At 64.3% G+C, this 46,695-nt stretch carries 51 protein-coding genes; 19 read left to right on the top strand and 32 right to left on the bottom strand.

Annotation, left to right across the window (positions count from 1 at the left end):
• The coding region (locus DYI42_RS10905; protein ID WP_244867842.1) for a SulP family inorganic anion transporter at window positions 1-678 on the bottom strand (678 nt) is incomplete at its 3' end.
• A 115-nt stretch (window positions 679-793) separates the two neighbouring features.
• The gene (locus tag DYI42_RS10910) at window positions 794-1,387 is read right to left on the bottom strand and encodes a 2-hydroxychromene-2-carboxylate isomerase (protein WP_213545972.1); all 594 of its coding nucleotides are present in this window, start codon (window positions 1,385-1,387) and stop codon (window positions 794-796) included.
• A 95-nt stretch (window positions 1,388-1,482) separates the two neighbouring features.
• On the opposite strand from DYI42_RS10910, the gene DYI42_RS10915 reads away from it, so the two are divergent.
• Window positions 1,483-2,505, top strand: a complete 1,023-nt coding sequence (locus tag DYI42_RS10915; RefSeq protein WP_213545973.1) for a ribose-phosphate pyrophosphokinase — start codon at window positions 1,483-1,485, stop codon at window positions 2,503-2,505.
• On the opposite strand, the gene DYI42_RS10920 is transcribed toward DYI42_RS10915, so the two are convergent.
• From DYI42_RS10920 to DYI42_RS10965, 10 genes are all read right to left on the bottom strand, one after another.
• A complete protein-coding gene (locus DYI42_RS10920) occupies window positions 2,487-3,698 on the bottom strand; it encodes an MFS transporter (protein WP_213545974.1) in 1,212 nt (403 codons plus the stop codon). The two genes, DYI42_RS10915 and DYI42_RS10920, sit on opposite strands and share 19 nt — an antisense overlap.
• Before the next feature lie 58 nt (window positions 3,699-3,756).
• Window positions 3,757-4,437, bottom strand: a complete 681-nt coding sequence (locus tag DYI42_RS10925) for a hypothetical protein (RefSeq protein WP_213545975.1) — start codon at window positions 4,435-4,437, stop codon at window positions 3,757-3,759.
• An 88-nt stretch (window positions 4,438-4,525) separates the two neighbouring features.
• Window positions 4,526-4,876: an H-type lectin domain-containing protein gene (locus DYI42_RS10930; RefSeq protein ID WP_213545976.1), complete on the bottom strand. Its 351-nt coding sequence runs from the start codon at window positions 4,874-4,876 to the stop codon at window positions 4,526-4,528.
• A gap of 136 nt (window positions 4,877-5,012) precedes the next feature.
• Entirely contained in the window at window positions 5,013-5,432 is a 420-nt protein-coding gene (locus DYI42_RS10935) for a F0F1 ATP synthase subunit epsilon (RefSeq protein WP_213545977.1), read from the bottom strand.
• A 62-nt stretch (window positions 5,433-5,494) separates the two neighbouring features.
• On the bottom strand, window positions 5,495-6,919 hold the full coding sequence (gene atpD, locus DYI42_RS10940) for a F0F1 ATP synthase subunit beta (protein ID WP_213545978.1): 1,425 nt from the start codon (window positions 6,917-6,919) through the stop codon (window positions 5,495-5,497).
• Window positions 6,920-6,935: 16 nt separating this feature from the next.
• On the bottom strand, window positions 6,936-7,817 hold the full coding sequence (locus DYI42_RS10945) for a F0F1 ATP synthase subunit gamma (RefSeq protein ID WP_213545979.1): 882 nt from the start codon (window positions 7,815-7,817) through the stop codon (window positions 6,936-6,938).
• A gap of 21 nt (window positions 7,818-7,838) precedes the next feature.
• Window positions 7,839-9,377, bottom strand: coding sequence for a F0F1 ATP synthase subunit alpha (gene atpA / locus DYI42_RS10950; RefSeq protein ID WP_213545980.1), 1,539 nt, complete (start codon window positions 9,375-9,377; stop codon window positions 7,839-7,841).
• Complete coding sequence (locus DYI42_RS10955) at window positions 9,377-9,937, bottom strand: F0F1 ATP synthase subunit delta (protein ID WP_213545981.1); 561 nt, start codon at window positions 9,935-9,937, stop codon at window positions 9,377-9,379. The genes atpA and DYI42_RS10955 overlap by 1 nt, the downstream gene beginning before the upstream one ends.
• A 395-nt stretch (window positions 9,938-10,332) precedes the next feature.
• Window positions 10,333-10,623, bottom strand: coding sequence for a hypothetical protein (locus tag DYI42_RS10960; protein WP_244867843.1), 291 nt, complete (start codon window positions 10,621-10,623; stop codon window positions 10,333-10,335).
• Between the two features lie 290 nt (window positions 10,624-10,913).
• Entirely contained in the window at window positions 10,914-11,651 is a 738-nt protein-coding gene (locus DYI42_RS10965) for a methyltransferase domain-containing protein (RefSeq protein ID WP_213545983.1), read from the bottom strand.
• 66 nt (window positions 11,652-11,717) lie between these two features.
• On the opposite strand from DYI42_RS10965, the gene gloB reads away from it, so the two are divergent.
• From gloB to DYI42_RS10980, 3 genes are all read left to right on the top strand, one after another.
• On the top strand, window positions 11,718-12,479 hold the full coding sequence (gene gloB / locus DYI42_RS10970; protein ID WP_213545984.1) for a hydroxyacylglutathione hydrolase: 762 nt from the start codon (window positions 11,718-11,720) through the stop codon (window positions 12,477-12,479).
• A gap of 212 nt (window positions 12,480-12,691) precedes the next feature.
• Window positions 12,692-15,028: an ATP-dependent Clp protease ATP-binding subunit ClpA gene (clpA, locus tag DYI42_RS10975; RefSeq protein WP_213545985.1), complete on the top strand. Its 2,337-nt coding sequence runs from the start codon at window positions 12,692-12,694 to the stop codon at window positions 15,026-15,028.
• Between the two features lie 80 nt (window positions 15,029-15,108).
• Window positions 15,109-16,089 (top strand): M23 family metallopeptidase, encoded by a 981-nt coding sequence (locus tag DYI42_RS10980; RefSeq protein WP_213545986.1) that lies wholly within the window; start codon window positions 15,109-15,111, stop codon window positions 16,087-16,089.
• A gap of 33 nt (window positions 16,090-16,122) precedes the next feature.
• Here DYI42_RS10980 and DYI42_RS10985 read toward each other — a convergent pair whose 3' ends face one another.
• The 3 genes from DYI42_RS10985 to DYI42_RS10995 form a co-directional block, all read right to left on the bottom strand.
• Complete coding sequence (locus DYI42_RS10985) at window positions 16,123-16,998, bottom strand: TIGR01459 family HAD-type hydrolase (protein ID WP_213545987.1); 876 nt, start codon at window positions 16,996-16,998, stop codon at window positions 16,123-16,125.
• A 3-nt stretch (window positions 16,999-17,001) separates the two neighbouring features.
• On the bottom strand, window positions 17,002-17,922 hold the full coding sequence (locus DYI42_RS10990) for a manganese-dependent inorganic pyrophosphatase (RefSeq protein ID WP_213545988.1): 921 nt from the start codon (window positions 17,920-17,922) through the stop codon (window positions 17,002-17,004).
• A gap of 516 nt (window positions 17,923-18,438) precedes the next feature.
• Window positions 18,439-19,038, bottom strand: coding sequence for a LysE family translocator (locus tag DYI42_RS10995; protein WP_213545989.1), 600 nt, complete (start codon window positions 19,036-19,038; stop codon window positions 18,439-18,441).
• Between the two features lie 73 nt (window positions 19,039-19,111).
• Here DYI42_RS10995 and DYI42_RS11000 point away from each other — a divergent pair, with 73 nt between their 5' ends.
• The 4 genes from DYI42_RS11000 to DYI42_RS11015 all read left to right on the top strand — a co-directional run bounded on the left by DYI42_RS11000 (window position 19,112) and on the right by DYI42_RS11015 (window position 22,528).
• Entirely contained in the window at window positions 19,112-19,564 is a 453-nt protein-coding gene (locus tag DYI42_RS11000; protein ID WP_213546020.1) for an Lrp/AsnC family transcriptional regulator, read from the top strand.
• Between the two features lie 123 nt (window positions 19,565-19,687).
• A complete protein-coding gene (gene groES, locus DYI42_RS11005; RefSeq protein ID WP_213545990.1) occupies window positions 19,688-19,975 on the top strand; it encodes a co-chaperone GroES in 288 nt (95 codons plus the stop codon).
• Window positions 19,976-20,023: 48 nt separating this feature from the next.
• Window positions 20,024-21,667, top strand: a complete 1,644-nt coding sequence (gene groL, locus DYI42_RS11010) for a chaperonin GroEL (protein WP_213545991.1) — start codon at window positions 20,024-20,026, stop codon at window positions 21,665-21,667.
• Between the two features lie 186 nt (window positions 21,668-21,853).
• Entirely contained in the window at window positions 21,854-22,528 is a 675-nt protein-coding gene (locus DYI42_RS11015) for a hypothetical protein (protein WP_213545992.1), read from the top strand.
• A gap of 60 nt (window positions 22,529-22,588) precedes the next feature.
• Here DYI42_RS11015 and DYI42_RS11020 read toward each other — a convergent pair whose 3' ends face one another.
• Together DYI42_RS11020 and DYI42_RS11025 are read right to left on the bottom strand one after the other, a co-directional pair.
• Window positions 22,589-23,491, bottom strand: a complete 903-nt coding sequence (locus DYI42_RS11020) for an ATP-grasp domain-containing protein (protein WP_213545993.1) — start codon at window positions 23,489-23,491, stop codon at window positions 22,589-22,591.
• Window positions 23,492-24,439, bottom strand: a complete 948-nt coding sequence (locus DYI42_RS11025) for a hypothetical protein (protein ID WP_213545994.1) — start codon at window positions 24,437-24,439, stop codon at window positions 23,492-23,494.
• A 501-nt stretch (window positions 24,440-24,940) separates the two neighbouring features.
• Between DYI42_RS11025 and DYI42_RS11030 the strand changes: the two genes are divergently transcribed.
• A complete protein-coding gene (locus tag DYI42_RS11030; protein ID WP_213545995.1) occupies window positions 24,941-25,447 on the top strand; it encodes a hypothetical protein in 507 nt (168 codons plus the stop codon).
• A 78-nt stretch (window positions 25,448-25,525) separates the two neighbouring features.
• Entirely contained in the window at window positions 25,526-26,353 is an 828-nt protein-coding gene (locus DYI42_RS11035; RefSeq protein ID WP_342344644.1) for a DMT family transporter, read from the top strand.
• Here DYI42_RS11035 and DYI42_RS11040 read toward each other — a convergent pair.
• Window positions 26,307-26,744 carry an NUDIX domain-containing protein gene (locus tag DYI42_RS11040; RefSeq protein WP_213545997.1) on the bottom strand — a complete coding sequence of 146 codons (438 nt, stop codon included), beginning with the start codon at window positions 26,742-26,744 and terminating at the stop codon, window positions 26,307-26,309. The genes DYI42_RS11035 and DYI42_RS11040 overlap by 47 nt on opposite strands.
• 64 nt (window positions 26,745-26,808) lie before the next feature.
• Between DYI42_RS11040 and DYI42_RS11045 the strand changes: the two genes are divergently transcribed.
• Complete coding sequence (locus tag DYI42_RS11045) at window positions 26,809-27,543, top strand: esterase/lipase family protein (RefSeq protein WP_213545998.1); 735 nt, start codon at window positions 26,809-26,811, stop codon at window positions 27,541-27,543.
• A gap of 68 nt (window positions 27,544-27,611) precedes the next feature.
• Here DYI42_RS11045 and DYI42_RS11050 read toward each other — a convergent pair whose 3' ends face one another.
• Genes DYI42_RS11050 through DYI42_RS11060 form a run of 3 tightly spaced genes read right to left on the bottom strand, consistent with a single transcriptional unit; the run spans window position 27,612 to window position 29,426 of the window.
• Window positions 27,612-28,673: a 5-(carboxyamino)imidazole ribonucleotide synthase gene (locus DYI42_RS11050; RefSeq protein WP_213545999.1), complete on the bottom strand. Its 1,062-nt coding sequence runs from the start codon at window positions 28,671-28,673 to the stop codon at window positions 27,612-27,614.
• The gene (gene purE / locus DYI42_RS11055; protein ID WP_213546000.1) at window positions 28,666-29,154 is read right to left on the bottom strand and encodes a 5-(carboxyamino)imidazole ribonucleotide mutase; all 489 of its coding nucleotides are present in this window, start codon (window positions 29,152-29,154) and stop codon (window positions 28,666-28,668) included. Before purE ends, DYI42_RS11050 begins: the two co-directional genes overlap by 8 nt.
• Window positions 29,155-29,207: 53 nt before the next feature.
• Entirely contained in the window at window positions 29,208-29,426 is a 219-nt protein-coding gene (locus DYI42_RS11060) for a YdcH family protein (RefSeq protein ID WP_213546001.1), read from the bottom strand.
• Window positions 29,427-29,593: 167 nt separating this feature from the next.
• Here DYI42_RS11060 and DYI42_RS11065 point away from each other — a divergent pair, with 167 nt between their 5' ends.
• The gene (locus tag DYI42_RS11065; RefSeq protein ID WP_213546002.1) at window positions 29,594-30,007 is read left to right on the top strand and encodes an Hsp20 family protein; all 414 of its coding nucleotides are present in this window, start codon (window positions 29,594-29,596) and stop codon (window positions 30,005-30,007) included.
• Between the two features lie 59 nt (window positions 30,008-30,066).
• Entirely contained in the window at window positions 30,067-30,300 is a 234-nt protein-coding gene (locus tag DYI42_RS11070; protein WP_213546003.1) for a DUF1150 family protein, read from the top strand.
• A 44-nt stretch (window positions 30,301-30,344) separates the two neighbouring features.
• Here the strand turns inward: DYI42_RS11070 and DYI42_RS11075 are convergent, their stop codons facing one another.
• From DYI42_RS11075 to trxB, 4 genes are all read right to left on the bottom strand, one after another.
• A complete protein-coding gene (locus DYI42_RS11075; protein ID WP_213546004.1) occupies window positions 30,345-30,848 on the bottom strand; it encodes a hypothetical protein in 504 nt (167 codons plus the stop codon).
• Between the two features lie 96 nt (window positions 30,849-30,944).
• Window positions 30,945-31,217 carry a hypothetical protein gene (locus DYI42_RS11080; protein WP_213546005.1) on the bottom strand — a complete coding sequence of 91 codons (273 nt, stop codon included), beginning with the start codon at window positions 31,215-31,217 and terminating at the stop codon, window positions 30,945-30,947.
• Window positions 31,218-31,285: 68 nt separating this feature from the next.
• Window positions 31,286-33,364, bottom strand: coding sequence for a bifunctional sulfate adenylyltransferase/adenylylsulfate kinase (locus tag DYI42_RS11085; RefSeq protein WP_213546006.1), 2,079 nt, complete (start codon window positions 33,362-33,364; stop codon window positions 31,286-31,288).
• A gap of 266 nt (window positions 33,365-33,630) precedes the next feature.
• Window positions 33,631-34,620 (bottom strand): thioredoxin-disulfide reductase, encoded by a 990-nt coding sequence (gene trxB / locus DYI42_RS11090; RefSeq protein WP_213546007.1) that lies wholly within the window; start codon window positions 34,618-34,620, stop codon window positions 33,631-33,633.
• 175 nt (window positions 34,621-34,795) lie between these two features.
• Between trxB and DYI42_RS11095 the strand changes: the two genes are divergently transcribed.
• Window positions 34,796-35,296, top strand: a complete 501-nt coding sequence (locus DYI42_RS11095) for an Lrp/AsnC family transcriptional regulator (RefSeq protein ID WP_213546008.1) — start codon at window positions 34,796-34,798, stop codon at window positions 35,294-35,296.
• 68 nt (window positions 35,297-35,364) lie between these two features.
• Here DYI42_RS11095 and DYI42_RS11100 read toward each other — a convergent pair whose 3' ends face one another.
• The 5 genes from DYI42_RS11100 to lgt form a co-directional block, all read right to left on the bottom strand.
• Complete coding sequence (locus DYI42_RS11100) at window positions 35,365-36,069, bottom strand: Hint domain-containing protein (RefSeq protein WP_213546009.1); 705 nt, start codon at window positions 36,067-36,069, stop codon at window positions 35,365-35,367.
• 421 nt (window positions 36,070-36,490) lie between these two features.
• Window positions 36,491-36,634: a hypothetical protein gene (locus DYI42_RS11105; protein WP_213546010.1), complete on the bottom strand. Its 144-nt coding sequence runs from the start codon at window positions 36,632-36,634 to the stop codon at window positions 36,491-36,493.
• A gap of 281 nt (window positions 36,635-36,915) precedes the next feature.
• Window positions 36,916-37,674 carry a peptidoglycan editing factor PgeF gene (pgeF, locus tag DYI42_RS11110; protein ID WP_213546011.1) on the bottom strand — a complete coding sequence of 253 codons (759 nt, stop codon included), beginning with the start codon at window positions 37,672-37,674 and terminating at the stop codon, window positions 36,916-36,918.
• Between the two features lie 4 nt (window positions 37,675-37,678).
• The gene (locus tag DYI42_RS11115) at window positions 37,679-38,737 is read right to left on the bottom strand and encodes a class I SAM-dependent methyltransferase (protein WP_213546012.1); all 1,059 of its coding nucleotides are present in this window, start codon (window positions 38,735-38,737) and stop codon (window positions 37,679-37,681) included.
• Entirely contained in the window at window positions 38,734-39,663 is a 930-nt protein-coding gene (lgt, locus tag DYI42_RS11120; protein WP_213546013.1) for a prolipoprotein diacylglyceryl transferase, read from the bottom strand. The genes DYI42_RS11115 and lgt overlap by 4 nt, the downstream gene beginning before the upstream one ends.
• Before the next feature lie 103 nt (window positions 39,664-39,766).
• Here lgt and DYI42_RS11125 point away from each other — a divergent pair, with 103 nt between their 5' ends.
• The 4 genes from DYI42_RS11125 (at window position 39,767) to DYI42_RS11140 (ending at window position 41,954) form a co-directional block, all read left to right on the top strand.
• Window positions 39,767-40,015 (top strand): accessory factor UbiK family protein, encoded by a 249-nt coding sequence (locus DYI42_RS11125; RefSeq protein WP_213546014.1) that lies wholly within the window; start codon window positions 39,767-39,769, stop codon window positions 40,013-40,015.
• Between the two features lie 271 nt (window positions 40,016-40,286).
• Window positions 40,287-40,790: a YbjN domain-containing protein gene (locus DYI42_RS11130; RefSeq protein ID WP_140015368.1), complete on the top strand. Its 504-nt coding sequence runs from the start codon at window positions 40,287-40,289 to the stop codon at window positions 40,788-40,790.
• A gap of 28 nt (window positions 40,791-40,818) precedes the next feature.
• A complete protein-coding gene (gene proC / locus DYI42_RS11135) occupies window positions 40,819-41,619 on the top strand; it encodes a pyrroline-5-carboxylate reductase (protein WP_213546015.1) in 801 nt (266 codons plus the stop codon).
• Window positions 41,616-41,954, top strand: coding sequence for a tRNA-binding protein (locus tag DYI42_RS11140; RefSeq protein WP_213546016.1), 339 nt, complete (start codon window positions 41,616-41,618; stop codon window positions 41,952-41,954). The genes proC and DYI42_RS11140 overlap by 4 nt, the downstream gene beginning before the upstream one ends.
• 18 nt (window positions 41,955-41,972) lie before the next feature.
• On the opposite strand, the gene DYI42_RS11145 is transcribed toward DYI42_RS11140, so the two are convergent.
• Window positions 41,973-42,551, bottom strand: coding sequence for a thymidine kinase (locus tag DYI42_RS11145; RefSeq protein WP_213546017.1), 579 nt, complete (start codon window positions 42,549-42,551; stop codon window positions 41,973-41,975).
• A 165-nt stretch (window positions 42,552-42,716) separates the two neighbouring features.
• Between DYI42_RS11145 and DYI42_RS11150 the strand changes: the two genes are divergently transcribed.
• Window positions 42,717-43,118 (top strand): BrnA antitoxin family protein, encoded by a 402-nt coding sequence (locus tag DYI42_RS11150; RefSeq protein WP_213546018.1) that lies wholly within the window; start codon window positions 42,717-42,719, stop codon window positions 43,116-43,118.
• Window positions 43,119-43,236: 118 nt separating this feature from the next.
• Here the strand turns inward: DYI42_RS11150 and carB are convergent, their stop codons facing one another.
• Complete coding sequence (carB, locus tag DYI42_RS11155) at window positions 43,237-46,590, bottom strand: carbamoyl-phosphate synthase large subunit (protein WP_213546019.1); 3,354 nt, start codon at window positions 46,588-46,590, stop codon at window positions 43,237-43,239.
• Window positions 46,591-46,695 lie beyond the last annotated feature (105 nt).

Below are 46,695 nucleotides of genomic sequence, written 5' to 3' on the forward strand. Positions count from 1 at the left end.
GGGCAGGGCGCCGAAGCGGCTGGCGATGGTGTCCACCTCCAGCCCGGCGAATGCGACTGTAGCGGAGGTGACGGCGACCGCCACGAGCAGGCCGGGGAAGCGCGGAAAAGCCCGCCGCAGCGCCACGATCAGCACGGCGGTGGCCAGCCCGATGCCCAGGGCCGCGCCGTTGAGGCGGGCGCGCGCGGCCCAGAGCGCTTCGAGCTTGGCGAAGAACTCGGCAGGCATGTCTTCCACCCGCAGGCCCATCACGTCGGCCAGCTGGCTGGTGGCGATGATCACCGCGATTCCGATGGTGAAGCCGTTGATCACCGGCTCGGGCACAAGCGAAATCAGCCGCCCCGCCTTCAGCAAAGCGGCTGCCACGAGGATCAGCCCCGCCATCAGGGTGGCCAGCACCAGCCCGTCATAGCCGTGCTCGGCGATCACCCCGAAGACCACCACGATGAAGGCCCCCGTCGGCCCGCCGATCTGCACGCGGCTGCCGCCCAGCGCCGAAATCAGGAAACCCGCCACGATGGCCGTGACTAGCCCCTTCGCCGGGTCGGCCCCCGAGGCGATGGCGATGGCGAGGCTGAGTGGCAGGGCCACCATGGCAACCGTCACCCCGGCCTGCACATCGGCCAGCAGTGTCGCGCGGCTGTAGCCGCGCAGGGTGGTGAGGATCTTGGGCTTCATCGCAGAGCGTCCGGGCGCAGAATACCGCCTGCTCCTGCAATGCAGTGGCGCAGACGGCGGGTCAACCGTGGCACGTGGCCGCGTCCGCGCCCCGTAGGTCGAGACGTGCCCCGGCCTACCCCTTCAGATGCGCCTCAAGGTCATCCAGACGGTCATGGCCCCAGAATAGCGCGCCATCGTCCACCACGTAGAAGGGCGAGCCGAAGGCCCCTTTCTCCACCGCTTCGTCGAGGTTGCGGCCATAGGTCTCCGCGCCTGCCAGCAGCCCCCGGTCTGCGAGGCCCGGATCGAAACCCGCAGCCTCCAGGCAGGACCGGATCACCTCATCCTGCGCAATGTCCTTCTCCTCGGCCCAACAGGCGCGCAGCAGACCGTGGGCCAGCGCACCCACATCGCCGCCACCCTCGGCCTGAGCGGCGATGAGGGCGTAGGAGGAGGGCGCCATGTTGGTGGGGAAATGGGCCGGCTGGAAGTTCATCGGCAGGCCCGTTTTGGCTGCCGCGCGCTTCAGCTCCTGCATCCGGTAGGCCTTGCGGTTGGGGTGCCGCTCGCCCGGCGGGGTGCCGCCGGTGCGGGCGAAGAGCGCCATGATATCCACCGGCTTGTAGGCGATGGTGGCACCGCTTTCCGCCGCGATCTCCTCCAGCCGCATCCCGGCAAGATAGGTGAAGGGGGAAATCGTGGAGAAAAAGTAATCGATATGCGGCATTTGCACCTCCCTGCGCGCGGCTTTCTGGCCCTGACGGTAGGCCGGTGCTATGGGGTGTCAACGTTTCGATTCTGCCATGCGCGAGGGGACACGCGATGCCCAATCCCACCGAACCCAAACTGATGTCCGGCAATGCCAACCTGCCGCTCGCCAAGTCGATCTGCCGCCGGATGTCGATGCATCGCGGCATGACGGTGGGGCTGGTGGATGCGCGGGTGGAGCGGTTCAACGACCAGGAAATCTTCGTCGAGGTCTACGAGAACGTGCGCGGGGAGGACATGTTCATCATCCAGCCCACCTCCAATCCGGCGAACGACAACCTGATGGAGCTGCTCATCATGGCCGATGCGCTCAAGCGCTCCTCGGCCGCCCGCACCACCGCGGTGATCCCCTATTTCGGCTACGCCCGGCAGGATCGCCGCACCAAGGCGCGTACGCCGATCTCGGCCAAGCTGGTCGCCAACCTGATCCACGAGGCGGGCATCGAGCGGGTGCTGACGATGGATTTGCACGCGGCCCAGATCCAGGGCTTCTTCGATATCCCCGTGGATAACCTCTACGCCTCCCCGGTCTTCGCCCTCGATATCGCACACCACATGAAAGACAAGCTCTCCGACGTCATGGTCGTCTCCCCCGATGTCGGCGGCGTGGCCCGTGCCCGCGAGCTGGCCCAGCGCATCGGCGCGCCGCTCTCCATCGTCGACAAGCGCCGCGAGAAGCCCGGCGAAGTGGCCGAGATGACGGTGATCGGCGACGTGAAGGACAAGGTCTGCATCATCGTGGATGACATCTGCGACACTGCCGGCACCCTCTGCAAGGCTGCCGAGATCCTGATGGAAAACGGCGCGACCGAGGTGCACAGCTACATCTCCCACGGCGTGCTCTCCGGCCCCGCCGTGGAGCGCATCACCAAATCGGTGATGAAGAGCCTCGTGATCACCGACAGCATCGAGCCGACCGATCCGGTAAAGGCCTGCCCCAACATCCGCATCGTGCCCACCGCTCCGATGTTCGCTCAGGCGATCCTCAACATCTGGTCGGGCACCTCGGTGTCGTCGCTCTTCGATCACAACACGCTGGTGCCGATCTACGAGGGCTTCTACGGCACCGATGTCTGACGCCGCGCCGCCACCAGCGGCAGGATCGCCAAGACCAGCAGGGCGCTGAGCACAAAAGGCGCGCCCGGCCAGTGCACCACCGCGTTCTCCGCCGTGAAGGCGCGGAACAGCGGCGTCAGGATCAGCGGTGCCAGCACGGCGGCCAGCGAGGCCAGCGCCGCGATCACACCCTGCACCATGCCCTGCTCATCCTCCCGCGCGATATTGGCGGCCAGTGCAGTGAGCGTGGGCGGCACGATGTCGGAGAGCGCAGAGAGCGGCATCACCAGCACCACCACCCAGGTTGCACTGGCAAAGCCGAAGACAGCCATGGCGAAGGCTGAAATGCCCAGCCCGACGATCACCAGCCGCCGTTCGCCCAGCCACCGCACGGCCACTGGCATCACCACCGCCTGCGACAGCGCCATGAGCACCCCATAGGCCGAGAGCGAGAGGCCCACCGCCAGCGTGCTCCATCCCAGCGCCGCCTTGCCCCAGAACGCCCAGAGCACCGGGTAGACCATGTTGGCAAACTCGAAGAGCCCGAGGCAGATGAGCGGCACCGCGAGGCCGGGCAGGGCGAAGGCCCGGTGGAAGCTGGCGAAGGGGTTGATATCTCGCGCACCGAAGGGGCGGCGGTTCTCGGGCTTCAGTGACTCCGGCAGCACGAAGATGCCCAGGGCCAGGTTGGCGGCGGCCATAGCGGCGGCCACCCAGAACGGCGCCGTCACATGCCAGCCAGCCACCACCCCGCCCAATGCCGGTCCCAGCACGAAGCCCACTCCAAAGGCTGCGCCAATCAGGCCAAAGCGGGCCGCGCGCTGTTCTTTTGGCGTGATATCAGAGACATAGGCCGTTGCGGTGATATAGGTGGCCCCGGCAATGCCCGCGAGCGTGCGGCCCAGCAACAGCATCCAGAAGGTGTTTGCCAGCGCCATCAGCACGTAGTCGAGCACAAGGCAGGCCAGCGCGACCAGCAACACCGGCTTGCGGCCCCACGCGTCCGAGATCGAACCTACGATTGGCCCGAACACAAACTGCGCCCCCGCATAGGCTGCCATCAGCACCCCGGCCCAAAGCGAACCCTCGCCCACGTTCCCCGCCCCGACCCGCTCCATCAGGTCGGGCATGATCGGAAAAACGATCCCGATCCCGATGGCGTCGAGCATCAGGGTGGCGAGGATGAAGAAAAGCGGGCCATTCAGGCGGGGCATGCGGGCTTCTGGCCGCACGGACGCCGCCGGGCAAGCAAAATCTCGATGACAGGCAGCTTCAGGCCCGTTGCAAAACCTGCTCCATCGTCGGCCCGCGCAGCCCGAGTGAAAGCCGCTCGCCACGCCCCGGGGGGATCCGCTGGCCCGGTTCAAGCGCCGGTGAGAGCCGTTTCATGTAGCGCCGAAGCAAGTCCACGGTCAGCCTCTTTTGCAGAGGGGCCGCCGCAAGATCGTCCTCCCAGCCAAACGGCCTGCCCGTTGCCCGATACTGCCATCGGCCCGCCTCGCGCAAAAGGCTGATCCGCCGGGCGCTGCCCGAGGCATGGGTGCCATAGAGATAGGCCGGCTGGTGCGGGCTCTCCGAATCATGCCCGAAGCGGATGACTGGGGCAGCCAACCGTCGGGCCAGGGCCGTGACGGGCATCAGCCCGCCCTCCGGGGCGCGCACCGACCAGGCGTAGGGGCCCTCGATCAACGTCAGCATCTCGTCACCATCGGGCGATCCGAAGCGGAGCGGCGCGAACCATCCACAAAGCAGGCCTGTTACCAAACCTGGAGCCTTGAGCGGATCGGATGTGTCACCGGATGTCAGCCGGATGCGGCGAACGATACGGGAGCGGATCGGTTCAGCATTCCGGTGGTCCGATTCCCATGCGCCGAAAATGCCCGCAAGCGCACGCCTGACCTCGGCGGGAGGGGCGAGGGCGACGCAGGTCGAGAAGGGGGCGTTGGGCGTCATGGTTTTGGCCTACTGCCCCGACGCGGCGAAATTGCGGAAAGATCGTGCAGGCAGGGGCGGATCGGCAGGCAGGCGCGCGGCGAGCCGCTCAGTAGATCTCCCAATCGTCCTCGTGGCGTAATTCGCCAATGGCCATCCAACTCGCCCGTACACGGGCCACGCGGGTGTCACCCCATGTGCGGAAGACAATCTCGAACCCCGCTTCCGTGATGCCCGTGGCCGAAATATCGGCACGTTGGTTTGTCTTCTGGTCCATGTCCCACATGGCCAGAGTAACCATAACTGTAGGGGGGCTGCGGAAGGTTTCGGAAAAGCTGATGGCCCTGCGCGATTGGCGCGGGCCGGTGCCCGTCCACATCTCGCCGCCGTCTTCGAAATCCGAAAACAGCACGACGGAGCCCTCATCGACCCCGACAAGGTGATTGCGCAGGCGTTTCATTCAGTCTGTCAAAACCCGTCTTCCCTGGACCTTGGATAAAACAGGATTTGGGCCAAAATGGGAACCAAAAGGTAAATGGCCCCGCCGAAATTTTCGACGGGGCCAATCTATCATGTTGTCCGGAGGGCTATGCCGCTCAGGCGTTCGCGCGCACCGAGAGGCCCAGATCGTTGCCAAGTGCCGCAATGTCTGCGGCTGTCTTGGCCAGGGCGTCCAGGTCTTCCGGCGAGGCATTGTCGCGCGCGGCGGCGGCATCGGAGAGAAACTCCTCCAGCACCTCGGCGGTCATTTCTTCGGCGGGCACGGCGTGCTCGGCCAGAACGGTGGTCGCGCCGGTGTTGATCTCGGCAAAGCCGCCGATCACGGCGTATTTGCTCTCGGCCCCATCCTCACCGGTCACCGTCAGCACGCCGGGGCGCAGGGTGGTGATCATCGGGCTGTGGTCGGGCATCGCCGTCAGGTCGCCTTCGGCACCCGGGATCTGCACTGCCTTCGCCGCCAGCGAGGCCAGACGGCGCTCGGGCGAAACCAGGTCGAATTGCATGGTGTCGGCCATCATTGGCTCCTGTTGGTTGAAGGTGCCCCCCGCGCCTCAGCAGGGCAGGGGGCGCCAGTCTCTTAGGCGGCTTCCGCAGCCATCTTCTCGGCCTTGGCCTTCACCTCGTCGATGCCGCCAACCATGTAGAAGGCACCTTCGGGCAGGTGGTCGTATTCGCCGGCCACAACCGCCTTGAAGGAGGAGATGGTGTCTTCCAGCGGCACCTGAACGCCGTCGGAGCCGGTGAACACCTTGGCCACGTCGAACGGCTGGCTGAGGAAACGCTGGATCTTCCGGGCGCGGGCCACGGTCAGCTTGTCCTCTTCCGAGAGTTCGTCCATGCCGAGAATGGCGATGATGTCCTGAAGCGACTTGTAGCGCTGGAGGATACCCTGCACGTCACGGGCGACGTTGTAGTGCTCTTCACCCACGATCAGCGGGTCCATCAGGCGCGAGGTGGAGTCCAGCGGGTCCACGGCAGGGTAGATGCCCAGCTCCGAGATCGCGCGGTTAAGCACGGTCGTCGCGTCGAGGTGGGCAAAGGTGGTTGCCGGGGCCGGGTCGGTAAGGTCATCCGCGGGCACGTAGACGGCCTGGATCGAGGTGATCGAGCCGTTCTTCGTCGAGGTGATCCGCTCCTGCATGGCGCCCATGTCGGTGGCCAGCGTCGGCTGGTAGCCCACGGCGGAGGGGATACGGCCCAGGAGGGCCGACATCTCGGAACCGGCCTGGGTGAAGCGGAAGATGTTGTCCACGAAGAACAGCACGTCGGTGCCGGTCGCGTCGCGGAACTGCTCGGCCAGCGTCAGGCCGGTCAGGGCGATCCGGGCACGGGCGCCGGGAGGCTCGTTCATCTGGCCGAAGCAGAGCGCGATCTTGGAGTCGGGCAGGTTGTCCGGGGTCAGAACGCCGGATTCGATCATCTCGTGGTAAAGGTCGTTGCCCTCACGAGTCCGCTCTCCCACACCGGCGAAAACGGAGAGGCCCGAGTGCACCTTGGCGATGTTGTTGATGAGCTCCTGAATGAGCACGGTCTTGCCCACGCCGGCACCGCCGAAGAGGCCGATCTTGCCGCCCTTGGCGTAGGGGGCCAGCAGGTCGATCACCTTAATGCCGGTCACCAGCACTTCGGCTTCGGTCGACTGGTCGGCGAAGTCGGGCGCGGGGGCGTGGATCGGGCGGTATTCGTCGGCTTCGACGGGGCCCTTCTCGTCCACCGGCTCGCCGATCACGTTCAGGATGCGGCCCAGGGTGGCGGTGCCCACGGGCACGGTGATGGCGGAGCCGGTGTCGGTCACTTCCTGACCGCGCACGAGGCCCTCGGTGGCGTCCATCGCGATGGCGCGCACGGTGTTTTCGCCAAGGTGCTGGGCCACTTCGAGCACCAGCTTCTTGCCGTTGTTCTCGGTTTCCAGTGCGTTCAGGATCTCGGGCAGGGCGTCGTCGAACTGCACGTCGACCACGGCGCCGATGACCTGGGTCACTTTGCCTTTTGCGTTAGCCATTGTCGTTTCCTCTTCGTCAGAGCGCCTCGGCGCCCGAAATAATCTCGATCAGCTCGTTGGTGATCACGGCCTGGCGGCTGCGGTTGAACTGGATGGTCAGCTTGTCGATCATCTCGCCCGCGTTGCGCGTGGCGTTATCCATCGCGCTCATCCGGGCGCCCTGTTCCGAGGCCCCGTTCTCCAGCAGCGCGGTGAAGATCTGCGTGGCCACGGCGCGCGGAAGCAGATCGGCCAGAATGGCCTCTTCCTCGGGCTCGTAGTCATAGATCGTCGCGGCCTCCTCGGCAGCTTCCTCCGTCTCCTCGAAGTCGGCGGGGATGATCTGCTGCGCGGTCGGCACCTGGCTGATGACGCTCTGGAACACCGAGTAGAAGATCGTCGCTACGTCGAACTCGCCCGCATCGAAACGGGTGAGCACGTCGCGGGCAATCCCCTGCGCGTCGGTGTATCCCAGCGACTTCACGTTGCTCAGGTCCACGTGACCGACGAACATATCGCCGAAGTCGCGCTTGAGCTGCTCGCGGCCCTTCTTGCCCACGGTGAGGATCTTGACCTCTTTCCCGCTGGCCTGAAGATCACGCGCATGGGTGCGCGCAAGCTTGACGATCGAGCTGTTGAAACCGCCGCAAAGGCCCCGCTCGGCGGTCATGACCACCAGCAGATGCACCTTGTCGTCGCCGGTTCCGGCCAGAAGGCGCGGCGCGCTGTCAGAGCCCGCAGAGGCCCCTGCGAGCCCGGCCATCACGGCATTCATTCGCTCGGCATATGGCCGTCCGGCCTCGGCAGCTTCCTGTGCCCGCCGCAGCTTCGCGGCGGCCACCATCTGCATGGCCTTGGTGATCTTCCGAGTGCTTTTGACACTCTCGATCCTGTTCTTAAGATCCTTGAGGCTCGGCATGAGCTATCTCCCCGGCCAGCCTTAAGCGAAATCTTTGGCGAAATCGTCCAGAGCGGCCTTCACCTTGTCCTCGAGCTCACCCTTCACCTTGCGGTCGTTGTTGGTGATGTCGTCGAGAAGATCCTGGCATTTGCCACGCAGGTGAGCCAGCAGCCCCTGCTCGAAACGGCCCACGTCGGAGACGGAGACGTTGTCGAGGTAGCCGTTGGTGCCTGCATAGATGACACAGACGATCTCGGCGTTGGTCAGCGGCGAATACTGCGGCTGCTTCATCAGCTCGGTGAGGCGCGCACCACGGTTCAGCAGGCGCTGGGTGGCGGCGTCGAGGTCTGAGCCGAACTGGGCGAAGGCGGCCATCTCGCGGTACTGGGCGAGCGACAGTTTCACCGGGCCGGCAACCGAAGACATGGCCTTGGTCTGAGCGGACGAACCCACACGAGACACCGAGAGGCCGGTGTTCACGGCGGGGCGGATGCCCTGGTAGAACAGCTCGGTCTCAAGGAAGATCTGGCCGTCGGTGATCGAGATCACGTTGGTCGGAATAAAGGCCGACACGTCGCCACCCTGGGTTTCGATGATCGGCAGGGCCGTCAGCGAGCCAGCGCCGTGGTCCTCGTTCAGCTTGGCCGAACGCTCCAGCAGACGGGAGTGGAGGTAGAACACGTCACCGGGGTAGGCTTCGCGGCCGGGCGGGCGACGCAGCAGCAGCGACATCTGGCGGTAAGATACGGCCTGCTTGGAGAGGTCATCGTAGATGATCAAAGCGTGGCGGCCGTTGTCGCGGAAGAACTCGGCAATCGAGGTCGCGGTGTAGGGGGCCAGGTACTGCATCGGTGCCGGGTCCGAGGCGGTCGCGGCCACGACGGTGGTGTATTCGATCGCGCCGGTCTCTTCGAGCTTCTTCACCAGCTGCGCCACGGTCGAGCGCTTCTGGCCGACGGCGACGTAAACGCAGTAGAGCTTCTTGCTCTCGTCGTCGCCCGCGGCGTCGTTGTAGCTCTTCTGGTTCAGGATGGTGTCGAGCGCCACGGCGGTCTTGCCGGTCTGACGGTCGCCGATGATCAGCTCGCGCTGGCCGCGACCGATCGGGATCATGGCGTCAACCGACTTGAGGCCGGTGGCCATCGGCTCGTGCACCGATTTACGGGGGATGATGCCCGGCGCCTTCACGTCGGCGATGGCGCGCTCGGAGGTTTCGATGGCGCCCTTGCCGTCCACCGGGTTGCCGAGGCCGTCGACAACGCGGCCCAGCATGGCGTCGCCCACCGGCACGTCCACGATGGCCTGGGTGCGCTTGACGGTGTCACCTTCCTTGATGTCGCGGTCGGAGCCGAAGATCACGACACCGACGTTGTCGGTTTCGAGGTTCAGAGCCATGCCCCGGATGCCACCGGGGAATTCAACCATTTCACCGGCCTGGATCGCGTCGAGCCCATGCACACGGGCAATACCGTCACCGACGGAGAGCACGCGGCCGACTTCGGCAACTTCGGCCTCCTGGCCAAAATTCTTGATCTGGTCCTTGAGGATTGCGGAGATTTCCGCAGCTTGGAGAGCCATTAGCCGACCTCTTTCATTGCGTTCTGGAGGGAAGACAGCTTCGAGCGGATCGAGCTGTCGATCATCTGGGAGCCGAGCTTCACGACGAGGCCGCCAATCAGGGCGTCATCGACGTGCATCTCGAGTTTCACGTCCTTGCCGACCTTCTTTGCGAGGGTATCGGCGAGTTTCTTCTGCTGGTCGTCGGAGAGCGGCTGGGCCGAGGTGACTTCGGCAGTCACCTCGCCTTTCTCTACGGCGATCATTTCCTTGAGGGCCTTCACCAGCTGGGGCAGGGCGAAGAGGCGGCGGTTCTGCGCCATCAGAGCCAGCGTCGAGACCGTCAGGTCATCGAGGCTCATCTTCTTGGCCACCGCCGTCACCCCTGCTTCCTGCTGGGAGCGCGAGTAGACAGGGTTGGAGATCAGGTCGCGAAAGGCGTCGCTGTCATCCAGGGCCGCGCCGATGGTGTCGGCGTCGGATTCAAGTGCAGTAAGTTTCTTGTCGCTCTTTGCGAGGTCGAAGAGCGCTGATGCGTAGCGCGCGGCGATGCTTGCGGATATCGAAGCCGTCTCGGACACGTCCACCCCTCGTTGTCATTATGGCCCGTTCGCTTGGGCTCTGGGCATAGATCGGGTGTTGCCGTCACCGGCACCCCCCGAAGTCGAGGGGTGTCTAGCAGACGGTTTATGGGCTCGCAACTGCTTTAACAGGTGTTATTTGTGGTGAAAAATTACGCGTTTTCAGTGCATTGGCTCCCCTGCGACAGTTTGGTGTCATTTGGCTGCGGCTTGGCCGGGGGAATCTCTTATGGCACGGGATGCCATTGTATACTGTCGCGCCGCGCGTGATTTTCCGTTGCGTGGCGGTGCCTTATCGGATTCGCCGCCGCGCTTGGCCGCCGTCGGGCGCGCCGGAAGCCCCCGACGGCAGCACGCCTGCGGTTTGACTTGAGGCAGAACAACGGTCCTGCCGCTCAGTTCACTGCAAGCGCAATCTCACCGCGCCAAACCGTGACGCTGGCCATGTCGATCGCTTCGAGGAATGGTGCGTTTCCGGGGGCGGTGCCAATCGCCGCCGCCGCACCCTTTGCCGCCGCCATGCTCTGCCATTCTATCTGTTCGGTCCACAGGCCGTCGCTCGAACATGATAGCCTGCGCGCAACGAAGCCGTCGCGGTCGCGGACAAACGCGTTAACTGCCCGAGCGGCGGCCTCGAAGTTGCTGCGGTCCACATCCGGCTTCAGTTTGAAGGTGACGGTTTCCATGACGTGAAGTCCCATCCTTCGGTCCTTTCTTTCTGGGAGATGGTGAGACCGTTATGCACATGCAGTCTGACAGCCCCTGTCAGGAGTGGTCAGGCCGACAGGTAAGAAAGGGGGGCTGCTGACACTGGCGTGGCGCTTGTTGCGTGGCCGCTCGCGTTAACCTGTGTTGCCCACGGACGCGGCGTATCGCCGTAGGTATGGGTTGTGCATGGGTTGTGCATTGAATGTGCATGTGCACATTTGCACATGAGCGGGCGGTAACGAAACGCACGCGCGCATCGCGGGAGATGTCAGGCGGGCTTTGCTCCAGCGGGCTCCAGCACCTCCAGCGGGGCACGCTTTCGGGCGGGTCGCGCCTCGCCGCCCGGTGCATAAACCCGCTTGCTGGCCTCGAGGATAAAGACGCCACCGGCGAGGTAGCTGGAGATCTTTCGCCCGGTTTTTTCCAGGAAGTTCGAGGACTTGACCCAGAAACGCCGATGGCTCGGCGGGCTGAACAGGGCGGCGAGGTGGCGTTCGGGGACAAAGCCGTTCGCCTTCAACTGTGCTTCGAGTTGCCCCAGCGAGTATGGCCGCCCAAAGCCGAACGGTGTCACATCCCGCCGCGCCCACAGCCCGGCCCGGTTCGGCACGATGAACATCGCCCGCCCGCCGGGGCCCAGAACCCTATGAATTTCCTCAAGAAGTCGGCCCGGATTGTCGGTCGTCTCCAGCCCGTGCAGGCAAATGAGCTTGTCGACCTGCCCGGTCGTGACGGGCCACAGCGTTTCCTCGACCAGAACCGAATGGTTCGGCCCTCCGGTCGGCCAATGCGCCACCCCCTGCGCCCCCGGCATCAGCGCCATCACCCTGCGCGCCTCAGCGAGGTAGGGCCGCAAGAGCGGCGTGGCAAAGCCGTAGCCCACAACGCTCTGTGCCTTCGCCTCCGGCCAAAGCGCCGTGACCTGATCCCGGATTGCACGCTGCGCCACACGCCCTAGCTGGGTACGATAGTAGAAGCTTCTCAAGTCGAGAACGTCCAGATGCATCTGGTTGCCGGAGTCCCATGGTTGGGTCAGTCTGGGCAGACCATATCAGCGCGCCAAGGAAACGCCATGCCCCTCGATATCCTTACCGTCCCCTGCCTGTCCGACAATTACGCCTATGTGGTGAAAGGCCCTGACGGGGTCTGTCTGATCGACGCGCCCGAGGCCGGGCCGATCATCGACGCATTGGAGGAAAAAGGCTGGAAACCCGGGGTGTTGATGATCACTCACCATCACCACGACCACGTTGGCGGGGTCGAGGAACTGCGCGAGAGATACGGGCTGAAGGTGATGGGCCCCAAGGCGGAAGAGGCCAAGCTGCCCCCGCTCGACATGGGGCTGACCGAGGGCATGAACGGCGGCGAGGGCGAGGGCTACACCGTGCCGCTCGACGTGCCGGGGCACACCCTCGGCCACATGGCCTTCCACTTCCCCAATGGCGGCGCTCTTTTCACCGCCGACAGCCTCATGGCGCTCGGCTGTGGGCGGGTGTTCGAGGGCACGATGGAGCAGATGCACGACTCACTTCAAAAGCTCGCCGCGCTGCCGCCGGAAACAATGGTCTACTCCGGGCATGAATATACCATGGGCAACGCCAAATTCGCCCTGACGGTCGACCCGGATAACCCCGCCCTCCAGGAAAGGGTTAAGAAAGTGGCAGCCATGCGCGAGGCCGGTGAACCGACGGCACAGGTTTCTCTGGCAGAAGAGCTGGCGACCAACCCCTTTCTGCGGCCCTCCGATCCGGGCATTCGGGCCACACTGAACATGAAAGACGCCTCCGATGCAGAGGTTTTCGCCGAAATCCGCCGTCGAAAGGATGCGTTTTGAGATCACCGCACTATAGTGCCGCCACCAATGCCGACGGCACGCCCGAAGGCCCCCTGCGCGCAGATCACAATTTGTGCATTTCGGGGACTGGGGCAAAAAACTTCTCAGAAAAGACTTGAAGGTTCGGGTTTTCCACCGAACTTTAATCATATGAGGCCACGGTCAAGGACGGGCCCGACCCTCCTCGGCCACCAGGGAAAGGAGCACATCGCGTGCCATCGTTTTCGAACACCCTCGAGCAAGCAATCCACGCAGCTCTGGCGCTTGCGAATGCACGCCGCCATGAGCTCGCCACGCTGGAGCATCTCCTGCTGGCGCTGATCGATGAGCCTGACGCCGCCAAGGTGATGCAGGCCTGCTCGGTCGATCTGGACGAACTCCGCAGCACACTCAACGACTTCATTGATGAAGACCTGTCGACTCTCGTCACCGAGATCGAAGGCTCCGAAGCCGTGCCCACCGCCGCTTTCCAGCGTGTCATCCAGCGCGCCGCGATTCACGTGCAAAGCTCCGGCCGCACTGAAGTGACCGGCGCAAACGTGCTCGTGGCGATCTTTGCCGAGCGCGAGAGCAACGCCGCCTTCTTCCTGCAGGAGCAGGAGATGACCCGCTATGACGCGGTCAATTTCATCGCCCACGGCGTGGCGAAAGACCCGGCCTTCGGCGAAACCCGCTCGGTTTCCGGCGCGACCGACATGGAAGATGAGGCCGCCTCCGCCGAAACCGTCAACGCCGAGCCGGAAGAGAAGGAGAGTGCGCTTTCCAAGTATTGCGTCGATCTGAACGCCAAGGCGAAGGACGGCGATGTCGATCCGCTGATCGGGCGTGAGCATGAGGTGGAGCGCTGCATTCAGGTGCTGTGCCGCCGCCGCAAGAACAACCCGCTCCTGGTGGGTGATCCGGGCGTCGGCAAGACGGCCATCGCCGAGGGGCTGGCGCGCAAGATCGTGCAGGGCGAAACGCCCGAGGTGCTGTCGCAATCCACCATCTACTCGCTCGATATGGGCGCGCTGCTCGCCGGCACCCGCTATCGCGGTGACTTCGAGGAGCGGCTGAAGGCCGTGGTGACCGACCTTGAGAAGCACCCCGATGCGGTGCTCTTCATCGACGAGATCCACACCGTTATCGGCGCCGGTGCCACATCCGGTGGGGCGATGGATGCCTCCAACCTGCTGAAGCCCGCGCTTCAGGGCGGCAAGCTGCGTTGCATGGGCTCCACCACCTACAAGGAGTTCCGCCAGCACTTCGAGAAGGACCGCGCGCTGAGCCGCCGGTTCCAGAAGATCGACGTCACCGAGCCTTCGGTGGAAGACAGCGTGAAAATCCTCAAGGGCCTCAAGCCCTACTTCGAGGACCACCACGCCATCAAATACACCGCCGAAGCGATCAAATCGGCTGTCGAGCTCTCGGCCCGATACATCAACGACCGCAAGCTGCCCGACAAGGCGATCGACGTGATCGACGAAGCCGGTGCGGCCCAGCACCTCGTGGCCGAAAGCAAGCGCCGCAAGACCATCGGCACCAAGGAGATCGAGGCCGTGGTGGCCAAGATCGCCCGCATCCCGCCCAAGAACGTCAGCAAGGACGATGCCGAGGTTCTGAAGGATCTGGAAACCTCGCTCAAGCGCGTGGTCTTCGGGCAGGACAAGGCGATCACTGCACTGTCCTCGGCAATCAAGCTGGCCCGTGCGGGCCTGCGCGAGCCCGAGAAGCCCATTGGTAACTACCTCTTTGCCGGCCCAACGGGCGTTGGTAAAACGGAAGTTGCCAAGCAGCTCGCCAGCCAACTCGGTGTGGAGCTGCTGCGCTTCGACATGTCGGAATACATGGAGAAGCACGCGGTCTCCCGCCTCATCGGTGCGCCTCCGGGCTACGTCGGCTTCGACCAGGGCGGCATGCTCACCGATGGCGTCGACCAGAACCCGCATTGCGTGCTCCTGCTTGACGAGATCGAAAAGGCGCACCCGGATGTCTACAACATCCTCCTGCAGGTGATGGACCACGGCAAGCTGACCGACCACAACGGACGGACGACCGACTTCCGCAACGTGATCCTGATCATGACCTCCAACGCGGGCGCCGCCGAACAGGCCAAGGAGGCCATCGGCTTCGGGCGTGACCGGAGGACGGGCGAAGACGAGGCCGCCATTGAGCGCACCTTCACGCCGGAGTTCCGCAACCGTCTGGATGCCGTCATCAGCTTCGCGCCGCTCGGCAAGGAAACCATCCTTTCCGTCGTCGAGAAGTTCGTGCTGCAACTCGAGGCCCAGCTGATGGATCGCGATGTGACCATAGAGCTGACGCCGAAGGCCGCCGAGTGGCTCGCCGAGAAGGGCTATGATGACAAGATGGGCGCCCGTCCGCTGGGCCGGGTGATCCAGGAAAACATCAAGAAGCCGCTGGCGGAAGAACTTCTGTTCGGCAAGCTGACCAAGGGCGGCATCGTCAAGGTCGGCGTGAAGAACGGCGAGATCGACCTGCGGATGGAAGAGCCGGCGAAGGCCCGCATCGGGTCGCGCAAGAAGCCGCCGCTGCTCACTGCGGAATGACGCAGGCCATACGACATTGCGGGGAGCGCCTTCGGGCGCTCCCTTTGCACATCCGGGGCCTGTTTCTGGCTCTCGCCCCGTTGCCCGCCTTCGCCGATCCGCCCCTGCTCGGCCTGCCGGTGGACTGTGCGCTGGGGCGCGATTGTTACATCCAGCAGTATTTTGACCGCGACCCGGACGACGGAGAGGTTCTGGATCACGGCTGCGGCGCCCTGGCCAACGATGGCCACGGCGGCACCGATTTTGCCGTGCCCGCGCTGAGCAGCACGGCCGCCGGGGTCACTGTCATCGCGGCTGCCCCGGGCACCGTTCTTGGCACGCGCGATGGAATGCCCGACATCTCAGTTCGGGATGCGGGCGCGCCCGATCTCGAAGGCCGGGATTGCGGTAATGGCGTGGTGATCGACCACGGCGATGGCTGGGCGACGCAGTACTGCCACCTCAGGCAGGGATCTGTCGTCGTGGAGCCCGGCCAGCGCGTGGCCATGGGCACGCCGCTGGGTCAGGTCGGCATGTCCGGGCGGGCTTCTTTTCCGCATGTTCATCTGACCGTCAGGCACGGGCCCGAGAAGGTTGACCCCTTCAATCCCGACCCGGGCGCCGCGCCCGCCTGCGTTGCTGAGGTCGGGGGGCAGGCAGTGGCGCAAACACCGCGCGTCACGCCCGGTGGCCGGGATGGCCTCTGGCTCGACGCGCCGCCCTATGTCCCCGGCGGGCTCATTGCTGTCGGCTTTGCCGACAGGGTGCCGGCTATCTCTGACATTCGCACGGGCCTGCGCAGCGCAGCCGTCACCGCGCCGAAGGCCCCGGCGATGGTGGTCTGGGGCTATGCATTTGCGGCGCAGGCTGGAGACGAGATCGAGATTGTCTTTGAAGGACCAGAAGGCGAGATCGGGCGCCACGTGGATGTGCTCGAAAAGTCCCAGCCCTTCGTGTTGCGCGCTTACGGCAAGCGCACCCCCGCCGCTGGCTGGGCCTGGGGCACCTACCGCGGAACCGTCATTCACCGCCGGGGTGATGCCGAACTCGGCCGTCGGTATATCGAGACCGAGGTAAACTGAAATCCGCCGGCTTTCTCGCGGAAAGCCGGTGCCTTACCGCAGGAAGCCGATTGCGTAGGTCGTGGCCATCTGGTGGTTTGCGAGGTAGGCGTCGAGCTCTTGCTGCACCGGCTGGCCGCCCGGCGCGGTGCCGGTTTCCACTGCGCCCAATCCGCCGGTTATGAACAGGCAATCGAGCCCTTCGCCCATCGCCCCCTTCACATCCGTCAACACCCCGTCCCCGATGCACAGGATCGGCCCCGACGGGTCGCCGCCCACCTCGGCCAGACGCGCGCGGGCAAGGTCATAGATCGGCGGATGCGGTTTGCCGAAGTAAAGGCTCTCACCCCCCATCTCGGTGTAGAGCTTTGCCAGCGCCCCGGCACACCACTCCCGCGTCTCACCGCGGTCAACGACGATATCGGGGTTGGCGCAAAGCAGCTTGAGGCCCTTCTGCTTGGCATAGAGCAACTGCCCGCGCATCTCCTCGGGGTCGGCGAACGGATCGAACGGCCCTGTGCAGACGATGCCTTCAGCCTGTTCTAGGTCAACCCGCTCAATGGTGACCGGCTCCTTCACCAGGTGGAGGGGCTCGAAAAAGGTAAGGTCAAACTGGGTGCCGACAAACCAGACCTTCTGGCCGACGGCGCCCTGGAACATCGCAGCCCGTGCCGAGTCCCCGGAGGTGGCGATCACGTCCCAGGCATCATCCGGCACGCCCCACTGGACGAGCTGTTTCTGCACCTCGGCCCGGGCCCGGGGCGCATTGGTTAGCAGCACCACCTTTTTGCCGGCGGCGCGAAATTCCTGAAGCGCGGCAACGGCTTCGGGGAAGGCGGTGACGCCGTTGTGGACGCAGCCCCAGAGATCGACGAAGGCCGCGTCATACAAATGCGCGACCTCCGAAAGGTTTTCGATGACCCGGCTCACGCCTCAGACCTTGAGCGCGGGGATGATCTGCTTTTTGCGGCTCATGATGCCGGGCAGCACAACCGTGTCACCCGCGACGGTCGCGCCAAAGCTCTTCTCGGCCACGGTCTTCACCAGGTCGTTCGGCACCAGCAGTGTGGCCTCTTCCTTCAGGATATCGATGACGAAAAGCAGCACCTGGTCCACGCCATCCTCGGCGGCCACGATCTTCATGCTTTCCATCAGGCTGTCCTTGCGGTCGAGCACGATCTTGGGCGCGGTGGTCTCCAGCACCGAAACGCGAAACTTGGTGCCGTCCACGGGGTATTCCTTGGAGTCCATCCGCAGCAGTTCGGCATCGGAAAAGGCCGACACGTCGGACTTGGCTTCAAACATCTCGGAGGCATAGGCGCTGAGGTCGAGGCCCAGGTCGGCGGCCAGCTCTTCGGCCAGTGCCTTGTCCTGCTCGGTCGTGGTCGGGGAGCGGAATTCCAGCGTGTCCGACAGGATGCAGGAGAGCATCAGCCCCTTGATCCCCTCGGGCATCTTGGCGGCGTTGTCGCCCATCAGGTTGTGCATGATCGTGGCGGTGCAGGCCAGCGGCTTGATGGTGATGTCGATCGGGCCCTTCGTCTCGATGCCGCCGGTCAGCTTGTGGTGGTCGATGATCTGCAGGATGTCGGCGCTGTTGATCGCCTCGGGCAGCTCGGCAGGGTTGTTGGTGTCGACGATAATCACCTGCTCGCCCTCGCTCACGCCCTCGATGATGCTCGGCTGCTCATAGCCCCAGCGCTTCAGAACGAAGGCGGCCTCGGTGTTGGGCTCGCCCAGCAGCACGGCTTCGGCGGGCTGGCCGCGATGCTCGCTCATGTACCATGCCCAGATGAGCGGGGAGCCGGTGCTGTCGGTGTCGGGGGATTTGTGGCCAAAAACCTTGATCGTCATGTCTCGCCTGCGTCTGTGTTAGGAGTCGCGGGCCTTGTAGCGGGGTGCTCGCGCGATGTCACCCGCCGAGCGCGCCGGGGCGGCGGGCATTTGACCGCAGGCCACCTGTTCGTTAGTTTCCTTGGACCGAAGAGGAGTTTGGACCGATGCGCAACAAGGCCTGAAACCGCCATCATCCCTGACCGCCTCCCTTGATGGGAGCGCCCTTCGATCTGGAGTACCCTGACAATGGACAATGCAAGCTGACACCGCCGCGGCGGTGCGCCGCCCTTATTCCTTTTGTCAGACGAAGTGAGGCACTTCATGCCCCAGAACCGCAAATCCCGCCGGGCCGCCAAGGCCGGCGCCCGCAATCCCCGTTCCACCGCACGCCCAGCGCCGCGCCGCCTGCCTGATCGGCAGGCCGCGCGCCCTGCGCCCAAGCAGCGCGGCGGGCGACCGCCCCTCTTCCCCGGTCGCACCGGGGGGCGGTAACACATGGCGCACCGTCCGGCCTGATCTGGCCGGGCGGTGCTGTTACAGGCCTGTCATCACCACCGGATAGAGCGAGGCCACCAGTAACAAGGCCATGGTGATGTTGAACGCGCGCAGGCGGGCTGGGGAGGTGAGAAGCCGCCGGATCTGCTGGCCGAGCGCCGTCCAGAGGCTGATCGACGGAAAGGCGACAAGGGCGAAAGCCAGCACGACGGCGGCGACGGCAGGCAGGCTGTGGTCGGGCGCATAGAGCGACAGGCCAGAAAGCGCCATGGTCCAGGCCTTCGGGTTGACCCATTGGAATCCTGCCGCCTGAAGGAGGGTGAGGGGGCGGCCCTCGGCGCTGGCCGCTTTCGGCGCTCCGGCGTTGGCAATCTTCCAGGCGAGCCAGAGCATGTAGCCCACGGCGACGGTCTTGAGCACCATGTCGGCCTGCGGCAGCACCTCGAAAATCGCCATGAGGCCGCCACCGACAGCGGAAAACAGCACCAGCATCCCGACAACGATCCCGAACATATGCGGCAGCGAGCGGCGGTAGCCGAAATTGGCGCCCGAGGCGAGCAGCATCATGTTGTTGGGGCCCGGCGTGGCGGTGCTGACGAAGGCAAAGCCGATGAGGGCGATCAGGAGCGAGTCTGACATGGTGCAAGTATTGACCGAGCGTTGCCGCATGTGCTTGCGTTTTCGCGGGTTCGCAGCGCACAGTGAGCAACAAATGACGAAGATCGACGATTTAAGCCGCCGAATATTGCGCGAACTCAGCCGCGATGGCAGAGTCAGCAATACCGAATTGGCCGAACGCGTCGGCCTGTCTCCCTCCGCTTGTCTGCGCCGGGTGCAGGAGTTGGAGCGCAGCGGTGTCATCAAGGGATACCGCGCGGTGCTCGACCCGGGCGCGATGGGGCAGGGGTTTGTTGCCATGCTCGGCGTGGGCCTCTCGGTGCACACCAAGAAGAGCCAGGAAGATTTCGAAAAGGCCATGGCCCGGGCCCCGCAAGTCCGCGAGTGCCACAACATCACCGGCGTGATCGAATACTTGCTGCGGGTGGAGGTAGAGGATATTGCCGCGTTCAAGCTCTTTCACACCGAGATTCTCGGGGCCTTGCCACAGGTGAACTCGATCACCACCTATGTGGTCATGGGCTCTCCCAAGGACGAGCGCGGATAGGGCGAAATTTCCGCAAAGCTCTGGTTGACTCCCACTCATCTCCTCCTTACATCGGCTGCGTTATCACTCTCCCCAGGTGAGTGCTAACAGCAAGATTAACCTCGAACGAAGGAGCGTTCAGAGATGGCATTTACCCCGCTTCATGACCGCGTTGTCGTCCGCCGCGTCGAATCCGACGAAAAGACCGCCGGCGGCCTCATCATCCCCGATAGCGCCAAGGAAAAGCCCGCAGAGGGCGAAGTGATTGCCGTTGGTGCCGGTGCACGCGACGACGCAGGCTCGCGCATCGCCCCCGATGTGAAGGCCGGCGACCGTGTGCTCTTCGGCAAATGGTCCGGCACCGAAGTTCAGATCGACGGCGAAGAGCTGCTGATCATGAAAGAGTCCGACATCATGGGCGTGATCGCCTGATCCACCAGAATTTCACCAACGTCCCCAGAGACATAGGAGAAGAGAAACATGGCAAAAGACGTCAAGTTTGATACCGACGCCCGCAACCGGATGCTGAAGGGTGTGAATATCCTCGCCGATGCGGTGAAGGTCACCCTCGGCCCCAAGGGCCGCAACGTTGTGCTCGACAAGTCGTTCGGCGCGCCCCGCATCACCAAAGACGGTGTGTCGGTGGCCAAGGAGATCGAACTGGAAGACAAGTTCGAGAACATGGGCGCCCAGATGGTGAAGGAAGTCGCTTCCCGCACCAACGACGAGGCCGGCGACGGCACCACCACCGCCACCGTGCTGGCCCAGGCCATCATCAAGGAAGGCATGAAGTCGGTCGCCGCGGGCATGAACCCGATGGACCTCAAGCGCGGCATCGACCTCGCGACCGCCAAGGTGGTTGCGGCCATCAAGGACGCCGCCCGCGAAGTGAACGACTCCGCCGAAGTGGCGCAGGTTGGCACCATCTCCGCCAACGGCGAAGCCGAGATCGGCCAGCAGATCGCTGACGCGATGCAGAAGGTCGGCAACGAGGGTGTCATCACCGTCGAAGAGAACAAGGGCCTCGAGACCGAGACCGAAGTTGTCGAGGGCATGCAGTTCGACCGTGGCTACCTCAGCCCCTACTTCGTCACCAACCCCGACAAAATGGTCGCGGAGCTGGAAGACTGCATGATCCTGCTTCACGAGAAGAAGCTGACCTCGCTTCAGCCGCTCGTGCCGCTGCTTGAGCAGGTGATCCAGAGCCAGAAGCCGCTGCTGATCATCGCCGAAGACGTCGAAGGCGAAGCGCTGGCGACCCTCGTGGTCAACAAGCTGCGCGGTGGCCTGAAAATTGCTGCCGTCAAGGCTCCGGGCTTCGGCGATCGCCGCAAGGCCATGCTGCAGGACATCGGTATCCTGACCGGTGGTCAGGTGATCTCGGAAGACCTCGGCATGAAGCTCGAGAATGTCACCATGGACATGCTCGGTACCGCCAAGACCGTGACCATCACCAAGGATGAAACCACCATCGTGGACGGCCATGGCGAGAAGACCGAGATCGAGGCCCGCGTTTCCCAGATCCGTCAGCAGATCGAAGAGACCACCTCCGACTACGACCGTGAGAAGCTGCAAGAGCGCGTGGCCAAGCTGGCCGGCGGTGTTGCCGTGATCCGCGTCGGCGGCATGACCGAAGTGGAAGTGAAAGAGCGCAAGGACCGTGTGGACGATGCGCTTAACGCGACCCGTGCTGCCGTTCAGGAAGGCGTGGTTGTCGGCGGTGGCGTTGCTCTGGTGCAAGGTGCCAAGTCGCTTGACGGCCTGACCGGTGCCAACAGCGACCAGGACGCCGGCATCGCCATCGTCCGCAAGGCGCTCGAAGCTCCGCTGCGCCAGATCGCCGAGAACTCCGGTGTCGACGGTTCGGTTGTGGCTGGCAAGATCCGCGAAAGCGATGACAAGGCCTTCGGCTTCAACGCTCAGACCGAAGAATATGGTGACATGTTCAAGTTCGGCGTGATCGACCCGGCCAAGGTGGTGCGGACTGCTCTGGAAGACGCGGCCTCTATCGCTGGCCTGCTGATCACCACTGAAGCGATGATTGCCGACAAGCCCGCCAAGGAAGGCGCCGGCGGCGGTGCCCCCGACATGGGCGGCATGGGCGGCATGGGCGGCATGATGTAAGCCAGCCCGGCTTTGAATTTGGGAAAGGGCTGCCCTCGGGTGGCCCTTTTCTCTTTGTGCAGCGTGATTGACCCGCGAAAACGGCGTTAAATCCACTTCGCGAGGCTAGGGGGGGCGCTCGGGCTGAAGGACGGTAGGCCATCCGCTCCGTGGTGGGGCGGCGCTTATTTTCATGGAGAATTCAAGATGCTCGTCAGACTGCTTTCGTCGCTCCTTCTCACCCTCTCTTTCCTTGCGTCCCCGGCTGTGGCGCAGATCAACCTGGACATTCCCGAAACCGAAACTCCGGATGGCGATGGGAGCAATCCGGGCGGAGGGCTTGAAGGCTATTGCGTAGGCTGCTGTGCGGGCGGCGTGAGCGACCCGGGCTGCTGCGACGCTTGTGGCTGCCAGTGTGGGCTGCTTGGTTGCAACACCTACAGCTACATGGGAACGGCTCAAATACCGCTTCACGTCAACATTGCTGTCCGCAAATCGGTGAACGAGGGCATTGACCGCTTGGAAAGGACTGAGCGCGGTAAGCGGCTTGCCTCTGTTCTGATAAACCGGATCGACCGTTTGACCGCGATCTATGAAAAGGCCCCCGAATTGCAGGGGCGCACCGCTCGCGCGATGGTCAAGTTCTGGCCTTGGGATATGTGGACGAAGGGCGGTGACGCCGGCCACAAGGTGACGCCGGAGGCGATGCAGGAGCTTCGGGGCATCCTCACGACGGTATCGCGGATCGACGCAGATATGGGTGGCTCAGAGATCGGCGCGACCATTGACAAGGAGGTTTTGCCGCAGCTGACCCGTGCACTCGTCGGACGCCCCTACGATGAGGCGTTCGCCTGCTTCATCGGCGCTGCCAAGTGCGACTAGCAGTTTAACGCAAGGGTAGTCGGGCCGCTCCGTGCGGCCCCTCTTTTATGGACGTTGGCCTCATGTGGGAATCAGCGCTCGAACCATCGCCTCGGTCAGCTTACCGCCTGCCTTGCGATCAAAGCCCGCAAACATCGGGCCGGAATTGACTTCTAGAATGCAGAGGCTTCCGTCCTCCGGGCGCGTCTTCAGGTCGTAGGCGCAAAAGCTGAGGCCTAGGTCTTCGGCCAGCGTGAGGAGCTTGTCGCCGATCCCCGCCGGCAAGGTCAGGTCTGGGCGATACGCGAGGCTGCTGTCACGGGTCGAGCGATGGTCCAACGCGGGGCTGTCGAGCTCGAACATATGCAGCGCGCCGCCAACCACGAAGGCGCGGTACTCCGGGTAGACCAGCCGCTCCTGCACGAACACCGGGTTGGGCGCGGCCTCGTCTTTCCAGTCGGTCGCCGCGTCGGCCTCTTCGAAGGTGGCGCAATGCGCCCCGCCCGCTGCGGGCTTCACCACGCAGCCCTCGCCGAAGGCCGCAATCGCCCGCCGATCATTGGTGACGAGCGTGCGCGGCACCTGCAGCCCGGCCCGCGCGGCCTGCACCAGAAAGGCGCTTTTGTTGCCTGCCGTCGCCGTAGGTGCGGGGTTGAAGCTGTTGACCGTTTCCGTGCTCTGAAGCCAGCCGTCGATCATGGAATACCACGCCATCGAGCGGTCCACCCGCATCGGGTCGCCGGTGCTGGGGTTGAACACGTCGTAGCGTAAGAAGCCGCCTGTCACCTCCAGAGGATGCCCGTCTATCGAGAGGGCGCCACTGGCAAAATCCCAACTGACGGGAGGCTCCTGGTCTGGCCCGTGGAAGATGCCCGCAATCGAAACCCCAAGCCGCCGGGCTGCCGCGGCAAGCGCGTGGAGGTTGGGGTCGTTCGCGCCGCCTGCGATGAGCAGATCGGCGCGAAACGGGGTTGGCTCGGCCATTTACCGGCGGCCGAAGGGGTTGCGGTTGCCCAGCGCAGTGAACGGATCGAACGTGCCCTCGCCGGTCACCCCCTTGAACCCGCCACCCTCTTCGCCGGTTGCGGCCGTGCTCGGGTCACCTCCCGGCTCTTCGCCGGTCGCTGCTGTCGAGGCGCCGCTTTCGGCAATCACCGGGCTGCCGCCCGGCCCGCCCTCGCCGACAAAGCCTGTGCCGCCTTCTTCGCCAAAGGCAAAGGTGGTAGGAGGCCCTTCCTCTCCGAGCGCGGCGGTTTTCGGGCCTTCCTCGCCCACAAAGGCCGTCTTGGGCCCTTCCTCGCCAATGGCCGCCGTCTTCGGGTCTTCCTCCCCGAAAATCGGCGTGGTTCCGGGGCCTTCTTCGCCAACGAAGGGCGTTGTGCCCGGGTCTTCCTCGCCCATGATCGGCGTGGTGCCGGGGCCTTCTTCCCCGACGAACGGCGTGGTGCCGGGACCCTCCTCGCCCTTGAATGGGCTGGTCTCGGGGCCTTCCTCGCCCACGAATGGCGTTGTCTGCGGGCCTTCCTCGCCCAGCGCCTTGGTGGTCAGATCCTCGCCGATCGGCAGGGTGGGCGGGCCCTCTTCGCCGATGGCCAGCGTGGTGAAATCGCCACCGGGCCGCAGCATCTGGATCGGGTCGTTGCTGCGTGCCACCACCCGGACACCCACGATCCGCTCCACGTCGTCTTTCCAGACGAAGGAGGCCGCGGTGGGCGAAATCACCTGTGCCACGATTCCGTCGGGCGGCTCGGCCACGAATTCCAGATCGAGGATGCCGTCGGCAGAGAGCTTTTTCTCCAGCGGCTTCAGTTCCGGCGCGCTCCACCCTGCGGTGGTGGTATCGCCGGTGACGCTGATCGAAAGCTGCGGGGGCTCGCTCTTGAGCACGTTGAGCTGGATCGAGTTGATGCGGAAAATCTTCATCTTGGCCATGGAAACCTCCTTGGCTCATGTCGTTGAAAATGGGTCTTGCAAATGCGGTGGCCAACAAGGGCGCCACACGCATAAGGATAAAGCGGCGGCCGCAGATCGCCGTGAATGAATAAAGCGTTACGTTGATGCGGAGCTTCACGGCGCGTTCACGCAATCAAATTCCTGCCAGTCTGAGCGACACTTAGCGCGGAGGCATGGCGAGCACGGCGCAACTTCACCACGTTGCACGGACGGAAACATCGCCTGCGCAACTGGGCGCAGAGCAGGAATTCACGGCGATGGCCCACGCCCGAATCGTTAAGATCCAATCCCCCGAGGCTTCCACTTGGACATTTCACGCCTCCGGCTTGGACAACACGCGCATTTCCACTCGATAACCGTCCAAAACGGCGCTGTTTGGCGGAAAGGCTTGCCAGATATGCCCTCCCACAGGAAGCTTGGCAGACGAGATGCATTTTGATCACGACGGTCGGTCTTCGGCCAAGACATTCGGAGAAAACCATGGGCTACGACATTTTTTGCACCGGCGTCATCGTCGAGCCGGGCGGTGGGCGGCACAGGTATCGGAACTACCAGAAATATGACCGTGACTGGGGTGACGAATGGGCCATCGACTCGATGATCGACACCGGGCTCTCGTTCAAGGGCCTTAGCACCGGCGGCTCCATCCCGGGCGCGCAGACTGTGGCCCTGACGGCGGAGGCGGGGAGCATGCTGTTGCGGCGGCAGATTGCCCAGGCGCTGACCTTTCTCACGGTGCATGCCGAGGGGGAGATGTCGATCTTCCTCGAGGCGCGGCCGATCCTCGGGTTCAATCGCGGGGCATGGACGGAGATCAAGTTTCGCAAGAACAGCTGGGAAGTCGCTTACCGAAAGCTTCTGAAGTTCATGGATGAGAACGATGTCAACAAGATGGGCCCGCTGATGGATCTGCTGGCCTGCCTCAACGAATGGTCCCTCGAAGCCAAGCGCGGCTACTACTATTTCATCATGACGTTCAAATGGTGAAGGCGATTTGATTTTGCAGGCCCGGGCGCCGGGCTGTAAGCCTTGGCGATGCGCATTATCCTGCTTCTTTGTCTCACCATGGGTGCCTTCGCCGCCAATTCCCTGCTGACCCGTGCCGGGATCGAACGTGGCGGGATCGGGCCGATGGAGTTTGCGCTGGTGCGTGTGGCGGGCGGTGCCGCGATGCTGGGGTTGCTGCTGGCGCTGCGGCGGCAGGCCTTGCCGCTGCGGGGCCGCGCTGTGGGAGCGCTCTCTTTGGCAACCTACATGCTCGGCTTCTCGGCGGCCTACCTTACGCTTGATGCGGGGTTGGGCGCGCTTGTGCTGTTTGGCGTCGTGCAGGTGAGCCTCTTTGCACTGGCCGCCATGCGGGGCGAGGCACTGGGCGGGCGGCGTGTTGCAGGGGCGCTGGTGGCGTTCGGGGGCCTCGTGGCCCTGCTGTGGCCGGGCGGGTCTGCTGCCGTGGATCCGGTGGGCGCGGCGCTGATGGTGGCGGCCGGGCTGGGTTGGGCGGCCTACACTGCTGCCGGGCGGGGTGCGCCTGATGCGCTTGCGGCCACTGCGGCCAGCTTCCTTTTGTGCCTTCCAATGGCCGCCATTGCTGCGCTGGTGCTTGGCGCGGGCGCGTGGGGTGCGAGCGGCGTGGCGCTGGCTCTTGTCTCCGGGGCCGTCACCTCCGGGCTGGGCTATGCATTGTGGTATGCCCTGCTGCCGCGCATTGCCTCCACCACCGCTGCCGTTGTGCAGCTTTCGGTGCCGGTGATCGCGCTCGCCGCGGGCGCGCTGCTGCTTGGGGAGGCCCTGGGTCTGCGAATCCTGCTCGCTGGCGCCGTGGTGCTGGGCGGCATCGTCCTCGCGCTCACCGCGCCAAAGGCTCCAGCGGGTCGTAGCCGAAGCCGCGGCTGAAGGCGACCTGGCCGAGGCTGTCGGGCTTGTGTTCCAACGTGGCCAACTCGTCCGGCGTGACCCAGCGGCGGCGGGTGACAACGCGTTCGGGATCCTGCCAGTCTTCCCGGACCTCGCCCGCAATGACGGAGCAGCGAAAGAAGATCTCCACCTGGTGAAATCCGGTTTCCTCCTCGTGATACTCGTTCACCAGGCAGGGCAGTCCGACCTTGACGGTGAGGCCGGTTTCTTCGTGGACTTCACGGGCAAGGTTGGCAGGGAGGGAGCTGTGCATCTCTGCGCCCCCGCCAGGCGCGCACCAGAGTTGCACCGAAGGGTCGGCCCAGGCGTTCACGATGAGCAGGCGGCCCTCTTCGACGATGATGGCGCGGGTGGCGATGCGGATTGGCATGGGCGCAACGTGACGCTGCGGCGCGCGGGTGGCAAGGGGGGCATCTGGACCCTATCTGCTCATCATGCGCGTAATGCTCCTACTCATTCTCGCCCTCACCGCAGCTCCTGCCATGGCGAAGGACTGCGTGGTGCTGCTGCACGGGCTGGCGCGCGGCACCGGCTCCATGGCTCCGCTGGAGCTGGCACTCGGCGAGACAGGCTACAACATCGTGAACCAGGGCTATCCCTCCACCCGCCAGCCGGTGGAAGATCTGGTGGCTACCGTGCCGGATGCCTACGCCCGATGCGAAGGAGAGCAGGTGCATTTCGTCACACACTCCATGGGGGGCATCCTGCTTCGGATGTGGCTGGAAGAGGCCCGCCCTGAGCGGCTCGGTCGCGTCGTCATGATGGGCCCGCCCAACGAGGGTAGCGAACTGGTGGACGAGTTAGGCGATTGGGCGCTGTTCGATGCGGTCAACGGCCCGGCGGGAGACCAGCTGGGCACGGATGCGGGCAGCGTCCCGCGCCGGTTGGGGCCAGCGTGGTTTGGCCCCGGAATTATTGCGGGCACCCTTAGCTTCAACCCGGTCTATTCGTCGATCATCCCGGGCCCTGATGACAGCAAGGTGTCGGTGGAAAACACCCATGTGGAGGGAGAGGCTGACTGGATCGCCCTGCCGGTGACCCACACCTTCATGATGACCAACCCTGTGGCGATGCTGCAGGTGATGACCTTCCTCGAACGCGGCAGCTTCAACCCGGAGCTCGGCTACGCCGACGCCGTGGCCGCAGGGCTAAAGGAAATCACGGAGTAGGGTGGGCAATGTGCCCACCATTCGAGCAAAGCACTGTCAGGACTCAGAAGGTCCGCAGATTGGTCACCCTACGTGATACGGTTCACGTGCCCCATCTTGCGCCCCGGGCGCGCCTCGGCCTTGCCATAGAGGTGAATCGCGGCGTGTGGCTCGCGGGCAATGTCGGGCACGCGGTGGATGTCATCCCCGATCAGGTTCTCCATCACCACATCTGAGTGCCGCTTGCCGTCGCCCAGTGGCCAGCCGGTAATGGCGCGGATGTGCTGCTCGAACTGGTCGACGGCACAGCCGTTCTGCGTCCAATGGCCGGAATTGTGCACGCGCGGGGCAATCTCGTTGACGATAAGCGCGCCGGGGGTGACGAAAAGCTCCACGCCCATTACGCCCACGTAATCCAGCGCGTTCAGGATCTTGCCGGCCAAAAGCGCGGCATCGGTTGAAAGCCGGGGCGGGATCTTGGCGGGAACGGTCGTGGTGGCGAGAATGCCGGATTTGTGCACGTTCTCGCCAAGGTCGAAGCACACCACCTCGCCCGTCAGCCCGCGCGCGGCGATGACGGAAACCTCGAGCGAAAAATCCACGAAGCCTTCAAGGATGGCCTCTGCGCCATCCATGGCGGCCCATGCAGTAGGTGCATCCTCGGCCGCCTTCAAACGGGCCTGTCCCTTGCCATCATAACCCAGCCGCCGGGTCTTCAGGATCGAAGGGGCGCCGATTTCGGCGACGGCTTCTGCCATCTCGGCCTCGGAGGCGACTGGGGCAAAGGGCGCCGTGGTCAGGCCGAGATCGCGCAGGAAGGTCTTTTCCGTCAGCCTGTCCTGGCTCACCCGCAGGGCCTCGCGGCCCGGGCGGATCGGGCGGATGGCCTCCAGCGTGTCGAGCGCGGCGGTGGGGATGTTCTCGAACTCGTAGGTAATGACATCCACGCTGGCGGCAAAGGCCACCAACGACTCGGAGTCGTCATATTGCGCTTGAGTGAGCTGGGCAGCCACGTCGCCCGCCGGGGCCGCGCCCGGCTCGAAGATATGCGCCTTGTAGCCAAGCCGCGCGGCGGCCACCGCGAGCATCCGGCCGAGCTGGCCACCACCGAGAATACCGATGGTCGATCCGGGCGCAAGCGGCTCAGTCATTCTGCGGCTCCTCCGGGATAGAGGCGGAAAGCGCCGCGCGCCATGCATCGAGCCGTTCGGCCAGCGCCGCGTCCGAGACGGCAAGAATGCCGGCGGCCATGAGGCCTGCGTTCACTGCACCAGCCTCGCCAATTGCCATGGTGGCGACGGGAAAGCCGCGTGGCATCTGGACGATGGAATAGAGGCTGTCGACGCCCGAAAGCGCCCGCGTTTGCACCGGCACCCCGACCACGGGCACGCGTGTTTTGGACGCCATCATGCCGGGCAGATGGGCAGCGCCCCCCGCACCGGCGATAATCACCTTCAGCCCGCGCCCGGCGGCCTCCTTGCCGTAGGACCAGAGCCTGTCGGGTGTGCGGTGGGCCGAAACGATCTTCGCTTCCCAGGCCACCCCCAGCTCGTCCAGAATATCGGCGGCGTGCTTCATCGTCGGCCAGTCGGACTGGCTGCCCATGATGATGCCCACGATCGGCTCTGCCATGCTTCAGGCTCCTCTCCCCGCGAAAGAGCGGCCTTTATAGCCGCGCCGCAGGCTTACGCAATGATGTCGGGGTATAGCTCGTCTTCGATGCGGGCGATCTCGTCCTTCAGCGCCAGCTTCTTCTTCTTCAAACGTTGCAGGGTGAAGGTATCGCCCTTGCCCTTCTCCTGAATCGCCTTGATCGACTCGTCCAGATCGCGGTGCTCGCGTCGCAGCACCTCCAGCTTAACGCGGAGCACGTCTTCATGGCTCATTTCACCGGGGGCGTTCATCGGGGGCGGTCTTCGGACTGGTGGCAAGTGCGCCGATCATATGCATTTTCCCGCCCCGCTCAATGGCCAGCCCTTGCCGCACGGCGCTTCACTCCCCATATTTGGAAAGCGGTCGCCAGTATGGGGCCGCATTCCGCATCGTCGCTTGAGCAAGAGGGCTGTGCCAGATGAGCAAACTCACACTCGGGTCTCACCCGTTTCTCCTCGGCTTCGAGCAGCTTGAACGGCTGGTCGAACGCACCGCCAAGTCTGGCAGCGAGGGGTATCCTCCCTTCAACATCGAGCAATCCGGCGAGAATGCCTATAGGATCACCCTCGCGGTGGCAGGTTTCTCGGAACAGGATCTCGCGATTACGGTTGAGGATTCACAGCTTGTCATTCGCGGTCGCCAGTCGGACGACGAAGATGGGCGGGTGTTTCTGCACCGTGGCATCGCCGCGCGTCAGTTTCAGCGCAGTTTCGTGCTGGCCGATGGCGTCGAGGTGGCCGGCGCGAAGCTGGAAAATGGGCTCTTGCACGTGGATCTCAACCGCGCCGAGCCCGAGACCGTGGTTCAGACGATCAAGATCGATCGCGGCTGATCTGCGGTGGCCCGGGGAGATCGGGCCGAGGGACGCGCAACCTGTAAAGGAGACGTGTGATGGACACGAAGTTTGCTGAAGACATGTCCGAGAGCGCCGAACGGCCGATTGTCTATGTCCGCAAGGTCGAGGCGGGTGACCTGCCAGACGAGGTGCGGGCGCAGGCTGAGGCCGTGGGTGACATTTACGCGGTGCACAACACGGAAGGCGAGCGCCTTGCCCTTGTGCAGGGCCGTGAGTTGGCCTTCGTTCTGGCCCGCCAGCATGACATGGCGCCGGTGACAGTGCACTGATTTGAGCATGGGAGCCTGCGGCAGCAGCCTCAGGCACGAGGCGATCAGGCTACGCTGACCTTGCCTGCGCTCCCGTTGCCGCCCCAGATGCCATAGGCGTCTTTCATGTATTGGGCACAAAGGCGGTTGGCCTCGTATCGGTCGGCCCCTTCGATGACGGATTGATTAAGAGCGTCGACGTGGCGGGCCTCGGAGTAAGTAAAGCGAGATGCACCTGCCACCGCCCAAGGCCTGTAGCCATTCTTCACGCAGATGCCCGACAGCCAGACATCGTCGACCGTCCACATGATGTCGGGGATGTTAAAGGCGTCTTCGTCAAAGAAACGGGGTCGCACCATGACACCGCCGACGCCTTCGAACACATCGGTGAAGCCCGAGGTGCTGAACCTGTTGCGCCAAGGCTTTTCAAATTTTCTCAGAGAGAGTTTCCGCAAGCGCAGGTGCGTTCGAAGCTTGCGAAATTGGAAGTCCAGATCGGTCCGCCTGCTTTGCCATTGGCCCATCGGATGGTGCTCTTCGGCGTCGGCCTCTTTGTCGAAGAACGGCAAGTTCCATCCAGAAGAGCACAGCGGGTTATCGGGTTGCAGCTTGCGCGCTACGACCAACTGCCTGGCCCTGTCACCCTCGTAGATGAGGTCATCATCTTAGAAAAGGATGTCGGATTCCGGCGCATAAGCGAAGTCACGCAGCGCGTGCAGCACCTTCGAGGCGGCGCCAAAGTCTTCTTCCGGCTGGCGAATTTCCACGCCAGCAGGAACCGACGGCAGATCGCCCGCGTAATCAGGAAAGCGCCTGTAAACCTTGGGGATGTAGAGGATGACCTTCTCCACAGACACATCCTGAGCGACCAGCGCTTCCAGCGCTGGGCCAAGGCTTTCAGACCGCGACGGAATGGATGAAAGCGATTTAAACAGCATGGGCCTACTCGTGGACAGAGTGCGCCGAAGCGATCTCCGGCGCACTCTGTGCGTCAAATGACGGATTTTCAAACGGCGGCCACGAGGCCCATCTGTTCCAGCTTGAGCAGCACCTGGTGGGCGCAGTTGTCCACGTCGGTGCCCTCGGTCTCAACCCGCAGCTCGGGAGTCTCCGGCACGTCGTAAGGGTCTGAGATGCCGGTGAACTCCTTGATCTTGCCTTCACGGGCCAGTTTGTAGAGGCCCTTCCGGTCACGCCGCTCGCACTCTTCGATGCTGGTTGCCACGTGGATTTCCACAAAAGCGCCGTAGCTCTCGACGTCCTCGCGTACGGCCCGGCGGGTGGTGGCATAGGGCGCAATGGGCGCGCAGATGGCGATGCCGCCGTTCTTGGTGATCTCCGAGGCCACGTAACCGATGCGGCGGATGTTCAGGTCACGGTGCTCCTTGGAGAAGCCCAGCTCGGAGCTGAGGTTCTTGCGGACGATATCGCCGTCGAGCAGCGTCACCGGGCGGCCGCCCATTTCCATCAGCTTCACCATGAGCGCGTTGGCGATGGTGCTTTTGCCCGAACCGGAGAAGCCCGTGAAGAACACGGTGAAGCCCTGCTTGGCCCGCGGCGGGCGGGTCTTGCGCAGCTCGTTCACCACTTCGGGAAAGCTGAACCACTCCGGGATCTCGAGGCCCTCGGCCAAGCGGCGGCGCAGCTCCGTGCCGGAGATGTTGAGGATGGTCACGTCATCCTTGTCCTTGATCTCGTCCATCGGCTCGTACTGCGCCCGCTCCTGCACCCAGACCATGTGCTTGAAGTCGACCATTTCGATGCCGATCTCGTCCTGATGCTCGCGGAACAGGTCTTGCGCGTCGTAGGGGCCATAGAAGTCTTCCCCGGCGGAGTTCTTGCCGGGGCCTGCATGGTCACGGCCAACGATGAAATGGGTGCAGCCGTGGTTCTTGCGGATCAGCCCGTGCCAGACGGCCTCGCGCGGGCCGGCCATGCGCATGGCGAGGTTCAGCAGGCTCATGGTGGTGGTCGCGCCCGGGTACTTGTCGAGCACAGCCTCGTAGCAGCGCACGCGGGTGAAGTGATCGACGTCGCCCGGCTTGGTCATGCCTACCACCGGGTGGATCAGCAGGTTGGCCTGGGCCTCCTTGGCGGCGCGGAAGGTGAGCTCCTGGTGCGCGCGGTGCAGCGGATTGCGGGTTTGGAACGCAACCACACGGCGCCAGCCGAGCTTGCGGAAGTAGGCGCGCAGCTCGTTGGGGCTGTCGCGGCGGGCGCGGAAATCATAGTGGATCGGCTGTTGCAGGCCGGTGACGGGGCCGCCGAGGTAGATCTTGCCCGCCTGGTTGTGCAGGTAGTTCACCGCCGGGTGAGCGCTGTCGTCGGCGCCAAACACCTTCTCGGCCTCGCGGGATTTGTTGGGCTCCCACTTGTCGGTCACGGTCATGGTGGCGAGGATCACGCCTTCCTGATCGCGCAGGGCGATGTCCTGCCCGATCTCGACGGTCTCGGCGAAGGTTTCGCCCACATCGAGGGTGATGGGCATGGGCCAGAGGGTGCCATCGGCAAGGCGCATGTTCTCGACCACGCCGTCGTAGTCTTCCTGCGAAAGAAAGCCTTTCAGCGGGTTGAAGCCGCCGTTCATCAGCAGCTCGAGGTCGCAAATCTGGCGCGGGGTCAGATCGTGCGAGGTGAGGTCAGCGGCTTCGACTTTCAGCTTCTGGGCGCTCTCGTAAGACACGTAGAGTTCCGGGATCGGGGCGAGGTTGTTCTGCATCAGGGTGCTCCTGTATTTCAGTGGTATCAGGTCGCTCACCGAACCTGTCAGTTCAGCATGAAGAGCGGTGTATTCGGCGAATTTTCGGGAGAGGAACGCGTCAATCAGACGCTCTTTCTCGGCCTGCCCGGCCTTGGTGAGCGCATAGGCAAATCGTTGGCGGCGGTCTGGGCCGGCGCGTTCTTCTATGGTGATGAGGCCTGCGGCGGCGGTGGCGCGCAGCTGAGTGTTGAGCTTGCCGAGAGAGACCTTGAGGGCCTCGGCGATGCTGCGCTGGCTCGCCTCCGGCGCCCGTTCGAGTTGGCGCAGCAGTAAGAACAGCTGGTCCTCATTGGGGAGTAGGAGCTTTTCGGATTGGGTGGTCATGGCGGGGCGGGCGACTCAAAGTGTGTTCAACGATGAACACATGTCACTCTTTGGCCGTCCGCGAAAGACCCAAGTTGTCGCAGGAACGGTTTGTTGCCGAATTGCGCCCCCAGCCGCAGCGCGCAGTTGCGAGCCCGCGCGCTCATTCTGCGCGAAGGGAGTAAAACCCGGGTTAACCGCGCGATGGCGCTTGTTGCGGAGCGCAAAAGAAAAAGGGCGCCGCCCGTCTTTCGGACTGCGCCCTTCTCGGTTCGTTCACGGAAGGCTCAGGCGCTTTCCGGCTCGTTCGCAGCTTCGGGCGCCGGTTCTGCGGCGTCACCCTGCTCGGCCAGCCAGCGCTCGGCGTCGAGCGCGGCCATGCAGCCCATGCCCGCGGAGGTCACGGCCTGGCGATACTTGTGATCGGTCAGGTCGCCCGCGGCAAAGATGCCGGGCACCGAAGTTTCGGTGGTGCCGGGCTTCACCTTGACGTAGCCGCCGTTGTGCAGCTCCAGCTTGTCCTTCACCAGCTCGGTCGCGGGGGCATGGCCGATGGCCACGAAGACACCTTTGGCGGGAATCTCGGTGATCTCGCCGGTTTTGGTGTGCTTCACCCGCACGGCTTCCACGCCCAGAGGGTTATCCTCGCCCACGACTTCCTCAAGCTCATGAAACCACAGGGTTTCGATCTTGGGGTTCTTCAGCAGCCGGTCTTGCAGGATCTTCTCCGCCCGCAGCTCGTCGCGCCGGTGGATCAGCGTCACCTTGCTGGCGAAGTTGGTCAGGAACAGCGCCTCTTCGACGGCAGTGTTGCCGCCGCCGATCACCACGATCTCCTGGCCGCGATAGAAAAATCCGTCACAGGTCGCACAGGCCGAAACGCCGAAGCCCTTGAACTTCTCTTCGCTGTCCAGCCCGAGCCACTTGGCCCGCGCGCCGGTGGCCAGGATCACCGAGTCGGCAGTGTAGGTGTTGCCGGAGTCACCCTTGGCGACGAAGGGGCGGCTCTCTGTATCGAGCTCAACAATGATATCGCCAATGATCTCGCAGCCCATCGCCTTGGCGTGGGCTTCCATGCGCACCATCAGGTCTGGGCCCTGAACCTCGGTATCGCCGGGCCAGTTCTCGACTTCGGTGGTGGTGGTCAGCTGCCCGCCCGGCTCGATGCCCTGCACCAGGATCGGGTTCAGCATGGCGCGGCTAGCGTAAACGCCCGCTGTGTAGCCCGCAGGGCCTGAGCCGATGATCAGGGTCTTGGTGTGGCGCGTCTCGCTCATGGCGGCCCCCTTGCCTCTCTGGAATCGATTGTGTCAGGCCATATAGGCCCGCAGGCAGGGGAGAGAAAGGGCACCATCGCATGTCAGGCATGCGCATTCTATTTCTTGCGCAAATGCGAAACATTCTTGCGCGTGACGGCGCTGCGGCGTACAAAACGGCAAATCGGAGGGGCAGATGGCCGCATCGAAGCTGGACGAAATTGATCGGAACATTCTCGCGCAGCTTCAGGCTGACGGGCGAATGACCAACGTCGCACTGGCCGAAAAGGTCGGCATCTCGGCCCCGCCCTGCCTGCGTCGCGTCCGCGCGCTGGAGGAAGCGGGCTATATCAAGGGCTACCACGCGGATGTCGATAGCCGCGAGTTGGGCTTTGAGGTGCAGGTCTTCGCGATGGTCGGGCTGAACAGCCAGGCCGAAGCCGATCTGGCCGCGTTCGAGCAGCGGTGCCGTGAATGGCCGCTCGTTCGCGAGTGCCACATGCTGAACGGCGAGATCGACTTCATCCTCAAATGCGTCGCCTCCGACCTCTCCGGCTTTCAAAGCTTCCTTACCGGCCAGCTTCTGACTGCGCCCAACGTTGCCAGCGTCAAGACGTCCTTGGTGATCCGCTGTGCCAAGGATGATCCGGGTGTGCCTTTCGACGTGCTCGAAGAACGGCTGGCCAAGACCGCATGACCTTTTGAACGGAAACGGCCCCGCCGAGAGTGCGAGGCCGACCTTATGGGATATGGGGCTGTAAGCCCTCAGGCGGCGCGCAGGTTTTCCAGCTCGAACGCCGTCAAGCGCGGCACGTGCATGTTGCCGAAGTCTTCAAAGCTCTCGACATGGGGAAACAGCGCAAGGAACAGGGCCGACATCTCGCGGTCGTGCATGGCTTCAGACTTGAAGCCGGGATGGAAGCTCTCCACCTCCACACCATTGGCGAAATAGGTCTGCTGGCCGGCAAAGCAGAGTTGCCAGACCTTTTGAGGCGACAGGGGCGAAATCTCGATGACACTGACGCCATCGATGAAAGCGCGGGCCGGGGCGAAGGCCTCTTCTGCGCCGACGGCATGCATGCAGGCCGCGCTCCGGAAGAGCAGCCGTGCCCTCGGGCCGAGCATAAGGTCCGGCGCGGGGCGGCCGAGGCCGAATGTATCGGTTGCCACGCGCACCATCTTTTGCGGCTCATGCCCGGGCGCCCGCGCGGCCAGTTCGCCACTTTCCGGGAACACGGTCATGGAGCCGATCCAGAGCAATTGCTGTGGCCCTTGAGGGGTTTCGACAAAAGTACCGGGGAGCAGGTCTTCCACGGCCGTGAGGCCATCGACCGTGGAAATCAGCGCCCCGCGCCCGAGGGCGGAGAAGGCATCTTCAAACAGGGGGGTGGCCGGGGCCACCCGCTGAAAATCGTCTATGTCACCGTTGGAAGCGAGATATGAAACCTCGAAGCGGCGGGTGAGAGGCATCACCCGCCGAGGTTTCGAGCGAACGTCTGGTTGAGACGCCCAGGAGGTTTGCCCCGTGGGGCCAATCTGGTCCGTCGCGAGGCCAGCGACGGCGCGGTGAGGGTACACCATGCGATATCACCTTTCGGTTCGATCACATCTGCCTGGCCCCCACCAAAGAGCGCAGAAGGATTTGTCTTGAGGAAGAAAATGGCGGCGAGAGGCCGGGACTGTCAAAGTTTACCGGCGATTTAGCGCAGGTCCGGGGCCAATCCGGCGCGGCTGCGCGAAATTGTTTCTGTGCTGTGGTGCCCGTTGCCACATTCTGATTCCTTTGCGAGCGCCGCCGTCGCGGAATCAGGCAGCCCGCCGGGAGGTCCCGGCGGGCTGTTCATGTGCCGGGCGGGAACGCGCCCGGCGAGGGAAACACGATCTGCGGCGATCAGGCCGTGAGCAGGTTGAGCCGGTCCAACCGGCTGCTGCGGCGGGCGATCATTGCCGCGCGGCGCGCGCCGCGCGCCCAGGGCATCTGCACCTTCTGGGCCTCTGTGGCTGTGGTCGACTGCTTGATCCAGCGCGTCTTCATCTTCTTCTTCTCCTGCTCGTAACGGTCTTTGCCTGCGGGCTTGTTGCCCGTTCTCGAACAATCTCACCTGAGACTGGGGCGTTGTTTGGGCGAACACGGAGAATTTTCGGAGAAATTGAGCGGCTTGCTATGAAGGGCAGTTCGCCATCCGCGGTTCGAAGCAAATGCCTGACAAACAAGGGGAAGGCGCTCTGGAGAAACAGTTTTGCGGGCGGCGGCGGATTGTTTCGGATCCTCAATGCGGCGCGGGCGGGGCGGGGCGCGCCCCATTCCGGCCAGGATCAGAGTCGGATTACCGAGATCAGCCGCCCGTAATCGGCCTCGCCGCGATGGGTTGTCCGGCGGAAGGAATAGAATCGCTCCGGATCGGAATAGGTGCAGTGGCCGGTCCATTCTGCGGTACCCACCCCTGCCTGTCGCAGCATGTGCAGCCCGAAGCCGGGCAGGTCGAACTGCATCCGGTCACCCTCGCCCCCAGCAAAGAAGCGGCTGAACTCCGGGTCTTCGGCCATGAAGTCGTCGAAGAACTCAGGGCCGACTTCGTAGGCGCGCTGGCTGATGGATGGCCCAATGACCGCTGCGATGTTCTCGCGCCGTGCGCCAAGGGCTTCCATGGCCTCTACCGTTGCCGCCAGCACGCCGGACAGCGCGCCGCGCCAGCCCGCGTGAGCGGCACCTATGACGCCCGCATCGGGATCGGCGAAGAGCACGGGCTGGCAATCGGCGGTGAGGACCGCGATGGCCAGACCGGGTGTTGCCGTTACCAGCCCATCGGCCCTGGGTTTCGTGCCGGTGATCGGCTCGCTCACGGTAACCACATCCGGCGAGTGCACCTGGTGAACCGTCAGCAAGGCCTCCGGTGCGACCTCCATTGCGCCGGCCACGCGGGTGCGGTTGAGCTCCACCGCGTCCGCAAGATCCGAGGAGCCGCCGCCGCAGTTGAGCCCGCCGAAAACCCCCGAAGAGGCCCCGCCTTTGCGGGTGAAGAACCCGTGGGTGACGGGGCCGAGGGCCGGTGCGGTGATGATCTCAAGGGTCATTGGCTCAGAACCCGGGCGGCGTGGCCGTGCTGGTGGGATGAAGGGCGAGACACTTGAAGAGCCTCCCCATTTCCTCGGGGTGGGTCAAGCGGCGATGGGCGGCAATGTGGCTGTCGAGCGCCGCGCCGGTCAGCTGCTGCGCCAGGGCCTGTGCGCGCTGGGTGATCCCGAGCCGCTCGAGAAAGACGCCCTGCGGGGTCAGAGGCGCGGCCTCTGCGGGGCCACGGGCGGCGGCGAGGGCGCCGAAGTCGACATGGGCCGTCAGGTCGGCTTCGCCGGGTGTGGCGAGCACGTCAACCGGCTCGTGGGCCTTCAGGGCCTGAAGCGTGTCGCCACGGGAGATCGCGGCGCCATAGTCGATCACGAGGGCCGCCCCGGCGCGATGCTGGGCGATCCGCTGGCCGATCGCCCGCATGAATCCGGCGGCAGGAGCGCAGGTTTCAACGATTTCGCCGGGCCGGGTATCAGCCTCGCGCGCGGCCAGTTCGGGCAGGTCGGCGGCGCGGGTGGTGAAGCCAAGCCCGCCGCCTTGGAGGCCCACGCAGCGCTCGTCCCAACCGCGTTCAGTGCGGATGAACTGGCGGATCGGGAGAGCATCGAAGAACTCGTTGGCGATGAGAAAAAGAGGGCCGCCGGGAAGGCTCTCGACGCTGTCTACCCAGCGCGGATCATAGGGTGTCAGCCGTTCCGCCTGAGCCTTTTGCAGCTCCGGCGAGGTCTCCACCAGCACGAGCCTTGCCGCCTCGGTGAAACCCGGCACACGCCGCGCCGCGCGCAGGGCATCGGCCATCAGTGTTCCCCGGCCCGGCCCAAGCTCGGCCAGCACGAAGGCACCGGGTGCGCCGTGGTCCATCCAGACCTGCGCCAGCCAGAGGCCGAAAAGCTCACCGAACATTTGCGATATTTCGGGCGCAGTGATGAAATCCCCCGCCGTGCCCAGCGGGTCGCGGGTGGTGTAGTAGCCGTGGTCCGGATCGGTCAGGCAGGCGGCCATATAGGCATCCACGCCCATGGGCCCCTCGGCTTCGATCCGGGCGACGAGCTTGGCGGCGAGCGGGGTCATGCCGGGGTGGCGCGCCTCTTGCGCAGGAGCGCCCAGAGGATCAGGCCGATGCCGAGGAAGACCATCGGCAGGCTCAACTGCTGGCCCTTGGTGATGCCCCATTCGCCCAGCCGCATCACGTAGCCTGCCGGATTGTCAGACGTGATGAACTGCTCGTCGGCCAGCCGATAGAACTCGACGATAAACCGCGAGATGCCGTAGCCCGCAAAGAAGACGCCCACGGTAAGGCCGGGCACCTTGAAGGCGCCGCGCAGCGCCATGATGAGCAGGATGGCCCCCAGCAGCAGGCCTTCAAGCCCCGCCTCGTAAAGCTGAGACGGATGCCGGGCGACCTCGGTGCCGTAGTAGAACCATTGCCCCGCAACCTCGCAGGGCTGACGGGTTGGATCAAAGCACATCGAGGGGAACTTGACGCCCCAGGCCACATCGGTCGGGCGGCCATAGAGCTCGGCGTTGATGAAGTTGGCAACGCGCCCGAAGAAGAGGCCGGGCGGCACGCAGACGGCGAGCAGATCGGCGACGTGGATCTTGGCAACGGCATTGCGAACGCAGAACACCCAGACCGCGAGAACCACGCCGAGCATGCCGCCGTGGAAGGCCATGCCGCCATCCCAGACGCGGATGATCTCACCCGGATTATCGAAATAATACCCCGGCTTGTAGAACAGCACATAGCCCAGCCGTCCGCCGAGGATGATGCCCAGCACGATCCATGTGAGCATGTCGTCGGCCTTTTCGCGGCTCATGGGCGATGTGTCGCCCGGCCAGAGCGTGGCACGGCTGACGAGGGCAAGCCCCATCCGCCAGCCGATGAGGATGCCCGCTATATAGGCCAGCGCATACCAGCGCAGCGAAAACTCAATGCCGAAAAGGCCGATGGTGAAGATCGCCGGGTCGATCTCGGGGAAGGGGATAAGCGCCTGCATGGGGCGCAATTGGCCGCGCGGGGTGGGCGGTGTCAACCTTGCACATTGGCACGCGGAGGCCCATATGAGAGCCACGGTGCGACAAAGCCCTAACGGAGGCCCCATGCAGACCCGCAACAAGCTCTTTGACGACTTCTCGCAACTGATGACCAACGCCATGGGTGTGGCCCAGGGCGCGAAGGATGAGGCGGAGACGGCGCTGCGCGGCTGGATGGACCGATGGCTGGTGGACCGTGACTTCGTGACCCGCGAAGAGTTCGATGCCGTGCGCGCCATGGCGCAGAAGGCCCGCGAGGAAAACGAGGCGCTGAAGGCCCGGCTGGATGCGCTGGAAGAGGCTTCGAAGACGTAAGACGCGTAGAGCGACTTTAACAAGCGGCGCCTTTTGGGCGCCGTTTTCGATTCCGGCCGCCAGGTTCCGCAGCGGCACGCGCCGTATTTCGTGGCTGCTCAAGACTTGTCCACAACTTATTGGTGGATGCCGCAAGATTTGGCTTTACACCACGGCGTGTTCCCGCGCACGATATCTAGTAAGGGCGGTGGGGAGCCCCACCGGACCTAGAGCAGGCAACAAGTTCTGGCGGCCGCAGAGCCAGCGGGACGAACCATAGAAGGGGCCGGGCATGTCACTTTCCGAAACTTACTTGGAATCCGAGGATCTTCACCCGATCGACATCGTCGAGACGCTGGCGGAGCACAACGCCTGGGATTTTGACCGCATCGCCGACGACCAGATCGCCATGGCGGTGGAAGGCCAGTGGCGCACCTACTCGATCACCCTCGCATGGTCCGGCTATGATGAAACCCTTCGCCTGATCTGCACCTTCGAGATGGAGCCGCCGGAAGATAAGCACGGCGCCCTTTACGAAGTGCTTAACAGCGTGAACGACATGTGCTGGGCCGGCGCCTTCACCTTCTGGGCCGAGCAGAAGCTTATGGTCTATCGCTACGGCCTCGTGATGGGCGGCGGGCAGATGGCGCACCCCGAGCAGATCGACAAGCTGATCGGTGCTGCGGTGAGCGCGGCGGAGCGCTTCTACCCGGCGATGCAGCTCGTGGTCTGGGGCGACCGGCCCGCGAAGGACGCCATGCAGGTGGCGATTGCAGAGGCCTACGGGCGCGCCTAAGTTGCCCCCCGAAAGGGGGGGCTGACCCATGGATATGAAAGACATTGCAGCCCGGGGCCTCGTGCTTCTGGGCTGTGGCAAGATGGGCGGAGCGATGCTGGCCGGGTGGCTGGCAGACGGGCTGCCACAAGAGGCCGTCACGGTGCTGGACCCACAGCCATCTGACTGGCTGAAATCGCTCAAGGGCGTGAATCTCAACACGGAATTGCCTGAAAGCCCGGCGGTGGCGATCATCGCGGTGAAGCCGCAGATGATGGGCGATGCGCTGCCCGCGCTGAGGGCGCTGGGCGCCGATACCGTCTTTGTCTCCATCGCGGCGGGCACGCCGATTGCGGCCTTCGAGGCGGCGCTGGGCGATGTGCCGGTGGTGCGCGCGATGCCCAACACGCCGGCTGCCGTCGGGCGCGGCATTTCGGCGGTGATCGGCAACGCGGCGGTGAGCGCCGAACAGCTCGACATGGCCTGCGACCTGCTGAGCGCCGTGGGCGAGGTGGTGCGGCTGGAGAATGAAGACCAGATCGACGCTGTCACCGGCGTCAGCGGCTCGGGCCCGGCCTATGTGTTTCACATGATCGAGGCGCTGGCGCAGGCCGGTGAGGCCGTGGGGCTGGCCCCCGAGATGGCGATGAAACTGGCCCGCGCGACGGTCTGCGGCGCGGGGGAACTGGCCTACCAGGATGACGCCTCTGCCGCGCAACTCAGGGTCAACGTGACATCGCCCAACGGCACCACCCAGGCCGGGCTGGAGGTGCTGATGCCAGAGCTGCCCGAGCTGATGCGGCGCACAGTCGAGGCCGCGACGAACAGAGCCAAGGAATTGAGATCATGAGCGAAATATCATTCGACGACTTCATGAAGGTGGATATCCGCGTGGGCAAGATCACCCAGGCAGAGCCCTTTCCCGAGGCCCGCAAACCTGCCTTCAAGCTCTGGGTGGATTTCGGCCCCGAGATTGGCGTGAAGAAATCCTCTGCCCAGATCACGAAGCACTACTCGCTCGACGAACTGGTGGGGCGGCAGGTGCTAGGCGTGGTCAACTTCCCGCCTCGCCAGATCGGGCCGGTGATGTCGGAAGTGCTGGTGCTGGGGGTGCCGGATGACGAGGGCGAAGTGGTGCTGCTTGCACCGGGCAAGGATGTGCCTCTCGGCGGGCGGATGTTCTGACGGGGCGGGCGGGTCGCGCTACCGGCCCATCGCGCTCCGCCAGTGGCGGCGGCAGAGGCTGAGATAGGTCTCATTGCCGCCAATCTGCACCTGGTCGCCCTCGCGCAGAACCTCGCCATCGGCCCCCATCCGCACAACCATCGTCGCCTTCTTCCCGCAGTGGCAGATGGTGCGCACCTCGCGCATCTCGTCGGCCAGCGCCAGCAGGGCGGCGGAGCCGGGAAAAAGCTCTCCCATGAAATCGACGCGCAGCCCGTAGCACATGACCGGCACGCCGAGGTCGTCAACCGCGCGCGCCAGCTGCCAGACCTGATCCTTGGTCAGGAACTGGGCTTCATCGACGAAGATGCAGGCGCAGGGGCCTGCGGCGAGGCGGGCCTCTATCTTGGCGAAGAGATCTTCCTGCGCCGTAAAAGTATCGGCCGCCGCTTCCAGCCCGATCCGGCTGCCAATGGTGCCCTCCCCGGCGCGGTCATCGAATGCCACATTTAGCAGATAGGTCTGCATCCCACGCTCTATGTAGTTGTGCGAAGCCTGAAGCAGGATGGTGCTCTTGCCGGCGTTCATGGTGGAGTAATGGAAATACAGCTTGGCCATGCGCTCTGTTTACCATTGGCTTTAGACGGGGTCAGTGGCGGAAAGAGCACAGCCACAATCCATGCACAACCCATGCACAACCTATGCATACGAGAATTCACCGCGCGGGCGCTCGAATCGGAATTAACCCTTTGCGCGGAAACTGACGGGCGAAAGGAGCCCCCCATGCCCATCGACCCGACCAAGATGACCAAGACCGAACGCCAGAACTTCTTTTATGGCGTCGACGCCCTCAGGATGATCGAGCACGACATCCACGACCGCCTCTGGGATCTCAAAAGCTGCCCGCGCGAATGGCACGACATCTGGCAGGAGCACGACCGCCGCGACCCGAAACGCACCCGGGTAACGATCGCGCTGGATGCGGATGTGGTGAAGTTCTTCAAGGCGCTGGGGCAGGGCTACCAGCCCCGGATCAACCGGGTGCTTCGCGCCTTCATGCACATGCGGCTGGCCAAGGTGATCGATGGGCCGGACGTGAACGACTATATCCTGCGCCCCGAGGAGGTGATGGCGGCCAAGACCCGGCGGCGGGTGGAGTATGGGGATAGTGAGCAGGGGGTGTGAGGGCGGCGGTGCGCGGCCTGATCAAGCCGCGCATCCTGTTCATTTTCTTGCTGAAAATACTCCCGCCGGAGGCACACAAAATAGATAGTGTGCGCCGCAGGCGCTCAATTGGAGCGCGTTACGCCTCCTGAAGCGACCGCACCACCAGCTCGCCTTCGTCCCGCGACTTCATCGCCAGCGCTGCCGCGTGGCTGGCGGCGAGGGTGGTGAAATAGGGGATACGGTCGGAGAGGCAGACGGCGCGCATGCTCCGCGAGTCCTCGACCGATTGCGCCCCTTCGGTGGAGTTCATCACCAGGCAGATTTCGCCGTTCTTCATCGCGTCCACCACATGGGGGCGGCCTTCGTAGGCTTTGTTCACCACCTCCGCCTCGAGTCCGTGCTCGGCGAGGAACGTCGCTGTGCCGCGGGTGGCGATGAGGGGGAAGCCGAGGGCGGTGAGCACCTGGGCGGTTTCCACCAGTTGCGGGGTCTTGTCGTCTTCCTTGATCGAGAGAAACACCTTGCCCGCGCCGGGCTGGGGCAGGTGGGTGCCCGCGCCCATCTGGGCCTTGAGGAAGGCGCGGGGGAAGGTGCGATCCCAGCCCATCACCTCGCCGGTGGAGCGCATCTCCGGCCCGAGCAGGGTGTCGACGCCGGGGAAGCGCCCGAAGGGCAGAACAGCTTCCTTGACGGAGAACCAGGGCGTGCGGAAATCGGCGAGGCTCAGCGGGTCGCCCATGGGGATGGGCGTGTTCTCGTCGACCTGCACGTGGGGTGCGGCTTGCGGGAAATCTGCCAGCTTCTCGCCGGCCATGAGGCGGGCGGCGATGGAGGCGATGGCGCTGTCAGTGGCCTTGGCGACAAAGGGCACGGTGCGCGAGGCCCGCGGGTTGACCTCGATGAGGTAGATTTCGTTTTCGCCCTGCGCGTTGGCCTTCACCGCGAATTGCACGTTCATCAGGCCGACAACGTGGAGCGAGACGGCGAGGGCCTTGGTTTGCTCGATCAGTCGGTCGATGACCTCGGTGGGCAGGGTGTGGGGCGGCAGCGAGCAGGCCGAGTCGCCCGAGTGCACGCCGGCCTCTTCGATGTGCTGCATGATGCCCGCGACGTGGACGTTTTCGCCGTCGCAGAGCGCATCCACGTCCACCTCGGTGGCGCCGGAGAGGTAACTGTCGAGCAGCACCGGGCTGTCGCCGGAGACCACCACGGCCTCGTTGATGTAGCGTTCCAGCCCCGCCATATCGCGGACGATCTCCATGGCGCGGCCGCCCAGCACGTAGGAGGGGCGGATCACCAGCGGGAAGCCGATCTCGGCGGCGATGGTGAGCGCCTCGGCGTCGGAGTGGGCGATGCCGTTCTTGGGCTGTTTCAGGCCGAGGCGGTTGACCAGATCCTGGAAGCGCTCGCGGTCTTCGGCAAGGTCGATGGCGTCGGGGGTGGTGCCGAGGATCGGGATGCCCTCGGCCTCCAGCGCATTGGCCAGCTTCAGCGGGGTCTGGCCACCGAACTGCACGATGACGCCGTGGAGCGTGCCCTTCTCCTGCTCGACGCGCAGAATTTCCATCACGTGCTCGAAGGTGAGCGGCTCGAAATAGAGCCGGTCAGATGTGTCATAGTCGGTCGAAACCGTCTCGGGGTTGCAGTTGACCATGATCGTCTCGTAGCCCTGCCCGGTGAGGGCAAAGCAGGCGTGGCAGCAGCAATAGTCGAACTCGATGCCCTGGCCGATGCGGTTGGGGCCGCCGCCGAGGATCACCACCTTCTTGGCGTCGGAGGGGCGCGCCTCGCATTCCACCTCGTCCATCGCCGGGTGCTCGTAGGTCGAATACATGTAGGGCGTCTGGGCCTCGAACTCGGCGGCGCAGGTGTCGATCCGCTTGAAGGAGGCGACCACGCCGAGGTTGAGCCGTGCCCGGCGGATGTTGGCCTCGTCCCGGCCCGTCAGCCTGGCGAGGCGGGCATCGGTGAAGCCCATCATCTTGACGTGGCGCAGCCCGGCTTCGTCCATCGGCAGGCCGTCATGGCGTAGTTTTTCCTCGGCTTCGACGATCTCGCGGATACGGGCGAGGAACCACGGGTCAAACGCGGTGGCGGCGTGGATGTCGTCATCCGAAAGGCCATGGCGCATGGCCTGGGCGATGACGCGGAGCCGGTCGGGGGTTTGCTCGGAGAGGGCCTTGGTGACGGCCGCCGCATCGGGCGCGCCGGGGATGTCGATCTCATCAAAGCCGGTCAGTCCGGTTTCCATCGAAGCGAGCGCCTTTTGCAGCGACTCGTGGATGGTCCGGCCAATGCTCATTGCCTCGCCCACGGATTTCATCGCCGTTGTCAGCTCGGGCTTGGCACCGGGGAACTTCTCAAACGCGAAGCGCGGGATCTTGGTGACCACGTAGTCGATGGTCGGCTCAAAGCTGGCGGGCGTCACCTTGGTGATGTCGTTGTCCAGCTCGTCCAGCGTGTAGCCCACGGCCAGCTTGGCGGCGATCTTGGCAATCGGAAAGCCGGTCGCCTTGGAGGCCAGCGCCGAAGAGCGGCTCACCCGCGGGTTCATCTCGATCACCACCATGCGGCCATCGGCGGGGTTCACCGCCCATTGGACGTTGGAACCTCCGGTTTCGACCCCGATCTCGCGCAGCACGGCGATGCTGCCGTTGCGCATGATCTGGTATTCCTTGTCGGTCAGCGTCAGGGCCGGGGCCACGGTGATCGAGTCGCCGGTGTGAACGCCCATCGGGTCGACGTTCTCGATCGAGCAGATGATGATCGCGTTGTCCGCCTTGTCGCGGACCACCTCCATCTCGAACTCTTTCCAGCCCAGCAGCGACTCGTCCACGAGGATCTGGCCCACGGGGGAGGCATCCATGCCGGTGCGGCAATAGTGGATGTAGTCTTCGCGGTTGTAGGCCACGCCGCCGCCGGTGCCGCCCAGCGTGTAGGCGGGGCGGATGATGGCGGGCAGGCCGATGTCTTCCAGCTCCGCCAGCGCGGCCTGAACACCAGCGTCCAGATCACGGTCGCCGCCCTCGCGCAGGGGGGCGGTGACGATGGTGGCCTTGGGGTTTTCCAGCCCGATGCGATCCATCGCCTCGCGGAAGAGGGCGCGATCTTCCGCCATTTCAATGGCTTCGCGCTTGGCGCCGATCATCTCGACGCCGAACTTGTCGAGCACGCCCATCTCTTCGAGCTTCAGCGAGGTGTTCAGCCCGGTCTGGCCGCCCATGGTGGGCAGGAGCGCGTCGGGGCGTTCCTTCTCGATGATCCTGGCCACAACCTCGGGCGTGATCGGCTCGATATAGGTGGCGTCGGCAAGCTCCGGGTCGGTCATGATGGTGGCCGGGTTGGAGTTGACGAGGATCACCCGGTAGCCCTCTTCGCGCAGCGCCTTGCAGGCCTGGGCGCCGGAATAGTCGAACTCGCAGGCCTGCCCGATGACGATGGGCCCCGCCCCGATAATCATGATGGACTTGATATCGGTTCTTTTTGGCATGGTCGTTCCCCGGGTCGGCGCAAATTGTCGTGGGTTATAGGGATGGAGAGGCCGAGGGCAAGGGGGTGCGGTGCGGTTGGTGACGATTAGCGGTGCGCGCGGGGG

Origin of the sequence: Vannielia litorea (assembly GCF_018424695.1) — a bacterium.
Taxonomy (GTDB): Bacteria; Pseudomonadota; Alphaproteobacteria; order Rhodobacterales; family Rhodobacteraceae; genus Vannielia; species Vannielia litorea_A.

Coding starts and splice junctions, on each gene's coding strand:
- DYI42_RS10910 (WP_213545972.1), bottom strand. CDS start 1,387: ATGCCGCATATCGATTACTTTTTCTCCACGATTTCCCCCTTCACCTAT.
- DYI42_RS10915 (WP_213545973.1), top strand. CDS start 1,483: ATGCCCAATCCCACCGAACCCAAACTGATGTCCGGCAATGCCAACCTG.
- DYI42_RS10920 (WP_213545974.1), bottom strand. CDS start 3,698: ATGCCCCGCCTGAATGGCCCGCTTTTCTTCATCCTCGCCACCCTGATG.
- DYI42_RS10925 (WP_213545975.1), bottom strand. CDS start 4,437: ATGACGCCCAACGCCCCCTTCTCGACCTGCGTCGCCCTCGCCCCTCCC.
- DYI42_RS10930 (WP_213545976.1), bottom strand. CDS start 4,876: ATGAAACGCCTGCGCAATCACCTTGTCGGGGTCGATGAGGGCTCCGTC.
- DYI42_RS10935 (WP_213545977.1), bottom strand. CDS start 5,432: ATGGCCGACACCATGCAATTCGACCTGGTTTCGCCCGAGCGCCGTCTG.
- atpD (WP_213545978.1), bottom strand. CDS start 6,919: ATGGCTAACGCAAAAGGCAAAGTGACCCAGGTCATCGGCGCCGTGGTC.
- DYI42_RS10945 (WP_213545979.1), bottom strand. CDS start 7,817: ATGCCGAGCCTCAAGGATCTTAAGAACAGGATCGAGAGTGTCAAAAGC.
- atpA (WP_213545980.1), bottom strand. CDS start 9,377: ATGGCTCTCCAAGCTGCGGAAATCTCCGCAATCCTCAAGGACCAGATC.
- DYI42_RS10960 (WP_244867843.1), bottom strand. CDS start 10,623: ATGGAAACCGTCACCTTCAAACTGAAGCCGGATGTGGACCGCAGCAAC.
- DYI42_RS10965 (WP_213545983.1), bottom strand. CDS start 11,651: ATGCATCTGGACGTTCTCGACTTGAGAAGCTTCTACTATCGTACCCAG.
- gloB (WP_213545984.1), top strand. CDS start 11,718: ATGCCCCTCGATATCCTTACCGTCCCCTGCCTGTCCGACAATTACGCC.
- DYI42_RS10990 (WP_213545988.1), bottom strand. CDS start 17,922: ATGACGATCAAGGTTTTTGGCCACAAATCCCCCGACACCGACAGCACC.
- DYI42_RS10995 (WP_213545989.1), bottom strand. CDS start 19,038: ATGTCAGACTCGCTCCTGATCGCCCTCATCGGCTTTGCCTTCGTCAGC.
- DYI42_RS11000 (WP_213546020.1), top strand. CDS start 19,112: ATGACGAAGATCGACGATTTAAGCCGCCGAATATTGCGCGAACTCAGC.
- groES (WP_213545990.1), top strand. CDS start 19,688: ATGGCATTTACCCCGCTTCATGACCGCGTTGTCGTCCGCCGCGTCGAA.
- groL (WP_213545991.1), top strand. CDS start 20,024: ATGGCAAAAGACGTCAAGTTTGATACCGACGCCCGCAACCGGATGCTG.
- DYI42_RS11015 (WP_213545992.1), top strand. CDS start 21,854: ATGCTCGTCAGACTGCTTTCGTCGCTCCTTCTCACCCTCTCTTTCCTT.
- DYI42_RS11020 (WP_213545993.1), bottom strand. CDS start 23,491: ATGGCCGAGCCAACCCCGTTTCGCGCCGATCTGCTCATCGCAGGCGGC.
- DYI42_RS11025 (WP_213545994.1), bottom strand. CDS start 24,439: ATGGCCAAGATGAAGATTTTCCGCATCAACTCGATCCAGCTCAACGTG.
- DYI42_RS11030 (WP_213545995.1), top strand. CDS start 24,941: ATGGGCTACGACATTTTTTGCACCGGCGTCATCGTCGAGCCGGGCGGT.
- DYI42_RS11035 (WP_342344644.1), top strand. CDS start 25,526: ATGGGTGCCTTCGCCGCCAATTCCCTGCTGACCCGTGCCGGGATCGAA.
- DYI42_RS11040 (WP_213545997.1), bottom strand. CDS start 26,744: ATGCCAATCCGCATCGCCACCCGCGCCATCATCGTCGAAGAGGGCCGC.
- DYI42_RS11045 (WP_213545998.1), top strand. CDS start 26,809: ATGCGCGTAATGCTCCTACTCATTCTCGCCCTCACCGCAGCTCCTGCC.
- DYI42_RS11050 (WP_213545999.1), bottom strand. CDS start 28,673: ATGACTGAGCCGCTTGCGCCCGGATCGACCATCGGTATTCTCGGTGGT.
- purE (WP_213546000.1), bottom strand. CDS start 29,154: ATGGCAGAGCCGATCGTGGGCATCATCATGGGCAGCCAGTCCGACTGG.
- DYI42_RS11060 (WP_213546001.1), bottom strand. CDS start 29,426: ATGAACGCCCCCGGTGAAATGAGCCATGAAGACGTGCTCCGCGTTAAG.
- DYI42_RS11065 (WP_213546002.1), top strand. CDS start 29,594: ATGAGCAAACTCACACTCGGGTCTCACCCGTTTCTCCTCGGCTTCGAG.
- DYI42_RS11070 (WP_213546003.1), top strand. CDS start 30,067: ATGGACACGAAGTTTGCTGAAGACATGTCCGAGAGCGCCGAACGGCCG.
- DYI42_RS11080 (WP_213546005.1), bottom strand. CDS start 31,217: ATGCTGTTTAAATCGCTTTCATCCATTCCGTCGCGGTCTGAAAGCCTT.
- DYI42_RS11085 (WP_213546006.1), bottom strand. CDS start 33,364: ATGACCACCCAATCCGAAAAGCTCCTACTCCCCAATGAGGACCAGCTG.
- trxB (WP_213546007.1), bottom strand. CDS start 34,620: ATGAGCGAGACGCGCCACACCAAGACCCTGATCATCGGCTCAGGCCCT.
- DYI42_RS11095 (WP_213546008.1), top strand. CDS start 34,796: ATGGCCGCATCGAAGCTGGACGAAATTGATCGGAACATTCTCGCGCAG.
- DYI42_RS11100 (WP_213546009.1), bottom strand. CDS start 36,069: ATGCCTCTCACCCGCCGCTTCGAGGTTTCATATCTCGCTTCCAACGGT.
- DYI42_RS11105 (WP_213546010.1), bottom strand. CDS start 36,634: ATGAAGACGCGCTGGATCAAGCAGTCGACCACAGCCACAGAGGCCCAG.
- pgeF (WP_213546011.1), bottom strand. CDS start 37,674: ATGACCCTTGAGATCATCACCGCACCGGCCCTCGGCCCCGTCACCCAC.
- DYI42_RS11115 (WP_213546012.1), bottom strand. CDS start 38,737: ATGACCCCGCTCGCCGCCAAGCTCGTCGCCCGGATCGAAGCCGAGGGG.
- lgt (WP_213546013.1), bottom strand. CDS start 39,663: ATGCAGGCGCTTATCCCCTTCCCCGAGATCGACCCGGCGATCTTCACC.
- DYI42_RS11125 (WP_213546014.1), top strand. CDS start 39,767: ATGCAGACCCGCAACAAGCTCTTTGACGACTTCTCGCAACTGATGACC.
- DYI42_RS11130 (WP_140015368.1), top strand. CDS start 40,287: ATGTCACTTTCCGAAACTTACTTGGAATCCGAGGATCTTCACCCGATC.
- proC (WP_213546015.1), top strand. CDS start 40,819: ATGGATATGAAAGACATTGCAGCCCGGGGCCTCGTGCTTCTGGGCTGT.
- DYI42_RS11140 (WP_213546016.1), top strand. CDS start 41,616: ATGAGCGAAATATCATTCGACGACTTCATGAAGGTGGATATCCGCGTG.
- DYI42_RS11145 (WP_213546017.1), bottom strand. CDS start 42,551: ATGGCCAAGCTGTATTTCCATTACTCCACCATGAACGCCGGCAAGAGC.
- DYI42_RS11150 (WP_213546018.1), top strand. CDS start 42,717: ATGCCCATCGACCCGACCAAGATGACCAAGACCGAACGCCAGAACTTC.
- carB (WP_213546019.1), bottom strand. CDS start 46,590: ATGCCAAAAAGAACCGATATCAAGTCCATCATGATTATCGGGGCGGGG.